Here is a 55,344-nt window from a genome sequence, read left to right on the forward strand (position 1 = left end):
TCCGGCTCGTCTCTACCCGTCGGGGCCAGCGATGAGCCGCCCCGTCTCCCTCTTCAACCTTGCCCTGCAACAACAACGTGACGCCGCCGCCGGCCGCTGCGCGGGCGCAGCCTGCGCAGCGGAGCCAGCGCAGCGGCCGGCGTTCGGCGCATCCGGGGCGGTGTTGGCTCTCCTTGGCAAGAATGGGAAATCCGCTGACACGGAACCGGGTAAAGCGGCGATCCGGGAGCGCGAGGGCAAATCGGGGAATCTGCTGTCTTCCCGGGGCCGTCGGTACCGGATGCAACGCACCGCCCAGCAACTGCTGCCGGACGAATCTGTCTCGGGCTGCCACCGCTTCATCAGCAACGCCAACTGGTCCGGCGAAGTCCTGGTGGTGCAACGCCCGGAAGGCGGCACCAGCTACCGGGGCGTGCAGACCTGCGGCAGCGTCTGGCATTGCCCGGTGTGCGCCAACAAGATTGCCGAGCAACGCCGCGCCGAGCTGTTCGCCGGCATGGCGACCCACCGCGCCCAGGGTGGTCGCTGCTACATGCTGACCCTGACCTTCCCCCACCGCATCGACCAGGATCTGGCCGAATGCCTGGAAGGCCTGCGCAAGGCGCTCAAGACCTTCAAGGCCTCACGCCAGTGGCGCACGGTCCGCGAGCGCATCGGCTTCAAGGGCACGGTCCGCGCGCTGGAAGTGACCCACGGCGAGAACGGCTGGCATCCGCACACCCATGAGCTGGTCTTTGCCAATGGCGACGAAGAATCGGTGCTGGCCGAGCTGGAGTCACTGCGCGACTACTGGGCCAAGGCGGTGCACAAGGCCGGCCTCGGCCAGATCAGCATTCACGGCTTTCAGGTCGGCGGTGCCGACAAGGCCGCGTCCTACGTCACCAAGTACGGCGACACCGATCCGGCCGACGACAGCCGCTGGGACGCCTCGCGCGAGATGACGCGCCAGCATTCCAAGCTCGGTCGCCGCAAGGGCCGCACCCCGTTCGCCCTGCTGCACGACGCCATGATCGGCGACGGCGAAGCCAAGTTGCTGTTCCAGGAATACGCCCGCGAGTTCAAGGGCGCGCGACAGCTCTATTACACCCCCGGCCTGCGTGCCTATCTCGGCCTCGATGACATCAGCGACGAGCAACTGGCCGCCGCCGACCAGGACGACGCACCGGGCGATGAGCCGCAGCGCGTGCTGTGGCACTGCACCCGTGACGAGTGGAAGTTGCTGCTGCTCACCAACATGCGCGGCGAGTTCCTCGACATCGCCGCCAAGCACGGCACCGACGGGTGCTTCCTGTTCCTCAAGGCGCTCCGCCTTCGGCAAGCGGGGCGTGACGTCACGCCGACCTTTATCAATCCGGAGATTCAACCATGAGCATGGATGCTGTTTACAGCGCCAAGGTCGTCGGCGTCACGTCGGCCAAGGGCAGCTTCAAAGACGATAGCGGCAAGGTGATCGAGTACGACAACACCAAGGTGTTTGTCGAGATCGCCCTGCGCGGTGAAACCGCCCGTGGCATTGCCACCGAGGCGTTCAAGATCGGTCCGTCGAATGCCTACCTGGCGCACCGCTTCGCTACGGTGAAGCTGCCCTTCGACGCCAAGCTGACCGTGCGCAAGACCACCAACGGCCGCGAGACGCGCGAGGAAGTCATCGCCTTCGAAGTCGTTGGCCAAGCCCCGGCCAACCCGCTCGGCCCTGAGTCCAAGGCCGCCGCCTGATGGCCACCTGCGCCCTGGTCAAACCTTGCGGTACCGGCCCTGCTTCCTGCGGGCCCATGGATGCGCCCGGTGCCGGCAACACGCTGGTGATCGAGAACGTCCCCATCGAGCAGTGCCAGGGCGTGGTGCTTGTTTCCCCCAGTGAATACAGCGGCATCCAGAACCTGCAATCGCTGTTCACCTGGGATTCCCAGTTGTTTGTTGTTGGGCTCGGTGGCGTGGTCATCACCTTCGTCACCGGGTTAATCGTCGGCTCAATCATGGGCCTCATTAGAAGGAGTAGGTAAATGCGTTTTATGAATGCTGTTCGCAAATATGGCCCGTGCGTTGCCCTGGTCGGTTTTGCTGCCCCGTACGTCTCGGCCGGCCCTGCGGCTGACCTGGTGGCCCAGGCCACCACCGACCTCGATGGCACCCAGGACGACATGCTCGACGTCGGCGTGATCCTGGTCGGTATCGCGGCCGTGGCGGCGTGCATCGGTTACATCATCAGCCTCGTGCGTCGCGGCAAGTAAGCCGTGCTGTCCCTGGTGATTGGCCTGGTCGTCGGCCTGGCCTTTGTCAGTGGCATACGCATCGGCGTGTTTCTCTAACCGGGGCCGAGTGCCCCGGTTTTTACTTGGTGATGCTATGAATCGCCTAATTCCCGTCTTATTACTCGCTTCCGCGCTGTTGGTACTCTCAAATTCCGCATTTGCTAAATGGAAAGCCGTTTCAAATGGCAATCAGTATTCATCCCCCGGCATTACCGCATACGGCAATTCGCCTGGTGAGGCATGCGATGCCTGGTATTCGGCGACGCCGGCCGGTTACAAAATCAATAGGACGAATATAGGCGACTGGAACAACGCCTATTGCATGACAGATTACTACACCGGCTCGACGTGGATCGGCGGCAGTCAGGTTGCCACGTTGACGCAAGAGGCCGACGTTACTCCCACCCCACCTAACACCTGCCCTGCTGCGGGCACCGCCTATACCGGCGCGACAGCCTATGTCGGACTGAAGAGGAACGCCTGCACCGGCACCGGCTGCGCTGTCGTGCTGTCGGACGTCCACAACTGCAGCGGCCCGGTCTGTGACGCGACCTTTACCAGCACTGGCCAGACCTGCACCGACCAGCCCCCGCCCCCGGCCTCCAACAACGACTGTCCCACCGGCACGTTGTATGCCGAGTTCAACGGTGAAGGCCGCTGCGTTGCGGTGAGTGATCCTGTTACCCCAGCGCCCACCACGCCCACGCCGGGCCCGTCGCCAACACCTGGTCCAACCCCACCGACCACGCCCGTCCCCGGTGATGGCGGTGGCACGGGTGGCGGCGGCGGTTCTGGTGGCGGCGGTGGCACCACGCCGGGTGATGGCGAGGGCGAAGGCGGGGAAGGCAGTGAGTACTGCAAGGACAACCCCGGTTCACTCATCTGCATCAAGGTCACCAAGCCTGGCCAGTCCGGTTCCTACGACCTGGACGCGGTGAAGCAGGAGCTTGCCGACGCTCAGTCTGAGTGGAACGACCTGATGGCCACGATTCAGGAAGAGCTGGCCGACCTGGTGGATTTCGATATCGGCGGCGGCAGCAGCATGGCCTGGTCCACCCGGATCTTTGGTAGCCGCGAAGTAGCAGTGCAGATGAGCGACTTCGACGAGATCTGGACCTACATCCCGATGCTGCTGATGTTCCTGGCCGCGCTGGCCTGCGCCTTCATTCTCTTTGACCTGTGAGACAACCATGATCGAATTCTTCAACGCGGTATGGCAGTTCATCACCGTCGGCATCTGGGACTGGGCCGAGCACAGCATCATCTGGGCCTTGGCTAAGCTCACGGTCTGGTGGTGGCAGACCAAGATCGAGTTCGCCGGCATGGTCTGGGACGTCTGCAAGGATGTGCTGGCCGACCTGAAGATCTCCGAGACCATCGAGCTGTACGCCGGCCGGCTCGACAGCAAGATCACGCGCGGCCTGATCGAGGCGCGGGTGCCCGACGCGGCCAACATGGTGCTCAACGCCGCCCTGACCAAGAAGATCCTCAACTTCGTCGGGTGGTGACATGTCGATCCTGATCTATCACGGCCCACCTGGCGCCTATAAGACCTCCAGCGCGGTACAGGACCAGGTGTTGCCGGCAGTGAAGCACGGCCGCAAGGTCGAAGTGCCGATCGGCGAATTCGATGCCGACGGCAAGCTCAAGACCCGGACGGTGAAGGTGCCCCGCATCATCGTCACCAATGTGCGCGGCCTAAGCCGCGATACCTGCATCCGCTACTACGGCTCGGACCTCAGTGCGGAATGGCTCGACGGTTTTGACCTGGTGCATGACTTCGGCGATCGCACCGAGACGGTCCACTACCCCGGCTTCGACGTCATCAACATCGACACCAGCCTGCAGGAAGGCCGCGACCGGATGGCGCGCTGGTTTCACTGGGTGCCGATCGGCGCCTTCCTGATCATCGACGAAGCCCAGAACGTCTGGCCCAGCCGCTGGACTGCCCGCGACCTGACCGCGCTCGACTACCCGGCCGACGGCGAGCTGCCGGGTGTCGATGCCGCCAAGCGCGACGGCCGCCCGGCCGACTTCGTCACCGCCTTCGACATGCACCGGCACTTCAACTGGGATCTGGTGCTGACCACGCCGAAGATCTCGAAGATCCGCGACGACATTCGTGGCGCCTCCGAAGGCGCCTACAGCCACCGCAACCTCGCCGTGCTCTCCGCCCTGTTCAAGGGCAATTACACCCAGGGATACCACGATGCCCAAGACGACGGCCGACCTGCCCAGCTGCAAACCATCCAGCGCAAGCGCATCAACCAGCGCGTGTTCAAGGTCTACCAATCCACCGCCACCGGCCTCGTCGCCGACACCAAGGCCGGCACCTCGATTTTTAAGGACCCTAAGGTCGTTGGCCTGCTTATATGTGTGGCCCTACCTGTCATTTATTTTGCGTTTGCCGGTGTCCTGACCTTCCCCCACCCAGCTATACCAAGAATTAGTTAGCATGACGGCCAAGGAGCCCGCATGCGCAAGTCCCGTTTTACCGATGAACAGATCATCGCCATCCTCAAAGAGGCCGAAGCAGGTCTGCCAGCTGTCGAGCTGTGCCGCAAACACGGCATCTCGGATGCCACTTTCTACAAGTGGCGCGCCAAATTCGGCGGCATGGACGTCCCCGAAGCGCGGCGCCTCAAACAACTTGAAGACGAGAACAATCGCCTCAAGCGGCTGGTCGCTGACCAAGCCCTCGACATCCAGATGCTCAAGGAAGTGCTGGCAAAAAACTGAGCCGGCCCGCTCAACGCCGTACTGTTGCACGCCAGTTGATGCTGGCGCACGGCATCTCGGAACGGCGGGCCTGTGCATTGGTCCAGATCGCGCGCAATACCCTGCGCCATCAGCCACCGCCTGACCCCAATGCGGTATTGCGGCAACGCCTGCGTGAGCTGGCTGCACAACGGCGGCGCTTTGGTGCGCCGCGGCTGCATGTGCTGCTACAGCGGGAAGGCTGGCGTATCAACCACAAGCGGGTGGAGCGGCTTTACCGTGAAGAAGGCTTGTCGTTGCGTTTACGTCATCGCAAGAAACGCCCCAGTCACTTGCGCGTGGTGTTGCCGCTGGCAGCCGGACCTGATCAGCGCTGGGCGATGGATTTTGTGGCAGACAGTTTATGGAATGGCCGACGTATTCGCCTGCTGGCGATCATCGACACCTGGCATCGTGAGGCCGTCTGGATCGAAGTGGATCACTCACTCTCTGGTGTCAGAGTGGCACGGGTACTGGAGCAACTGCGCCTGGGTGGCCGCTTGCCCGCGCTGATTCAGGTCGACAATGGTCCGGAGTTCACCAGTCGGGCACTGGATGAATGGGCGCATCGCCATGGGGTGAAGCTGCAATTCATCCGGCTCGGCAAACCGGTGGAGAACGCCTTCATCGAGAGCTTCAATGGCCGACTAAGGGAGGAGTGCCTGAACCAGTTGGTGTTTCACAACCTGGCCCAAGCCCGAACCATGATCGAATCTTGGCGACAGGACTACAATCATGTCCGGCCGCATAGTGCCCTGCAGTACCAGACCCCGATGCAGTATTGGGAAACCCATCAACCCCAACATGAGCAAATCGCTAACTAATTAGTGGTTCACTCCGTGGGGGAAGGTCAAACCAGTGCTCGTTCAGACATTCGTCCCGCAGCCGGCCATTGAATGATTCGATGTAAGCGTTCTGGTTCGGTTTGCCCGGTTCAATCTGCCGCAGCGTGATGCCGCGCCGGTACGCCCAGTGCAGCATCGCTCGACCGCAGAACTCCTTGCCGTTGTCAGTGCGAATCACCTGCGGCAAGCCGCGTGAGACCGCTAATCGATCCAGTTGCCGCGTCAGAATTTCGCCACTGATGGCTCGCTCCGGGATCACCGCAATGGCTTCATGCGTGGCATCGTCGACAACGGTCAGGCATTTGATCACTCGTCCTTCGGCCGTGCGATCAAACACGAAGTCCATCGACCAGACCGCATTGGCGACCTGCGGCCGGATCAGCGGCTGCCGCTCCGATGGCGGCACCTTCTTGCGCTTGCGTCGCCGCACTTGCAGCCCGGCCAGTGCATATAGCCGTTCTACCCGCTTGTGGTTCACTGCCCAGCCGCTCTGGCGCAGCTTCAGATAGATCATCCCTGCACCGTAGCGACGATGGCGCTGCGCCAGTTCGACGATCCGCTGCCGTAACATGCCGTTCCGATCCGGCTTGGGCCGGTAGCGCAAGGCGCTCGGACTCATTCGGGCGATGCGCAACGCCCAGCGCTCACTCAGACCCCGTCCGGCGAGGAACCGCACCAGCTCGCGTCGCGTTGGTGCGGTCACCACTTTTTTTGCAGTGCTTCCTTGATGACCTCGTTTTCGAGCATCGAATTGGCCAGCATGCGCTTGAGCCGAGCATTCTCGGCCTCGAGTTCCTTGAGCCGCTTGGCGTCGGAGACGCTCATGCCACCGAACTTGCTGCGCCAGAGATAGTAACTGGCTTCGGAGAAACCGTGCCGGCGGCACAGTTCCTTGATGGGCAAGCCCGCTTCGGCCTCGCGCAGGAAGCCGATGATTTGTTCTTCGGAAAAGCGTTTCTTCACGTCCAGTCTCCTTGATGGAAGGGATTGGACTCTAAAGCTGCGTGCTACTCAAACTTGGGGGGACGTCGGTATCGCGAAAGTCAGGCGCACTTGTGCCAGATTTTGTGACTTGATGCTCTTCAGCCAGTCGCGCGCCTACCGCCTGCGGTAGACCGGCGCCAGACAACCTCCTACGTCCCACTGCGCCACCGTCCTATCGCGCGGCACTCGCCTTGCAGCGTACAAGGAATCATCCAAGCCAGGAGCCGACGATGACTTCCCCTACCACTCCCCGCCACGACATCGAAGCCCAGCGCGACCTCACCGAAAACGAACGGGTGGAGGAACGCGAACGCCGCCAGCAAGCTGCGGTTCCATCGCCACGCCAGGCGCCGTTCGAGCATGACACCGGCGCGCTTGCCCCCGCAGAACGAAACAAACGCCAGCCATGAGCGAACAGAAGTGGCCGGATACGCTGTGGCTGGTCCGGCATGGGCAGAGCTCGGGGAACGTGGCGCGTGATGCCGCGGAAGCGGCACGGCTCAATGAGATCGACATTGCCGAGCGTGATATGGATGTGCCGCTGTCGCCGTTGGGCGAACGTCAGGCCGAGGCGCTGGGGGGCTGGTTCGGATCGCTCACTCCGGAGGAACAACCGCAGGCGGTGCTGTGCTCGCCCTATCTGCGTGCAGTACAGACTGCGGATATCCTGATCGCCAGCGCGGGCTTGGCGATCCCGCGCGTGCAGGACGAGCGGCTGCGCGAGAAGGAATTCGGCATCACCGATCGGCTGACCAAGGCCGGCATTGTGGCGCGCTTTCCGGAGCTCGCAGAGCAGCGCGCGCATGTCGGCAAGTTCTATTTCCGTCCACCCGGCGGCGAGAGCTGGTGCGATGTGATCCTGCGGCTGCGCAGCGTAATCGATACGCTCACACGCGAGTACCGCCAGGAGCGGGTGCTGATCGTCGGGCATCAGGTGATCGTCAACTGCTTCCGTTACCTGCTGGAGCGGCTGGATGAGCGCCAGATCCTCGAGATCGACCGTCAGGCCGATGTGCCCAACTGTTCCGTCACCACCTATCGCTTCGATGCGACAGCGGGCCGGCACGGCAAGCTGCAGCTGGCTTGCGCGAACTTCGTCACGCCGGTTGCGGCAGCTGGCGAGCCAGTAACCACGGCACCGGATACCTCGGCCGCCGCCAAGCCTTGAGCACGCCATGGCGCATTCCACATCGGCGGCAACGCAACGGATCGACGAGGATTGGCTGAGGCACCATCCGCTGCCCCAACCCGGTGCGGGCAGTGACAAGGAAAGTCGCGGCCATGTGCTGGTTGTCGGCGGCTCGCCGCAAATACCCGGCGCCATTCTCCTGGCGGCGACTGCCGCCCTGCGTGCTGGTGCGGGCAAGCTGGTGGTCGCCACCTGCGAGCAGGTAGCACCTTTGCTAGCCACTGCACTCCCCGAAGCCCGGGTGATTGCGCTGCCGCAAACGGCAGATGGCGCTCTCGCAGTGGCGGGTGTCGATGACTTGGCTGAACTTACTGGGGACATCGATGCGCTGCTGGTCGGCCCCGGCATGCAGCATGAAGCCACAACGGTTGCGTTTGCCCGGCGCCTGCTCGCAGCTACGGCATGCCCCGCCGTGCTCGATGCCTATGCGATGGGCGCGATCCCAAGCGCGAGTCGCCCACACACGGTAGTCACACCACACGCTGGCGAAATGGCCCATCTGAGCGGGCTCAGCAAGGATGAGGTGGTGCAAAGGCCGTGTGAAATCGCCACTGCAGCTGCGGAGGATTGGCAGGCCACCGTGGTGCTGAAGGGCGCAGCCAGCTGGATCGCGGCGCCTGATCACCATGCCTGGCTGCACGTCGGCGGGAATGCCGGCCTCGGTGTTTCGGGGTCGGGCGATGTCTTGGCGGGGGGCATTGTCGGCCTGCTGGCGCGGGGACTGCCACCGCTGCATGGCAGCGCTTGGGGCGTAGCGCTGCATGCGCGGGCGGGCGAGTTGCTGGCGCAACGCATTGGCCCGTTGGGATACCTCGCCCGCGAGATCGCGGATGCGTTGCCGCAGGTGATGGCGCGCTACGGCTGATTGGGCCTCACCACCCAGCTCGCCTACCGGGCACTGCGCAATTGCCGGTCCAGTGCTAGTGATGATTGCGGCTGCTTTGATCGTCGATCAGGCGCTGCGCCGTCTTGTGCCCCGCCGCGAAAGCCTCGGCGGTGGATGAATAGCTCGATTCCACATTCACCATCGGCGGCAGCAACGCGCCGGGAAAATCGATCATCACCAGCACCGACCAACGATGATCTGCTTCCTTCGCATGGATCTCGTAGGAAACGCCTCGGTATGACTCCTCTTGGAATCGCATGAATGCAGGCTCCCGCATCTGATTGCCTTGCTTTCACGATAGAGACTTATTCCGTGCGGTAATATGGTCGATTCGTTTCCCGATGTTACGGTCAGTAGACATCCATACAGATTGTGTCGCCGTTCCGGCGACGCACTATGCCGGCTCGACAGCGCCCTCAGCACGCACCCGCCCCACCCGCACATTCAAAGGCCACGTGATCACGCGACGGGAATCAGCGTCGCCCCAGGCATCGGCAAACTCATGGGCAAATGCCTGCAGGATGTCCGACTTGCCTGCTTCGTTCGCGCGTTTGACGGCGGACCAGGTCGCGATATAGCCGAGGAATTCGGTCAGGTTCCAATCCAGCCGGATATCGAGTTCGGGCGCCAGGATTTCCTCGAACGGGAAATCGAGGGCGGCATAGCCGCTGTCGACCAGTTTGCGCTCCGCCGGCCAGAACGGGCCGATCTCGTCGTCGTAGAAACGGCGAAAGCGTTCGTTGAGCGGCGCGGGCAGCGTCGGCACGCCATAGGTGATCAGTGCGACGATGCCGTAATCCCTGCACACCCGGCGGACTTCATCGTAGAACCTGGGCAGATCGAACCAGTGCGCGGCTTGGGCGCAGGTGATCAAGTCCACGCCGTGATCGCCCAGTGGCAGTGCCTCGGCGTTGGCCTGCTGGTAGCGGATGCGCTCGCCGTGCGCCGCGTGTTCAAGCTGGTCGGCGCTGGCATCGAGCCCGATCACCGAGGCGTAGTGGTAGGCCAGCAGCTTGGTCAGTTGCCCGCTGCCGCAACCGATATCCACAGCAAGGCCGGTATCGGGCGAGACGGAAGTGAGAAAAGTGACCAGCTGCTCCGGGTATTCCGGGCGGAGCCGCGCATAGGCTTGGCCATCCTGATCAAACCAGTTACGGAATCCGGTTTCGTGATTCGACATCATGGTCTCCTTGAAAAACGAGCAACCGAGCAGATCAACGCTGCGCATGGCTATGCACCACCGGCAGCTACTCGCTGTGAGCATACTGGCGGGGTGCGGCGCCGCGCAGCGGCATTCCGCCGATTCGAGCGGTACGGTTTTCGCATCGGCGTGTAGTCGGATTCGCACAGGGCAAGGGGTGTGCCATCAAGCGCGGCCACGGGTGCGCCGCCGTGCGGCGTCAGCCAGCGTGCCGATCATGGCCTGGGTCAGCCGACGGCGGGCGGCGGCATAGCCATCCCACGGATCGCTCTTCAGCTGCGCCAAGCGCTCGCCAATGTTTTCGACGGTGAAGCTGGCCGATTCCACGCCCGCCTCCAGTTCCGCCCAGGTAATTGGCGTGGCGACCGGCGCGCCCGGGCGGGCGCGAGTGGAAAAGGCGGCAACGGCGGTCGCTCCAAGGCCGTTGCGCAGGTAATCGATAAAGATCTTGCCGCCGCGCTGCTGCTTGGCCAGCTTGGTGGTGAAGCGATCGGGCAATGTCGCCGCCAGGTGCTCAGCCACGCTGCGGGCAAAAGCCTTGGCCTCATCCCATTCCACGCCGCGAATCAGCGGTGCCTCCACGTGTAGCCCCTTGCCCCCGGTGGTCTTGAGAAAGGCCGCCAGCCCCAGCTCCTCCAGCACGCCACGCACCAGCAGCGCCGCCTCGCGCACGCGCGTCCAAGCCACGTCGGGCGCCGGGTCGAGGTCGAAGATCAGCCGGTCCGGCTGCATCGGCTTGTCGCCGCGCGCGCCCCAGGTGTGGAACTCCTGCACACCGTACTGCACCAGCGCCACCAAGGCGGCCACATTGTCGACCGTTACGTACTCGGCAGTGCCGTCGCCCTCGGGCACGGTGATGCGATCGATCGTGGCAGGCAGGCTGTCACCGAGGTGCTTCTGGAAAAAGCACGGCTGACGCGAGCCACTGGGGCAGCGCACCAGCGACAGCGGCCGCCCTGCCAAATGCGGCAACATGTGCTCGGCCACAGCGGCGTAGTAGGTGGCGAGATCGAGCTTGGTCATGCTGCTGTCGGCAAACACGATGCGCGACGGATGCGTGATCACCACACCGGCCACCGTGGCATCGCGCTGTGCAGGGCCCTTGCTGCGCGCCTCGACCGTGCGGCCGGACTTGCCCGCAGGCGGTGGTTCACGGTCGGCCGCAGCATGGTCGTCGGGAGATTCGCGCACGATGGCGGTGGCGGGTTTGTCCTCGCGCAGGCCCAGAAAGGCCGCCTGCCGCAATAGTCCCTGCTCAGTCCAGTCGGCAAAACGCACTTCAGCGACCAACTGCGGCTTCACCCAATGCACACCGGCAGCGCGATGCCCATGCGGCGGCTCGGCGAACGGCGTGGTCTCGCGCCGCAATGCCACGAGCTTGCGCTGCAGCAGTGCCAGCGTCGCGTCGCTGAAACCGGTGCCCACCCGGCCGGCGTAGACCAGTTTCCCCGCCTCGTCGTGCACGCCCAGCAGCAATGCGCCAAGGCCGGTGCGTTGTCCGCTCGGCTCGGTATAACCACCGATCACGAACTCCTGGCGCTGGCTGCATTTCACTTTCAGCCAGTTGCGCGAGCGCGCCGATGCATAGGCGGCATCGGCCTGCTTGACGATGATGCCCTCCAGCCCGTGGCGGCAGGCATGGGCGAATGCCTCCTTCACGTTGCCGTCGAGATGGTCGCTGTAGCGCACGGCCGCGTCGTCCACATCCTCCAGCAGCGCAGCCAGTCGTGCCTTGCGCTCGCGCTGCGGAAGCTGGCGCAGGTCCTCGCCGTGCGCGAATGGCAGGTCGAACACGAAGTAGACCAGCCGGGCCGGCTCGCCGGCGGAAAACGCATTCTGCAGCGCCTGGAAACTGATGTGGCCATGTACATCGAGCGCCACCACCTCGCCGTCAAGCCAGCTGTTGCGCAGGTCGAGCCCGGTCACGGCATTGGCCACCGGCTGCATCCGGCTCGTCCAATCGTTGCCATTGCGGCTATACAGGTGCACCGCACCCGCGTCGTCCACGCGTGCGAGGATGCGGTAGCCGTCGTACTTCACCTCGACCAGCCAGTGGCCGTGGCTGGGCGCCTTGCCGATCAGCGTGGCAAGCTGCGGTTGCAGCAGCGGCGGCAGCTTGTCGGCGCTGCGTGTGGACTTGCGCCTGGCTGCAGTCGGGGCGGCGGTCTTCACGCTTTCCGGCCGCAGTTCGGTGATTTCGGCCTCGGGGCCGGCGCGGGCCTCGTCGTCGTCGGACTTGATCAACAGCCAGTTGTCATGGCGATCGTCGTCGCGCCGTGCCATGCGCACCAACGACCATTGGCCATGCAGTTTCTCGCCGTGCAACGCAAAGCGCAGCCGGCCCTGGCGGTAACCTTCGGCCGGATCGCCTTCCGGCGCCCAGCGGCCGCGATCCCACAGCAGCACGCTGCCAGCACCGTATTGCCGCTCGGGGATGGTGCCTTCGAATTCGCCATAGTCGAGCGGATGGTCCTCGACCTCCACCGCGAGGCGCTTTTCGTGCGGATCCAGGCTCGGCCCCTTGGGCACCGCCCAGCTCTTGAGCGTGCCGGCGATCTGCAGGCGAAAGTCGTAATGCAGCCGTTTCGCCGCGTGCTTCTGGATATAGAAAGCCAGCTCGTCGGCATCCCGCGCCACCTTGCCGCGCGGTTCCGGTGTCTTGCTGAAATCGCGCTTCTGCCAGTATTTGTCCAGACTCATGCCGTGGCCCCTCACGCCCGCTTGCGCTTGATCGGCTCGGCACGAGCCGCCTTGGCGGTGGGTGCAGGCGTGCTGCGACCCGATCGCCTGGCCGGCTTGGCGGGCTTGTCCTCACCACCGGCCAGGCTGCGCTTGAGCAGCGCCATCAGGTCAACCACGTTGTCACCACCGGTGGGTGCCTCCTCGTCCTCGCGCACCGGCGCCAGCGTGTGGGTCTGCTTGGCAGCGATCTTGCGATCGATCAGCGCCAGCACATCATCACGGTAGGTATCGCGATACTGCTCGGGAGCCCAGTCCTCGCTCATGCTCTCGACCAGCGACAGCGCCATCTTCACCTCGCGCTCGGCCACGCCGGCCGCTTTCAGGCTGCGCTCCGGCAGCGACAGCTGTGACCAATCGCGCAGCTCGTGCGGATAGCGCAGCGTATTGAGCACCAGCACCTCCTCCAGCGGCGTGATCAGTGCGAGGTGCTGCCGGGTGCGGATCACCACCTGACCGATGCCCGCCTTGCCCGCCCGCCGCAGCGTTTCGCGCAGCAATGCATAGACCTTGGTGCCGCCACGCGTTGGCGCCAAGTAGTAAGGCTGCTCGAAATGCAGCAGCGAGATATCGGCAACCGGCACAAAGGCCAGCAGGTCCACCGTCTGCGTGGCCTTGACGTTGGCGGACTTCAGCTCGTCCTCGCCCAGCACCACGTACTGGTCTTCCTCGTATTCAAAGCCCTTCACGATCTCGTCGCGCGGCACTTCCTCGCCGGTGTGCTTGTTGACGCGCCGGTAGCCGATCGGCGCGAAATCGCGGCGGTCGATCAGGTCGAGGTCGAGCTCGTCCCGCTGCTCGGCGGGAAACAGCTCCACCGGGATGTGGATCAGGCCAAAGCTGATCGCTCCTTTCCATAACGCACGCGCCATATCGACCTCCGGACGACCCCGGATGGCATGGAGCAGCTTTCGTGCCCACGTGCCGGGCACGCGGCTTGCACCGTGGCGATATCAGACGAGGAGACCCGCCATGAACGACGATCACCGTGCGCTATGGGAAAAACTGCGCCACTTCCGCTTCGGCATGCTGACCACGGTGGACGACCAGCACCAGCAACTACGCAGCCGCCCGCTGACCAACCAGGACATCGAATTCGACGGCACGCTGTGGTTCCTCACCTCGGATACCACCTCCACCTACCGCGAGATCGATCGCGACCACCTGGTGAACGTGAGCTACGCCGATCCGGATCGCGGGTTGTTCGTGTCGGTGTCCGGCCACGGCCGGCTGCTGCGGGATCGCGAGAAGGCCGCCACGCTGTGGAACCCGCTGTACAAGGCCTTTTTCCCCGAAGGGCTCGACGATCCGCACTTGGTGCTGCTGAAGGTCGAGGTGACCGAAGCCGAGTACTGGGACAGCCCGGCCGGACCGGTGCGCCAGCTCTACCGGCTGGCCAAATCGGCAGTCACCGGCGAGCCGCCGTATGACGATACCGAGCACCGCCGGATCGATACGCTGTGATGCAGCTTTTACAGTATGAGGCAAACGTTACAGCCCGCTCCGAGGGCCATGACGCGAGGAGAGCAGCAATGAGATTCGAAATCGGCGACATCGTGGTACTGAAGGGCGACACCCGCCTGTTGATGAGCGTGGTGGCAGTCGAGGCCGCTGCCGGGGATGAGCTGGTCACCTGCAGCTGGTACGACGAAACCGGGGCGCTGCGCGAAGAAGTGCATCGCTCCCAGCAGCTGGAACACAACCTGCCCTCGCCTACCATGCACTGACCGGTTCGGCGGGCGGGTGCCCGCACTTCACTATGGACGCCACCACACCTTTTCACTTTGCCGTCTGGTCGCTGCTGGTCGGCCTGCTGCTCGTCACCATGGCGCTGGCTGGATCGCTGCTACGCCGCCTGCCGCTCAGCATGACCATGCTCTACCTCGGCGCCGGCTACCTGCTGGGCGTGACCGGCTTCGCCGATCTCAACCCGAGGCAGGATGCGATCCTGCTCGAACGGCTGGCGGAGGTTGCGCTGCTGATCTCGCTGTTCGGCGCCGGTCTCAAGCTGGGCGTGCCGCTACGGGATAGGCGCTGGCAGCTGCCGCTGCGCCTGGCCACTGTGAGCATGCTGCTCACGGTGGCCGGCGTGGCGCTGCTGGCCCATTTCGCTGCCGGCCTGCCTTGGGGCGCCGCAGTGTTGCTCGGTGCCATCCTCGCCCCGACCGATCCGGTGCTGGCCTCTGACGTGCAGGTGGCCCATCCCAATGATGGCGATACCTTGCGATTCGGCCTGACCGGCGAAGGGGGGTTGAACGACGGCACCGCGTTCCCGCTGGTGATGCTGGGGCTGGGCCTGCTGGGCATGCATGAGCTCGGCGACAACGGCTGGCGCTGGCTGGCCATCGACGTACTCTGGGCGGTGAGTGCCGGCCTCGCTATCGGCGCGCTACTGGGTGGCTGGACCGGCCGTTTGGTCACTTACCTGCGCATCCGCCATGGCGAAGCGGTCGGGCTGGAGGAATTCCTGGCACTCGGTCTCGTCGGCTGCGCCTACGGGCTGGCGCAGCTGTGCCACGGCTACGGCTTTCTGGCGGTGTTTGCTGCGGGGCTGGCGCTGCGCCGGTTCGACCGTCCCGACGCGGATGCCGATATCCCCGCAGTGCCAGCGTTGCCGGATCATCGTGAGGCGGTCGCCACCGATCCGGATTCGGCAGCGGCCTACCTCAAGCATACGATGCTGTCGTTCAGCGAGCAGCTCGAACGCGTGGCCGAAGTGGTCATCGTGTTGCTGCTCGGTGTGCTGCTGGCGCGCCTCGATCATCTGCCACCGGCGCTGTGGCTGATCCCGCTGCTGTTCCTGCTGGTGCGCCCCGCCGCCGTGTGGCTGGGCACGCTGGGCTTAAGGCAGCCTCCTCCGAACCGCTGGCTGATCGGCTGGTTCGGCGTGCGCGGCATCGGCTCGGTCTACTACCTGTTCTACGCGATCAATCACGGCCTGCCGCACGACCTGATCAGCCCCTTCGTGGCGCTCACGCTGCTCGCCGTCGCCGCGTCGGTGCTGGTGCACGGCATATCCATCACGCCGCTGATGCAGCGCCGGGCGCGCCGCAGCGGCGGCACCGATTCCCCCTGAAGAGGAGCAATGCCATGATCAGCATGACCCAGCGTTTTGCCGGCTTCGCCCAATGGGCCTCCACCGCGGCCGGCTCCCCGTTCGCCTTCTCCACGGCAACCGGGCTGGTGGTGCTCTGGGGGCTGAGCGGGCCCATGTTCGGCTTCTCGAACACCTGGCAGCTGCTGATCAACACCGGCACCACCATCCTCACCTTCCTGATGGTGTTCCTGATCCAGAGCTCGCAGAACCGTGACACCCAGGCGCTGCAACTGAAGCTCGACGAACTGATCCGCGCCGTGCATGGCGCACGCAACCATATGATCGAAGCGGAGAAGATGGACGACGAGGAGATCGCCGAACTGAAGAAGGAATACGCCCGACTTGCCGCCGAAACGCGCGATACGCTGGACAGCACCCGCGATCATCTCGCCGCGATCGAGCACCGGAGCCGGCAGGAGCCGGCCGCCTAGGCTAGCGGGCGACCCGCGCCGGGCACGGTGCCGCGGTCATCAATTCGGCAGGCATACGCGACAGCAGGCTTTGCACCTCTTCCGGCCGCTCTGCGGTCAGCCAGGCATCGTAGAACGCCTCGGGAATGACGATGGGCATCACCTTGGTACGTTGCTGGGTAGCCACTGGTAGCAGTTTCATGACCGGGTGGCTGGCCGCAGGGATGGTGGCCAGCGTAAAGCTGTACCGTGTGGCGCCATCGTCCTCGCGCCATGGCCGCCATACGCCGGCGGCGGCGAACGGCGTGCCGTTGGCGGTGCCGACACACCAGCGCCGCGGCTTGGCTGATTCGGCGTTGTGCACGATGAACGCCATCATCGGGATCAGGCAGCGCAGGCCCTTGTCCCAATGTGCTTGATAGGGGAATTCCGACACCAGCGCGCTGCCAGCGACCACCTCGGTGGCGCTGGCTTCGACATCCAACGGGCGCTTCATGCCGGGAATGAGGCCGAAGCTCGCCATCACCACCTGGGGCTGGCCTTCGTCGTTGCGGATGATCACCGGCGCCTCCTCCTCCGGCTGGATGCCGACGGACCAGCGTTTGGCAGGCAGCCCGAGCTGAAAGTAGTACTCCAGCGCTTGACGGGTGGGGGCCAGATAGTGAAAGTCCAAACCGTTACCTCTGCTCAGCCGGGGATGGATTTGCCGCAATGCAGCAGACATTCTCAATCAAAAATTTCTTTTGCATGTCATTGTTTGCAATGGAATCTGCAGGCGGCACCTTTTCGCAGACAGACGCGCAGCCTTGGTACTCATTTGTAAGTCGCATCCTACAAGCACGCCGAGGCCACAGCTGCCTCAGCAACCTTTGATGCATCGCAGCAGAAAAGTGCCCTACCAAATGTTGGGCTAGAACGGCAGGGAAACCCTCCGGACTCCACCGCCATGACGCTCCGCTCCCTGCTGCTGGCATGGGCATTGATCTGGCCTGCCACCTGCAGTGCAGGCCAGTACCTGATCGCCGTGGAAGCGCTTGATTTCTCGCCGTTCTACGACGGCGCTGGCCGCGAATATCGGGGGTATGCACGCGATCTGCTCGATGCCTTCTCCCGCCGCTACCATCACCGCTTCACCTACGTGGCTCTGCCGGTGGAGCGGCTGTACCTGGAGTTCTATTCAAAGCGCCGCTACGACTTCAAATTCCCGGATAACCCGCGCTGGCAGACGGCGCTGAAGGCTGGCCTCACGCCTCGCTACAGCGCGCCGGCCGTCACGGTGACCGAAAGCCTGATGGTGCGTCCCGCGCAACGCGACATCGGCTTCAATCAGATCGATACCATCGCCACCGTGCGCGGCTTCAGTGCCTGGCCGTTCCGCAGCGATCCCTGGCTGAAGATCGTGTACGCCGACTCGACCGAAAGCCTCGTCAACATGTTGCTGGGTGGTCGGGTCGACGGCATCTTCTTTGCCGAGGACAGCATCACGCACTATCTGGCGCGCACTGGCCGGCATGGCCTCGCCGTCCGCGCCGACCGCATCACCCACTACCATCCGGAATTCAGCCTGGCTACGCTCAAGCACCCCGAAGTGATCGAACAGTTCAACGCCTTCCTCGCCGAGGAACAAACGCTGATCCAGTCGCTACAGGCCAAGTACGGCATCCATGCCGACAATTGGCACGCCCACCCGCCGCTGCTGGTGCCTTGAGGCGCGCACGCAGCGCCATCACGCGCTGCGTGGCTGCGCCATCGGGCTCAGTGCAGCGCCTGCGGACTGCCCTCGCCCGACAACTCTTCCTGCCGCACCGCTTCACGGCGCGCTTCCAGCTGCTCGCCGAGCGCCTGCAGGTCGAGCGACTTGGCTTCCTTCACCTTGGGGAACATCTCCCGCTCCTCTTCCTTCACGTGATGCAGCACGTATTCGCGGATCACGTCGTAGAGCGCATTGAAACGAGTGGTGCCCGGCTCGGCGGCCTTCAGTTGCTCGATCAGCGTCTTCACGCTGGCATGCTCGATCTCGGCTTCGTCCAGAAGCTCGCCCTCCTTCTGCAGCGCCTTGCGTACCGCCGGATAGAACACCTCTTCCTCGATACGGGTGTGGACGGTCAGCTCCAGACAGGTCTCGGCAGCGATCTTGGCCTTCTCGGCCTTGCTGCGGGCGGCTTCGAACGACTTGAACAGCGCCTTGACCTTGGCGTGGTCGTTCTTTAGCGATTTCACGGCATCCGGCGCGCGGCGCGCGGCAGTGGTACCGCTTCGGCTGCCCGTGGCGCGACTGCTGGTCCGGCGGGAAGTGGAACTCGATTTGCTGGTGCTGGTGGATTTCATGGCGGCAGAACCTCACAAGGGAAGAAGATATGACCAACCCAGCGCTGGCTGGAGCGGCAACAACACCGTATGCGGCAGGGTTGCCGCTCACCATCGGCCGTTGTCCATACCCCATGTCAGCGCATGCCCACGCGACTCAGGCATGCGCCGCCGTCGCACTCGAACCGGGCACCAGCACCACCTTGCGGCAATCCTCCTGCTTCTCGTTGAACAGCGTATAGCCGCGCACCGCTTCCTCCAGCGCCAGCCGATGGCTGATGATCAGCTCCGGCCGCAGCCGCCCCTCCAGGATATATTCGAGCAGCAGCGGCATATGCCGCTGCACATGGGTCTGCCCCATGCACAATCTCAGGCCTTTCTCGAAGGCATCACCGAGCGGAAAACCGTGCACGAAGCCCGCGTAGACCCCGGGCAGGCTGACGGTGCCACCGCGCCGCGTGGCGGCAATCGCCCAGCGCGGCACCACCCCGCGCGAGCCTTCGGCCTTGATCTCGGTCAGCACTGTTTCCACCAAGCTGCCCTTGGCTTCGAAGCCCACCGCGTCGATGCTGGCGTCCACGCCACGGAAATCGGTGTGCTCGATGATGTACTGGGCCGGATCGTCGATCTCGTCGAAGTTGATCGGGTCGACCGCATACGCTGCCGTCGCAAAGTTCAACCGATAGCGATGGTGATCGACCATGAAGATCCGCGATGCCCCCAGCAACCGGGCACACGCGGCAGCCATCTGCCCCACCGGCCCAGCGCCAAAGATGGCCACGGTACTGCCCACGCCGACCCCCGCATCGAGCACGGCCTGGTAGCCGGTGGGCAGGATGTCGGACAGGAACAGCACCCGCTCGTCTGCCACGCCCTCCGGCAGCTTCAACGGCCCCACATTGGCGCGCGGCACGCGCACGAACTCGGCCTGGCCACCGGCATAGCCGCCGTAGAGGTGGGTGTAGCCGAACATGCCTGCGCCGGATCGCAGGCGCTTGCGATTGAGCAGCGCGCCCTGGCCCGGATTGGTGTTCTCGCAGGCAGCGAACAGCGTGCGCTCGCAGAAGAAGCAGTGCCCGCAAGCGATGGTGAACGGCACCACCACGCGGTCTCCCTTGGCCAGCATCGTCACATCCGGCCCCACCTCCTCGACGATGCCCATGAACTCGTGCCCCAGCACGTCGCCTGCGTGCAGGCCGGGCACCTTGCCGCGGAACAGGTGCAGATCCGAACCGCAGATGGCGGTAGCGGTCACCCGCACGATGATGTCGTCCCGTGCATCCAGCACGGGATCGGGAACATGCTCGACCCGGACATCTAGCGGGCCGTGGTAAGTGAGAGCCTTCATGCCTGCCTCCTCGCGCGGTTTGCGCAGCAAGCAGGCCCCAGCAGCCGCAGTGCCCGCCGCCAAACCGCTTGGCGCATGGCTACACCCATGCGGTGCGGGTAAAAACTGCACCGCGTTTGCAGGCTTTACTCCGGCAGACGCTGGCAGGTGCCATCTCGACGAGCACGGCAGTTGGGCACGCCGCATGCAGAGCAACAGTATCCACAACCTGCGAGGTGCATCATGAACCGCCCAGCCCCAACCACTGCATCCCAACCGCGCCAAGATGGCCGATCCGATGGCGAAGTCCGCCAAGCTCCGGACGATGAAAACGAGGATCCCAATTCGCGCAGCGGCACCGATCTGAGCCGAGACGAAGAAGTCGATGATGACGAAGCCGAGGACTGAGCGCGGTGCACGAGCGTGAGTGGCATTGATCTAAGGAGTTGGGGTCTGCCAAGCATGTCGGGGCAGCCAGCAGAGCGATGAAGAGCACCTCGACTAACAACACGATGAGGCTGTGATCGCCATGCACCTGCTCACGGCAGCTACGCTAAGCACCGCGAGTTGTTCGCACCGCGGCAGCCGGGACGGTAGCACCGGATTCGCCTAGATTCGGCAGCCCGTTCCCATTATTTGAAGGATGATCAAGCGCGGTGACTATCCACCGCGGCGCTTGTAAGTGGCCCTCTTCAACTTCCCCATCTACGTGTCAAGCACACTACATCCTTACTTTTTCACTTCGCGCCTCACGAATTCACGATGGGCTCGTCGGCACAACAGGGTCGAGACGGGTGGCGAGTCTCAGCGCCTGGATCAATCTCCCCGCATAAAGATCGGCGGCTAGCGAACGCCACCCCATGCGTCTCTGCATCGGCCTACTGGTACACCACCTTCCAACCGCTATCGATTTGCACAATTGGGAAGTTCATTCCTCTGCTGAAGATCAGGAATCGGTAAAAACTGTCGCCGAAATTCACCGGCAGTCTCTTCAATCTGGGTGTGGTGAATGAGCCTCCAAACGCACCGCTTGTACCCGATAGCCGGCATCCCGTCACCCGAGCCTTGGGGCCCACGCGCGTGAGTGGTAGGATGCCCGATTCCTGACACACCCTGTCCGCAAACACATGGACATCCATCAGCTTCTCGCCTCCTTCGCCGCAGCCTTCACCCAGGACCAGCGCCTCGTCTCCCTCCACCTCGGCGACGGCGCCAGCTTCGGCGAACAACTGCTGCCCCAGTCCGTCTCCGGCGAGGAAGCGCTGTCCCAGCCCTATCGCTATCAGGTCGACTGCCTCTCCCCCGATGTCGGGTTGGCGCTCAAATCCCTGCTCGGCCTGCCGGCCCAGTTGGGGATTCTGACCAGCGACGGCGGCGAAGTGGTGCGCTGTGGCGTGGTCACCTCCGCCCAGGCGTTGCCGTCCGATGGTGGCTTTGCGCGTTACCGGCTGATCATCGAGCCGCCGTTGGCGCTGTTGCAGCATCGTCGCACCAGCCGGGTGTTCCAGGATCTGTCGGTGCCCGACATCGTCAAGACGGTGCTCGACGAACATATCGGCGCCAATCCAGTGTTCGGTGCCACCTTCGCCGTGCAATTCCAGTTGAGCGCAAGCTATCCACTGCGCTCCTATTGCCTGCAGTACCGGGAATCCGATCTGGCCTTCGTCAGCCGCCTGCTGGCCGAGGAAGGCATTGCCTGGCGTTTTGCCCATGAAGCGGGCGATACGCCGAAGGTCACCTTGGTGGCGTTCGATGATCCCTATGCGCTGCCGCAGGCGGCACAGGGTGCCGTGCGCTTCCATCGCGCCGATGCCACCGAGGCGGAAGACAGCCTCACCGACTGGACCAGTGCCCGCCAACTGGGGGCCGGTGCGGTGGCGCTGGCATCGTTCGACTACAAGCCGGTGCTGACCCAGCAGGTGGCCGAAGGCACTGCAGTGGATCAGGGCGCCGGCGGCGATCAGGCGCAATCCTCGCTGGAGGACTACGATCCGCAGTCGCTGTACTACGCCGGCGATGCTGAACAGCTGTCGCGCTATGCCCAGCTGCGCCAGCAGGCGCATGACCTGAAGAAGAAGCAGTTCCGCGGTGCCGGTACCGTGCGCAATCTGCAGGTGGGTGAGTGGTTCGCCCTCACCGATCACCCGCTGCACGATGCCGATGCGCCGGAGCAGCGCGAGTTCGTCGCCAGCCAGCTCTCCTTCACCGCCTACAACAACCTGCCCGGTGACCTGACCCGCTTCCTGAGCCAGGGGCTGGAAGCACCGCAACCGTTCACCGTCGAATTCGAGGCGCAACGCCGCGGCATTGCGCTCACCCCCAGCTACAGCCATGGCGAGCATGCCAAGCCCTCCGCCCGGGGGGTACAGACCGCCACCGTGGTCGGCCCGGCTGGCGAAGAGATCCATACCGACGAGCATGGCCGGATCAAGGTGCAGTTCCACTGGCAACGCCAGAGCGAACATGCCGACTTTGGTGCCCACCTCGACGAGCGTTCCTCCTGCTGGATTCGTGTCGCCTATCCCAGTGCCGGGGTGAACTGGGGTCACCAGTTCATTCCCCGCATCGGCCAGGAAGTGCTGGTCGACTTCGTCGAAGGCGATATCGACCGCCCCATCGTCACCGGCGTGGTCTACAACGGCAGCCACCCGCCCCCGCACTTCTCCGGTGCCGGCAACCTGCCGGCCAATAAAACCCTCTCCGGCATCAAGTCCAAGGAATATCAGGGCAGCCAGTATGGCGAACTGCTGTTCGACGACACCCAGGGGGAAGTACGCACCAAGCTCTCGTCCGAACACGGCAAGACCCAGCTCAACCAGGGTTACCTCGCCCACCCCAGAGCCGACGGCAAGGCCGAACCGCGCGGTGACGGCTTCGAGCTGCGCACCGATCGCCATGGCGCCGTCCGTGCCGCACAAGGCCTCTTGCTCAGTACCGAAGCCAAATCCGGCGCCAGTGGCAAACAACTGGATCGCGAACAGGCACAAGCCCAACTCGAAGCCGCACAACAGCTGGCGCAGACCCTCAGCGACACCGCCCAGCATCAACTGGCCGACCCCACCGAGATCGGTCCCGAAACCCTCGATCTCGAAGGCGCCAAACAGGCCCAGTCACCACAAGGCCACCTCGATCACCTGAACGAAGCGCTCAAGGCCTGGGAAGCGGGTTCCAACACCGACGAACAAGGCAAGACGGCGAAAGAACAACCGGGACAGCAGCCGATCCTGATCGCCACCGCCCCGGCCGGCATTGGTTTGACCACGCCGAACGAACTCATCCTCAACGCCGGTCACAACCTCGACCTGGTCAGCCAGCGCGACACGCAGCAGACCACCGCCCGGCGCTGGGTGCACAACGTCGGCAGCAAGATCAGCCTGTTCGTGCAGGGGGTGGCGGACAAGGTGAACCTGAAGCTGATTGCCGCCAAGGGCCATGTCAATGTGCAGGCGCAGTCGGGCGATGTGGAGATTGTTGGCGACAAGAATGTGCGGCTGTATGCCAACAAGCAGAAGCTCACCCTCGTCGCCGGCCAGGAACTGCTCGCCACCTGTGGCGGCGCCTATATCCGACTCAAGGGCGGCGACATCGAAATCCACGCTCCGGGCTCGGTGAGCTTCAAGGGAACGAACTTCGATTTCAGCGGGCCGGCCAGTAAGAGCGTGCCCCTGCCCAATTTTGGCAACAAGGACGGCATAGGTCAGTTGGAGCTATTCCATCTTTACGAAAACGCCGAGGCAGTCAAAGGCGGCAAATACGTGCTGACCGACTTGCTGGGCAAGAAGCATGAGGGCCTGCTCGACGACAATGGCCATGCCGTCGTCAGTGGACTCCCTATCGGTGCAGTACAAGTCCGGTTCGAAGCCGACCCCAGCAAGCCCAAGGATAAGAGCGGGCAATTCGAATTACCCAAATGGCCAAACGAACCGTTACAGCCGGGCACAGAGGCAGTCCAAACCCAAGCGATGGCCCAGCTGGGCAGCTTGCTTCCCAGCAAAGCCTCTGCTGCAAATGGCACCGGCTTTAGCAACGGTGCAACGCCAAGCAGCGGTATGCAAGCATTAGCCGGTAAAGCATCGGGAGGCACGACGCTGGGCAGCGCCTTGAGTCGAGCCACGAACGCGATCAATCAAGCACGCACCATACAAGGGGTGGCCAGCGCAGCGGCGCAAGGAGATGCCGGCGCCGCTCTGAGCGCGGCTGGTGGTGTAAGCGGAGTGGCACAAATGGCAGGGCAGGTATTGCCTGGCAAGACCGCTTCAACATTAGGGCAAGCCACCGCAGCAGTTCAGCAAGCGCAAGCCAGCGCCGATGCGGTGAAATCGTTGCTTGGGCAAGCTCGCGGCACAACCGGTGGCGCGGGATTGCCGCCACTAGCCAAGTCTTTGATTTAAATCGCGTACATGCCGCGCAATGCGGCATGTTTTCGTTAGCGAACTCCAATAAGAACGAAAAATCGAATCATGGGCAACTACGCAAAATCTCCCAGCAGCGCCGGATCATCCGATTACCAGAACAGGGCCAATGAAACTCGCACGGTCCTGACCCAATATGCAATCGTCCCGCTGAACAATGCGCTCGTGCAGGATGTGCAACATAGTGTGAACGGATTCGATCAGTGGATCCGGGAGATATCCGGGGGGCATCTCAGCCTGAGCGATCTGCAAACGATTGCGGCCGGCTTACCCATTCTTGGCAATCTGATCGCAGCCAGTGATGTCGTGGTTGGCCTGTACGAAATGTCGCAGAAGCAGCAGCCCGCAGGTTTCGTGGAGTGGTTTGGCATTGGCGTCGATGCCATAGGGATCATCCCGATTCCACCGGCCATGGCCCCCCTGCGTCTCACCATGCGGCCCATTGTGGGCATGGTGCGTCAAGCTGTCGTCCGGAATAAAGGTCAGATCGGCGATGCCGTGTTGACAGTGATTGCCAATCACATCCTGAGTGACTATCGGGTTGCCCATACGATAGAAAAGGCAGTTGAGGACTTCCAGAGCATGCTTGGGGAAGCCATCAAAGCCGTTGCAGATTTTCTGGGCAAGTTGGTCAGCGAGTTTTCCACTTTTCTGAAACAGCTAGCGACCGGCACGCTAGGAAAATACCGCGCAGTAGCCAAAGGCTCCCGCTATCAGCAAGGCAAGAATCTGCGATCCGCAGCACAGGAAAAAGCAGGGCTCTTCAGCTCCTTGCTTGAGATACACGCCAAAGCGCGCAATGCGGTGATCAATTCAATCACTCAACTTGCATTGAGTCAGGACTTGAAGAACCAGCTGATTGGCATCGCCAATTACCTGGACAAAACGATTGCAGTCAATATCAAAAGCAAAATCATGGCTTTGGCCGATGCCAAGCTGGAAAACAGTATTGCATCGCTGATTACCAAGTTGCTCACCGCGATACGCAACAAGCGCAAGCGCGGCCAAGCCGCCGGGGCCGCCTTGCAAGGCAAGAATGGCCAGGTCAAATATCAGGTGCCACAAGGTAGAGTGGAAAAGCAACGCCGGCTGGCACCGGTCAAGCAAAGCCCCAATGCGTGCAAGTTGTGCCCCGCCAAAGCAGGTAGCGGCAAATCAATTGGCTTCGGTTTGGGTGAGGAAAGCTTTACTCACACCGATTTCATTTTGCCAGGAGTAATGCCCCTCTCCTGGAGCCGGACCTACAACTCACGCTTGGCCAGTTTCGACAATGCCTCACAGGGTGCGCGCTGGCTTACCCCTTTCCACATCCGGTTTGATCTCGTTGATGACTCCTTGCGCTATACCGATGCGCAGGGCCGTGAGTTGAGCTATCCCTTGCTGCAACCGGGTGAGCATCACCGTGACCGTAGCGAAGAAATCACGCTGAGCCGGTTGGACGATTCCGTGCTGACAGTGACACGCGGTCACGAGCTGATTGAGGCGTACGAACGGCACGGCGAACGATTCCTGCTGGCCATGCTGCGTGATCGATCTGGCAACCAAGTCGTGCTCGATTACGACGCACAAGGCCGGCTCTCGCGCTTGCGCAATAACGAAAACCCATGGGTATTGGTACAGCACGATACAGCCGGACGCATCACCAATTTGACGTTATCCGGCAGCGCAACCGGTGAGCCGCCACGGCAACTGGCTGAATACCGTTACAACGAGCAAGGCGACCTGATCTCGGCGACGGATGAACATGGTCATACGCGGGAATATACCTATCAGCACCACCTGATCACGCGCTACACCGACCGAACCGGCCGTGGCATCAACCTGGAATGGGACGGCGCCGACGCAACTGCACGTGCCATTCGCGAATATGCCGACGATGGCAGTGACGAGCTCAAACTCGAATACGTGACTGACCTGCGCCTCACGATCACCACGGATGCCTTAGGCCACGAAACCTACTATTACTGCGACGACTCCGGATACCCCTACCGCACCATTCATGCGGATGGCAAAGAAGAATGGATGTACCGTGATGACTTCAAAAATCTGACCAAACATATTCATTCCGATGGTACGCAGGATCGCTACGTCTACGACGATCGCGACAACCTGATCGAGCACATCCGCACTGATGCCTCGACAATCCAGATGAAATACGATGCCAAGGACCAGTTGATCGAAATCATCGATCCGCTGGGCTACGCCTGGCGGCGCGAATATGACGACAAGGGCAATGTGGCAAAGGAAATCGATCCGAAGAACCACGAAACCACTTATGCCTATAACGCGCAAGGGCTGCTTACCAAGATCAAGGATGCCAAGGGCGGCACCAAGCAATTGGCCTATAGCCCCGCCGGTCAATTGACCAGCTATACCGACTGCTCTGGCAAGACCAGCAGCTGGCAATATGATGCGCTAGGGCGATTGATCAGCGCGCAGGACGCTGCCGGCAACATCACCGAATATCGATATGGCAAGAACGGCTACCTCGCCTTGGTACAGCAACCGGATGGCACGCAGATCAAGTTGGAGCACGATGCCGAAGGGCGCCTGCTCACGCACCTTGATGAACTGGATCGTGCCACGCGCTATGCATACGATCAGGCGGGTCGCATCAGCGGCCGTATCGATGCGCTCGATCAACAACTGGGCTATCGCTACGACAAGCTGGGCCAGCTCGTTACCTTGATCAACGAGAACGGTGACAGCTATCGTTTCGCCTACGACCCTGTTGGTCGCTTGCTTGAGGAAACGGACTTCGGAGGCCTGCGCACCGCATATGACTACGACGCGGGTAGTGGCACGCTGCAGGCCGTGGATGAAGCCGGCATGCGCACCACGCTGGTATTCGACGCGGCCCGTCGCCTGGTTGGTCGCGATGCAGGCCAGAGCCGTGAGCGCTTCCAGTACGACCCGCTGGGCCGCCTGGCCCAAGCCAAGAATCGCTACAGTACTGCCCGTTTCAATTACGACGAAGTCAGCAACCTGATCCACGAGCAGCAGCTGTACAGCTTGTTCGGCCTGCAACGCGATTACCAATGGCAGCATGAGTACGACGAACTTGGCAACCGTATCGCCAGCGTGCGACCAGATGGAAACCGCATCGATTGGCTCACCTACGGTAGCGGCCATGTACACGGTGTGCTCTGGAACGGCGAGGAACTCGCCAGCTTCGAGCGGGACGACCTGCACCGTGAAACCGCACGCGCCCTGGCCAACCGGCTCAATGCCACCACCCAGTACGATGCCCTAGGGCGGATACTGCATCAGCAGCTGAGTGGTGCCACACAGCATCAGCGCCAATACCGCTATGACCCAGTCGGCCAACTCCTGAACATCAGGGATAGTCGCAGCGGCGACACCAACTACCGCTACGATCCAGTAGGCCGCCTGCTCGCCGCAGTCAGCCCACAAGGCACCGAGGCATTCGCCTTCGACCCAGCCAGCAACCTGGTCGACAGTGCACGCAGCGATAACACGCTCCCCGCTGGCCTGCCCAAGATCACCGGGAACCTGCTGCGCGATTACGCCGGCACCCACTTCGACTACGACGCACGGGGCAATCTCACCCGCAAGACCCGCAACGGCCTCACCCAGCAATTCAGCTGGGATGGTTTCAATCGACTGATCGCTGCGGAAACAGCGACCGGCAAGACCGAATATGCCTATGACGTGTTTGGTCGCCGCATCGCCAAGAAAACAGAACATGGCACCACGCTGTTCCTGTGGGATGGCGATGTGCTTGAAAGCGAATACGACGGTGCAACACAGCGGCATTATCTATTCGAAGCCGGTAGCTTCGTGCCGCTGGCGCAAGTGGCACAACGGGCCGGCGCAGAGCACAAAGCCTATTACCACGTGGATCATCTTGGCACGCCACAACTGTTGACCGACGACACAGGCGAGATTGCCTGGAGCGCGGAATACAAGGCCTGGGGTGAGGCACGGGAAGCGATCAGCGACGCAGCCAAGGCGGCTGGCATTCAGAATCCACTTCGTTTCCAGGGGCAGTATGCAGACGAAGAGACTGGGCTGCACTACAACCGCCACCGATACTACGACCCAGAAATAGGTAGATTTGCTTCGAGAGATCCAATTGGACTTTTAGGCGGATTAAATACACATGCATATGCACCCAACTCTACGGAATGGATTGACCCTGCAGGGCTGGCCCGCAAACAAAAACAAAGCCAAGCTCTAGGCAAAGCAGCAACAGGCTGTGATACATGGCCAGGCAAGCAAGCACACCATGTAATCCCCGAGGAACTGGAAAATCATGCGGTCCTAAGAAACATTGGATTCAAAATGAACTCCGCATCAAATGCAATAATGCTGCCATCGACTCCGAACGGCTATATGTCCACACACAGCGGATATCACTCCGCTTACAACCGAGCAGTTGAAGCAGAACTAGATCACATTGGCAAGAAATATCCAAACTCTGCAGATCAAGAGCGCGCAGTCAAGGAGTTACAACGAAATTTAGATAGCGCACTAAGGAAGAACAAGTTGCCGCTTTACAAAACCAGCTGCGGCCAGAAAACCGGCCTAAAAGACGGCGACTGGGATCGCTACATTCGATCAAGTCGGAGATACTAAAAATGGACCTTATCGAAAAAGCAAAAAAATTTATAAAATTTGGGAAGGTAGTACAAGCCGAGGAAATACTATCCGAGGTAATCACCTCTCACGAGGCCAAGACTCAGGAATGGCTTACCGCAAAATCGCTGCTCGCACAGTTGAAATTCCAATGCGCACAATGGAGCGCCACGATCACTCATATTGAGGAGATTGAGAAGCATCATCAACTCTCACCTCAGCTGGCTGAAAATTTAGTCACCGCAAGAGAAAAAATCCGCCCCAAGCACGTTGACAGAAAAATGTATGGGCCCCTTGAAAACTGGGCGAAGTCCTTTGAAATAACCCCGCACAGTAATTTAAAAATTGACAACGCAAAGAAAATCCCTCGCAGCGAAATAACAAACATTGCCCACAATCAAAACATAGGCAAGCCATATCAGTCATGGAACCATGTACGAGAGGCCGCCTGGAAGCAGGTCAACACCCTTTTATTTGAAATGGGGCCGGACAAAAAACCACTCCAAAATACATTGGAAGAAATAAAAAATAGCTTAGAAAAGAAAATAGAGGCACACTCTGAGTCGTTAGCCTTTTATTTCATGGACGACATCGAGGCAGACATAGAACTCATTCTCAGATCCGCTTATGTCGACGCAGACATTCATCTGGCAAAAGAACTACACAGAATATATTCAGCGGGGGCGTTTCCGTGCGGCTGGGAGGGCGAATATCCAGACGGGACAATTTGCTACGCAGATGAGATAACCTCATCCTTTCCATAAATTGGCTTGCCCACCTCCACTTTGAGCCAAAGGGGATATCATGTTTTCAATGCAAAGCCCCCATGCAACAGAGCAGTCTCTGCTGGATATAAAAGACCGTGATGGCAAATTTTTAAAGTACTTTGTTTTGGGTGAAAACGGCGAACAACTTCAGCAAATAAAAAACATGAAGCTGAGTGCCCAGAATTTCTTTACCGCAGAAAATATTGAATTTATCGATTTTTTCAACCCACCTTACCTTTTCCTGTTTTTTCCTGCAGGGCAAAAGCGGTTGTAGAAGCAAACACCAAAAATATTGACTTCATCAACTGTGAAATAACGACTCAAACATCGATCGTCAAGGCCTTTGCGGGGAGGATCTTAAACAAGAAGCCTGCTTTTGAAAGAATTGATGATTATTCAATCAAGATTCGAGACAACTATAAAAACCAAGAAGACGACATGATTGTCAGAGACATCGACAACGAACAGTTTTACTTTGTCACGGCAAGATTTCGTGCAGTTTGTCTGGAAGCTGGATTGAACATAGAGTTCATTAAATTCTCGATGCTCAAGTAAAAGACCGAAACGCTGGCGCATATTCTTTAAAAGAAAAAGCTTTGCGGCGCATCGAAAGGTGAAGCAGGGGGTGCTCCGGTAGGAGCCCAGTCGTCACACACATCCTCTCCAACCTTGCATCGGCACAAAAACAGACACTGGTGATGGCATTTTTCTGATTTAGCTTGCATGCCACTTCATCATGCAGCCATGATGAACGAACAAAACCAGCTGAATAGCTTACAGCGCGCATGAGCCACGCGACCCCTCCCCAGCTCTATGGCAACCCCCTCACCCGCTACGCACCCCTGATCCCGCGAGATCTGCTTGACGGTGGGCGGGCGGGCCTGGTGCTGGCAGCGCTGTGGCTGGTCTGCGCGGCAGGCAGCGTTGGCCTGGGGCTGATGGTTGTGGCGTTGCGCTGGTCGGGCGTGGCGCTCGATTTCGGCGGCGTGGAAATCTATGTGTCGCTCTATCCGCCGCTGACACTGTGCCTGCTCTGGACCTTGTGGTTCGGCTTCTGGTGGGGGGCGATTCCGGCCTATCTCGCGACGTTCTGTCTCTCCATCTATTCCGGCATGCCTGTGGAATGGGCGGCGCTTTTTGCGTTGGCCAACCCGGCGGGCTTTGCGCTCTTCGTGATCGCCTATCGCGCATTGCCACTGTCGCTGGATCTGCGCACGCTGGATGGCCTGCTGTTCTTCATGTTGTTGGCGTTCTTCAACGCAGTGTTCAGCGCCAGCGCCTCGTTCATCTGGACGCACACCAATGCACTAGGCGTACAGGCGGCGTTTGCCATCTGGCAGGGCTGGTGGGTCGGCAACTTCGCGCAAACGCTGCTGGTGACGGCACCCCTGCTGGCCCTGCTCACGCCCAGCGTGATGACTTGGCGCCATCGGCATTTCGGTGGCCCGCGCGAGGAAGAGCAGGACAACAAGGGCTGGATCCTGCTGGCAGCCGGGCTACTGGTCGCGGTGATCTATCTATTCCTGTTCGTTTCGTTCACGCTCAGCCGCCATGCTGCAGCCACGCTTGCCGGAAACGCCAGCAACCAGGTGCACGAGGCAATGCGGTTGCTGGAGGCCTCGACCTCGGCCGTGTACTGGGTGCTGGCCATCATGTTCTTCGCCATGGCCTTCCTCGGCTATCGCTTCGTGCTGAGCTGGATGCACTCGCTACGCACCGCGGCCCATGCAGCCGAAGCCGCCAACCATGCCAAATCCGACTTCCTGGCTCGGATGAGCCACGAGATCCGCACGCCGATGAACGCCATCCTCGGCATGAGCACGCTGGCGCTGTCCACCGAGCTCAACCGCAAGCAGCGCGATTACCTCGACAAGATCCGTTACTCGGCTGAAATCCTGCTGACCATCCTCAACGACGTGCTCGACTTCTCCAAGCTGGAAGCCGGCAAGCTGCACCTGGAGCACACGGTGTTCACGCTGGACGAGGTGCTGGGCAATGTGGTCGACGTGGCTGCGCTCAAGGCCGACGACAAGCACATCGAGCTGGTGCTGGATGTCGCCCCTGATGTGCCGGCGCGGTTGTATGGCGATCCACTGCGGCTCAACCAGATCCTGCTCAATCTGGTGAACAACGCGGTGAAGTTCACTGACCGTGGCGAGGTGGTGGTGCTGGTCAACGTGATCGACAACGCCGAGCAAGCCGTGGAGCTGCGTTTCGCCGTGGTCGATTCGGGCATCGGTGTCAGCCCTGAACAGCAGGGCAAGCTGTTCGACGCCTTTGCCCAGGCCGACGAATCGATCACCCGTCGCTACGGCGGCACCGGCCTTGGCCTGGCGATCTGCCGCCAGCTGGTCGAAGCCATGGGCGGTCGCATGCACCTGGAAAGCATTCCCGGCGCCGGCAGCTGCTTCAGCTTCTCGATCTGGCTGGACGTGGTGGAAAACACCCAGCCGCTGGGCATCGAACATCTGCTCGATGGCCGGCGCGTGCTGATCGCGGACGACAACCCGATGGCGCGTGCCACGCTCAAGAGCCTGCTCGAACGCGCCGGTGCCGAGGTCACGCCGGTGGAAGATGCCAATGCCGCGCTGATGGCCATGGAAAACGCCATCGCCAGCGCCCGCCCCTATGGCCTGGTGATCTCGGATTGGCAGATGCCCGACCACGACGGCTATGCGCTGCTAGCCCGCATCCGCTACCACGCCCGGCTGGCCCGCACCCCGGTGCTGCTGGCCGTACCGGCATATCATCGCGAGGCGGTATGCCGCCATCGGCCGCAGATCGCACCGGATGGCTATCTGGTCAAGCCAGTGCTCGCGCCGCGCCTTGCCGAGGCGATCGCCGAGCTCGATGCCGACGGCGAAATCCAGCCTGCGCCGCGACTCGGTGACGTGTTGACGACGCAGCGTCAGGCGCAGCAGGTACTACGTGGCGCGCAGGTACTGCTGGTGGAGGACAACGAGATCAATCGCCAGATCGCCGCTGAGCTGCTCGATGCAGTGGGCGTGACGATTGACATCGCCGAGACCGGCCGCCAGGCGGTGGACATGGCCAAGCGTCGGCGCTATCACGCCGTGCTGATGGATATCCAGATGCCGGAGCTCGATGGGCTGACCGCGACACGACAGATCCGCGAAGACCCGGCCAAGGCCGACCTGCCGATCATCGCGATGACAGCACATGCGCTGTCCGACGATCGGGAACGCACCCAGGCGGCCGGCATGAACGACCATATCGCCAAACCGTTCCGGCCGGATACGCTGTACAACACGCTTGCCCGCTGGATCGGCCCGCAACGCAGCGGCGATCTGCTACCGGAGCCCCAGCACGCTGGCGACGAGCTGCCATTGCCGGCCCTGCGCGGCGTCAATCTCGCGGTAGGCCAGGCCCAGGTCGGACTGCGGCGCGAACGCTATCTTGGCGTACTGCGCCACCTCACCCAGCACTACCGCGACGAGGTCACCACGCTGCATCAGGCACATGCTGCCAACGAGCGGGAACTGATCCAGCGCCATGCCCATTCGCTGAAGGCCGTCGGCCCGCAGATCGGCGCCCCGCGGCTCACCGCCGCCGCCGCCGCGCTCGAACTCGCCTGCGAGCAAGGCAATGACTATGGCCGCGAACTCGCCACACTGTGCGAAGCGCTGACGGAAGTACTCGAATCGCTGAACCTCTATTTTTCGAATCACGTGGTGGGTCAATCCGCCAGAACGTGACCGGCCGTGAGGCCCCATTTCTCAGGAGGAGTCGTCCATGCACAAGTTGCTCGCCCTGCTCGCCACACTGTTGCTCGCTGCGTGCGCCACCCAGCCCCCGCCTTCCCTCGTCACCGTGCCACTCGGCACCACCGCCCAGGCCACGGCCCTATTCTCCTATCCCAACTGCCTCAACCAGTGCCCGACCCCGGCGCCCACGCTGGAAGACACCATCAAGCACTGGCTGACGCTTTCCATGCTGCGCGATGGCTATGGCAAGGGCACGCTGGGCGTAGTGACCAAGGATGGCCAGGTCTACGCCCAGCTCACCGGCGTTCCCGCCGACTATGGCAACGTGATCACCGGCCTGCTGCAAAGCGGCGCCGTCGGCTACACCGATGCCCAGGGCATCGTGAACGCCGGCAAGTGGCAGAGCGACTGGCATTTCTTCCTGCCGCTGGGCTTTGCCATGCAGCACAACCCGACGGTACAGCTGCTGCATTTCCCGCCCGATACGGTGATGACGCAAACGCAGGATTACCTGCAAGCCGCCACCACCAAGCGCTGGGCCAGCCTGCTGGTGACCAACGGCGTGCCACAGGGCAGTACCGATCCGTACCAGACCATCGTCGACATTGCCCCGATCGCAGCACCGGCGAGCGCCGGCGCCTCGCTCGAAGGCGTCTACGACGACTTCTCCAACTACACGGTGTCGCTGCTGGCGCAATGGACGGCGGGCCCTGCCGGCAGCGCCAAGCCCACCGTCGCCTTCGGCGCCCCGGCGCGGGCGTGGCTGGCCGAGTATTTCAAGCTCAGCCCCATCAACGTGCTCACGGTATCGAGCTTTCAGCCAGTCGCGGGGCGGACTGTGCCGGTGATCGGTGCCAACCATCCGAGCTACATCTGGTATGCATCCGATCCCAAGCAGTACGGCGGCAACCAGCAGAAGGCCGATGCCGCCGGGATCGTGGTCATGGGACAGGATCTGACTGCATCGTGCTGGCAGGTGACGATGGCGGCCACACCATCGGGCGACCCCAATGGCGCGCTCGCCAGTTGCCAGGGCAAGTGGCCGGCCAATAGCGCGCCGGTATGCGAGCAGTTCTACGAAACCATCCGCAATCTGAGCCCGGCCGACGCCAAGGCCAAGTGCGTGCCCAGCCAGGGCTGAGCTTGCATCTCGGGGCGCGCCGCACGGCGCGCCCTGGTCCTTTCGCCTCAGGGTCGCCGATCCGGGCTTGACCCGCAGCTGTTACCGATAGCGCCAATACGCCGCCGCCCCGCGATACGCCATACTGGCGTACCCGCATCGCGCGCCCATGCCAAGCTGCGCGCGATACCCAGCCGACCTCCAGGGTTGAACGTTGATCACATTCCAGAACATCCACAAAGCCTACCGTGTGGCCGACCAGGACGTGCCAGCGCTTTCCGGCATCGATCTGACCATTGCCGAGGGCGAGGTCTTCGGCATCATCGGTCATTCCGGCGCCGGCAAATCCACGCTGGTCCGCCTCATCAATCTGCTCGAACGCCCCACCCAAGGCCAGGTGCTGATCGGCGGCACTGACCTCACCGCACTCGACGATGCGGCGCTGCGCGAACAACGTCGCGGCATCGGCATGATCTTCCAGCACTTCAACCTGCTCTCCAGCAAGACGGTGGCCGACAACGTCGCCTTCCCGCTGCTGCTCTCTGGCCGCCACGACAAGGTGGCAGTCAAGGCACGCGTGGCCGAGCTGCTGGCGCGCGTCGGGCTCGCCGAACACGCCACCAAGTATCCGGCGCAGTTGTCCGGTGGCCAGAAGCAACGTGTCGGCATCGCCCGTGCACTCGCCACCCAGCCACGCATCCTGCTGTGTGACGAAGCCACCAGCGCACTCGATCCACAGACCACGCAATCGGTGCTGCGACTGCTCGCGGAGATCAACCGGGAGCTCGGTCTCACCATCGTCATCATCACCCACGAGATGGACGTGGTGCGCAGCGTGTGCGACCGCGTCGCGGTGCTGGATGCCGGCCGCGTGGTCGAGGTCGGCCCGGTGGCCGAGGTGTTCCTGCACCCGCAGCATCAGACCACGCGCCGCTTCGTGCTCGAAGCCGAGCATGTGGATGAAGCGGAACAGGGCGACGACTACGCCCACGTGCCCGGTCGCGTGGTGCGGCTCACCTTCACCGGCGAGGCCACCTACGACCCGGTGCTCGGCGCCGTGGCGCGCGAGACCGGCGTCGACTTCAGCATCCTCACCGGCCGTATCGACCGCATCAAGGATGTGCCTTACGGCCAGCTCACCGTCGCTTTCACCGGTGGCGACGTGGCCGCGGCCCTGGCGCAATTGGCCGCGCGTGGCCTGACTGTCGAGGAGGTCCGCGCATGAACGAACTCTTCACCCAGATCGACTGGATGGAAATCTGGCTCGCCACCGTCGATACGCTGACCATGCTCGGCGGTTCGCTGCTGTTCACCGTGCTGCTCGGCCTGCCGCTCGGCGTGATCCTGTTCCTGACGGCCAAGCGCCAGCTGCTGGCGCAACCGGTGGTGTACGCGCTGCTGTCCTTCATCACCAACGTGCTGCGCTCGGTGCCCTTCGTCATCCTGCTGATCGTGATGATCCCGGTCACCGTGCTGATCACGGGCACTTCGCTCGGTGTCGCTGGCGCCATTCCACCGCTGGTGGTCGGGGCCACGCCGTTCTTTGCCCGGCTGGTGGAAACGGCGTTGCGCGAGGTCGATCGCGGCATCATCGAGGCCACGCAGGCGATGGGCGCGACCACTACGCAGATCGTGCTGCGCGCACTGCTGCCCGAAGCGCTGCCGGGCATCATCGCCGGCGTCACCGTCACCGCGATCACCCTGGTGTCCTACGCCGCGATGAGTGGCGTGATCGGTGGAGGCGGCCTGGGCGATCTAGCCATCCGCTTTGGCTACCAGCGCTTCCAGACCGACGTGATGGTCATCACCGTGGTGCTGTTGCTGATCCTGGTGCAGATCCTGCAAATGGTCGGTGACCGGATGGTGATCCATTTCAGCCGCAAATAGCGCAGCGCATATCGATATAAAAAACTTTTCTTTTATATCCTTAACGGAACAATGTAGTTTTACTACGGCTGTCGCGCCACCCATGCGCGGCGATCATTGCCGGTACCCCGGCCCCCATTTCCCATACTGCCCTCAAGAAGGAAGGCCATGAAAAAACTGCTCGCTCTCGTCCTCGCCACCGCCGCCTTCGCCGCACACGCCGCCGACAAGATCACCGTTGCCGCCACCGCCGTGCCGCACGCGGAGATCCTCGAATTCGTGAAGCCCCAGCTCGCCAAGCAAGGCGTGGAACTGGAGGTGAAGGTGTTCACCGACTACGTACAACCCAACGTGCAGGTCGCCGAGAAGCGCCTCGATGCCAACTTCTTCCAGCACAAGCCTTACCTGGACGAATTCAACAAGGGCAAGGGCACCAACCTCGTCAGCGTGGCCGGCGTGCATGTCGAACCGTTCGGCGCCTATTCGACCAAGGTGAAGAAGCTGGCCGACCTGAAGGAAGGCGCCACCGTCGCCATCCCGAACGATCCCACCAATGGCGGCCGCGCCCTGCTGCTGCTGGACCGCGCCGGCGTGATCAAGCTCAAGGACACCAAGAACATCCTCGCCACCAGCCGCGATATTGCCAAGAACCCGAAGAAGCTGAAGATTCGCGAGCTGGAAGCCGCCACGCTGCCACGCGTGCTGGACCAGGTGGAGCTGGCGCTGATCAACACCAACTACGCGCTGGAAGCCAAGCTGAACCCGGCCAAGGACGCGCTGGCCATCGAAGGCAAGCAGTCGCCGTACGTGAACATCCTGGTGGCCCGTCCGGACAACAAGAACAGCGCGCCGATCAAGAAACTCGCCGCCGCGCTCAACAGCAAGGAAGTGAAGCAATTCATCGAGCAGAAGTACCACGGTGCCGTGGTCCCCGCGTTCTGAGCCACGCTCACCCGCAAAAAAGCCCGGCAATGCCGGGCTTTTTTCATCGCTGCAAGTTTACTGATGCAGGCCTTCGAAGCCCGCGATCTGCTCGCGGATCGTGTCAATCTCCGCCGCCACTTGGTTGGCCGACACCTGGACCACGGTACCCAGCGCAGCGGGAAAGCCATCGACCAGCTTTTCCGGCCCCTCGCCGCTGTCGAGCCAGTCGACCACATAGATGGCAAGCGCCAGCACGTGCGTCAGCGTGGACGGCGGCAATTGCTGGGCCGGTTTGTTCTGAAAGGCGATGGCATCGACCACTTCGTTCGGGAAATTCCAGCGCCGCGCGAGCTCGGCACCGACATCCACATAGTCGAAGCCGATCTGTGTGTCTTCCAGGTTGATGCGATTGCCACCGGCTGCCACCTGCCGATCGATCTTGCCGGCCAGATCAGGCGCATAGAGATGGATCAGCAACTCGCCGATGTTGTGGATCAGCCCGGTGGTGAAGGCGAGCTCGCCGCTCACCTTGGCATGCTTGGCCAGCTGCTTGGCCGTTGCCGCCACGGCCAGGCAGTGTTGCCAGTAACTCTTGCGATCGAAACCCGCGGCATTCTGGAATGCTCCGGTCACGCCCGAGGCGACCACCAGCGTGCGCAGCGCATTGAACCCCAGCACCACCACCGCATCGTCGACCGAGCCCACCTTGCGCGCGCCGCCGTAATGGCTGCTGTTGGCCAGCCGCAATACCTTGGCGGAAATCACCTGATCCAACGCCACCCGGCTGGCAACCGCATGCACGTCCACATCGTCCTTGTTGAAGCTGTCGATCAGCTCCTGCACCACCTTGGGCATGGTGGGCAGCTGATGGATCTTGCCAAAGACATCATCCAGTTTCATTGTGTTTCCTCCGTTCGACTTGTGATGGTGCGGTGCACGTATACCGCCCTGTCCCAGTTGGTATAGCCAGCGTCGCGCGGGGATGCCAGTTGCCCGCAAGCAGGACGACAGCATATGCCCGGCGCGCAAACCACGGCTCTGCGCGATCACACTGGCCGGCCGCCACGCCGCCGGCTAAGATCGCGACGTTTTCACGTCCCCTCTCCCAACCATGCGCCGAACCGGCCGGATCACCCACTGGAAAGACGACAAGGGCTACGGCTTCATCACGCCGACCCATGCCAACGGCCGGGTATTCGCCCATATCCATGACTTCCGCCGCGGCCAGCTACGACCCAGCGAGCAGATGCTGGTGAACTACACGGACGGACTGGACGCGCAGAATCGCCCCCGCGCCATCGATATCGACATTGTCGGCAGCAGGCCGGATCACGGCAGTGCATGGGGCGTGCTACCGGGCCTCGTTTCGGTACTGCTGCAAATACTGGGCGTGCTGTATCTCCAGCTGCCGGGCTGGCTGCCCGTGTGGATACTCGCCATCAGCACGCTGACCTTCATCGGCTATTGGCGGGACAAGGATGCAGCCGAGCGTGGGCGACGACGCATTCCCGAATCGACGTTACACACCGGCGAACTGCTCGGCGGCTGGCCCGGCGCCTGGGTAGCGCAACGGCTGTTCCGCCACAAGAATCGCAAGCGCAGTTACCAGGTGGTGTTCTGGTTCATCGTGCTGCTGCACCTGGCCGGCTGGGGGTGGCTGCTCGGCCATCCGGCTATATTCAACGCTTTCTGGAACTGATCGATGACGACACAGCGGCTCCTGTTGCTTGGCCTTGGTACCTTGGTATTGATTGCCCTCATTGCATCGGGCATCTCCCCGTACGATCGCACCACCTGGTGGCTGGAGGTGGCCCCGGTGCTGGTTGCCGCACCGCTGCTGGCCGGCACCTATCGCCGCTTCCCTTTGACCTCGTTGCTCTACGTGCTGATCGCGCTCCATGCGCTGATCCTGATCTACGGCGGAGCGTATACCTACGCGCGCGTGCCGCTGGGTTTCTGGCTGGAGCAGGGATTCGGGCTTGATCGCAATCCCTACGACAAGATTGGCCATTTCGCCCAGGGCTTCGTGCCGGTCCTGATCGCACGCGAGATCCTGCTGCGTGGCGGCTATCTGACGAGCCGAGGAATGACCAATTTCCTGGCCGGCTGCGTCACGTTGGCCATCTCGGCGCTGTATGAGCTGATCGAGTGGCAGGCTGCAGTGATCATGGGCCAGGGCGCCGACGAATTCCTCGGCACCCAGGGCTACGAGTGGGATACGCAGGCCGATATGGGCTTCGCGCTGCTCGGCGCCGTGTGCGCACTGGTCCTGCTGGCACGCTGGCACGGCAGGCAAATGGCGGCGATGCCGGTCAAGCCGCTGGCAGCGCGATGAACAACCGGTTTGCCCGCGGCATCTCCATCGTCGGCCACCCGTTTGTCACGCTGCCGCTGGCCGTGTTCATTGCAGTCGGGCCGCACGGATTGCTGCAGCCGGCGACCGTGGCACTGGCTGTCCTGATCGTGCTGACGGTGGTCTTCATCGGCTGGCATGTGCGGCGTGGCGACTGGCATCACGTTGACGCCAACCGTCCGCATGAACGCCGACGCTGGAATGTCTTCCTCGCCAGCTTGCTGTTGGGCGCCAGCGGCTGGTTCGCCATCGACCCGGCAACACGCGTGCTGGCGCTGGGCTTTGCGGCGGGCCTGCTGCCGGTGTTGGCGGCCATCGTGCTGTCGCGCTGGCTCAAGCTGTCGCAGCACGTTGCGTATTGCGTCTATGCGGCGCTGCTGCTCGCGGCAGAGGGCCCCGTAGCCATGCTCATCGCCCTGCTGCTGGGCCTGCCGCTGGCTTGGTCACGCGTGGTGCTGGGCCGCCATACGCCACTGGAAACGGCGATCGGCGCAGCCAGCGGCATGCTGGCTGGCGGGGTGTTCTGGCTGGGCCTCGGCCTGCTGTGAATCATTCCGGCCGGTCGATTGCATGCTCGACCAGCGTTTCCAGCGACACATGCTCGAGGATGGACTCGTGGGTAGCGCCCAGCAGCAATGGTGGCGCATGGCCTTCGAGCAGTGCCTCGATCCAGCGTCCGGCGCAGACGCACCATTGATCGCCTGGCTTGAGGCCGGGAAAGCCCCATTCCGGGCGCGGCGTGGAAAGATCGTTGCCCTGGGCCTTGGAGAAGGCGAGGAATTCGGCAGTCATCTGCGCGCACACCGTGTGCTGGCCGATATCCCCTTCACACTCGGCGCAATACCCGTCGCGCTGAAAACCGGTGAGCGGATCTGCACTGCAGGGAAACAGGGGCAGGCCGAGGACCGAGAGTTGGGTTTCGTCGTTCATGGCCTTCTCCTTGCATGGTTCACATGGTGATGCGCATCCCGTCGTAGCCGACCTCGATGCCGGGCGGCAGGCGGCTGGACAGTGCGTGGTATTCGAGTTCGTGCGTCATGTGGATGAACACGGTACGCCGCGCGGCAATGCGTTCGGCGGCGGCCAGCGATTGCACCACACCAAAATGGGTGGGATGCGGTACTTCACGCAGGCAGTCGAGCACCAGCACGTCGAGCCCTTGCAGCAAAGCGTAGCTGCTTTCCGGGATCTCCGAGACATCGGTCAGGTAGGCAACATTACCAATGCGGAAACCCAGGATGGGCCAGCGGCCATGCAGCAGCGGGATCGGCAGCACCCGCACGCCAGCGGCATTGAAGGGCTCAGCATCGACTTCGATCGGCGTCAACACCGGCTTGTCCCAGTATTCGTTGGGCTGCAGCAACGTATATGTGAAGCGGCTCTTGATGTGCTCGATGGTCAGTGTATTGCCGTAGACCGGTAGCGCAACCTTCTGCAGCCAGCACCAGGCGCGCAGATCGTCGATGCCGTGGATATGATCGGCATGCGGATGGGTATAGAGCACCGCATCCACCTGTAGCAGGTTCTCGCGCAGCGCCTGTGAGCGCAGGTCCGGCCCGGTATCGATCAGCAGCGTCTTTCCCTCGGCACGGATCACCGCAGAGGCCCGGGTACGGCGGTTGCGCGGGTCAGGCGAGGTGCAGGTGGGGCAGCTGCAACCAATCGCCGGCGAGCCCCCGGAGGAGCCTACGCCGAGCAGCAGCAGCTCGATGCTCATCGCGCCGCCCGGCTGAACAGCCGGAAGAAATTGCCGGTGGTGGCACTCGCCACCTGAGCCAGTGGCACGCCTTTCAGGTCCGCGATGTGCTCGGCCACGTGCTTCACCCAGGCCGGCTGGTTGGTCTTGCCGCGGAACGGCACCGGCGCAAGATAGGGCGAATCGGTTTCGATCAGCATGCGCTCCAGCGGCATACGGCGTGCCACTTCCTTCAGCTCCTCGGCCTTCTTGAAGGTGACGATGCCGGAGAACGAAATGTAGAAACCCAGTTCCATCGCCGCCTGCGCTACCTCCCAGCTCTCGGTGAAGCAATGCATCACGCCGCCCACCTCGTCGGCACGCTCTTCCTTGAGGATGCGGATGGTGTCCTCGGACGCTGAGCGGGTATGGATGATCAACGGCAGGCCGGTTTCGCGCGCAGCACGGATATGTACGCGAAAGCGTTCGCGCTGCCACTCCAGATCGCCTTCGAGCCGGTAGTAGTCGAGCCCGGTCTCGCCGATGGCGACGATGCGCGGCCGCTGCGCCAGTTCGACCAGGCCGGCGACGGTCGGCTCCTCGACATCTTCGTAATCCGGATGCACGCCGACCGAGGCGTAGAGGTTGGGGTAGGCATCCGCCAACGCCATCACGCTCGGCCATTCGGGCAGGTTAACCGACACGCACAATGCATGCGTAACCTGGTTTTGCGCCATGTTGGCGAGCAACTCGTCGATGTTCTGGGCGAGCTCGGGAAAATTGATGTGGCAATGCGAATCGACGAACATGGCGGCCAGCAGCGGGGGAGAACTTCGATTCTACCGCGCTTTATGCTGCAGCCCGAGCGCGGCCGCCTCGTCGTCGGTCAGCACGCCTGCGCCGATGCGCCGCCAACGCATCGCCGGGCGCCACCATCCGGACTCCGGTAATTGCAGGTGCCAGCATTCGTCGCAATGGAAATGGATCAGCACATTGCGCGCGTCCAGCCAATCCAGCGCCTTGAACGACCAGCTGCCGTAGGGCACGGCAAACTGCTTGCGGCCCAGCCGCCGCGACAGATCGGCCGTGTACAGCGTGAACGCTGTGGCTTCCTCGAACGGGCAATCGTAGTCGGTGATGAACAGCAGACCCGCCACGGTTTCGTATTGCGCCAGCAGTGCATAGCCGGGCAGCCGCACGCCGGCTGGCTCGTCGTCACGCAGCAGTACGGACGACGACGGCCAGGTTTCGTAGGGGCCAGAGTGGGATTGCAGCGAGTAGGCGGTGAGCGCCCGGGTCACATCGTGTGGGTGGTGCGGCTCGATTGCAGATAGCCGCCCAGCAGCGACTCGATCTTGTTGCGTGCCTGCGCACCAGCCTCGTTGCCGGAGAACTGCACGCCGATGCCTTGCTGGTGGTTGTTGTGCGCGCCCTGCGGCGTGATCCACACCACGTGGCCGGAGACCGCGATCTTGGCCGGATCATCCAGCAACGACAGCAGCATGAACACCTCGTCGCCGAGGCGGTAGGGCTTGTTGGTCGGGATGAAGATGCCGCCGCCTTTCACGAAGGGCATGTAGGACGCGTAGAGCGCGGCCTTTTCCTTGATATTCAGCGACAACACGCCGGGCCGGCTGGCCTGTGGCTTCGGTGCTTCCATCACGTCGTAGTTCCTCGGCTTCTATCCCTTGGCCCGGCTCACCCGGAACGCCGCCACGTAGTCGTTGAGCAGCGATTCATACACCAAGCGCAGGTTGAGCGGGTGATGCGCCAGTCGTTGTGCGGCCAACAGCGTCTCGGTGTACTTCACCAGCTGTGGCGCACGAACCGACAGCCGCGTCAGCTCGTCCTTGCAATCGGGATAATAGCGGAGTTTGCCCGACAGCCCCACGCTGACCAGATCGTAGACCCATTTTTGCAGCCAGCCGATCACCAGCGCCGTGTCGAGCTTGGATTTCTCGAGCTCCGCCGCCACCGCCAACACATCCAGCGAGCCCGGATTGCTCAAATGATCAAGCAGCCCCGCGCGCACCGGCAGCCATTCGGCTGCCGCATCGTCGAGCGCAGCCAGAGGCGCTCCACCGGTATGCGCGAGGTGCAACTCCGGGTTCACCACGCCCTGTTCGCCCAGCCAAGCGCTGGCCGCGGCATGATCGGGCATTGGCAGCGGATAGATACGACAGCGGCTGCGGATGGTCGGCAACAGCCGGCGCCAATGATGGGCGACCAGGATGAACTGCGCGCCTGCTGGCGGCTCTTCCAGCGTCTTGAGAAAGGCATTGGCTGCCGCGGCATTGAGGCTTTCGGCTGGGTAGACCACGGTCACCTTGGCGCCGCCGCGATGCGTGGTCAGGTTGACGAAGTCGGCGAGCTCGCGCACATCGTCGACGCCGATCACCGGCAGCTTGCGTTTGGGCTTGCTGCCCTCTTCCTCGTCATCGGCCTCGTCGGCCGGCGCCAGCACCCGGTAGTCCGGATGATTGCCGGCAGCGAACCAGCGACAGCCCTCGCATCCGCCACATGGCTCGGTGGTCTTGGTCGGCGACTCGCACAAAAACCAGGCCGCCAGCCGCTCGGCAAAGCGGCGCTTGCCGATACCGGGTTCGCCGGTCAGCAGCAGCGCATGCGGCATGCGCGCAGTGCCGGCGATCAGGCCCTGCCATGCGGCGTGCTGCCACGGATAGAGTGCTTCACCGTTCATGCCGGCAGACCCAGCCAGCCCGGCAGTCGCCTTTCAAGTTCGGCCTGGATCGCCTCGACGCTGCCCGATGCATCAATCACGCGGATGCGTTCCGGCGCGGCAGCAGCGCGTTCGAGGTAGGCGGCCCGTACCCGGGCATGGAAATCGGCGGCCTCGCGCTCGAAGCGATCGAGCTCACGGCCATTGGCTAGGCGCGCGCTCGATACCTCCGGCGGCACATCGAACAGCAGCGTCAGATCCGGCTCGATCCGCTCCTTGCCCGCACCCTGTACCCAGTCTTCCAGCGCCTCGAACTTCTGCTGCGGCAAGCCACGACCACCGCCCTGATAGGCGAAGGTCGCGTCGGAGAATCGGTCGCACAACACCCATTCGCCCCGTTCCAGCGCCGGTGCGATCACCCGAGCCAGATGCTCGCGCCGTGCGGCGAACATCAGCAGCGCCTCGGTTTCCAGATGCATGGGTTCGGCCAGCAGCCATTCACGCAGCTTTTCGCCCAGCGGCGTACCGCCGGGCTCGCGCGTGCGCACCAGCGGGATGCCACGCGCGATCAGCCAGCGCGCCAGCCACAAGAGCTGGGTGCTCTTGCCGGCGCCGTCGACGCCTTCTACAGAAATGAAACGGCCACGGGGTATCGATTGCATGACGGCGATTGTCTCATAGCCCACGGCACGCTGGCGCGGGTCAACGCTGGCGAGCGGCGAGGAAATAGGCGGTCAGCAGCAATGCCAAGCCGGCAAGCATCAACAGGCCTTCTACCCCCGCAGCGATGCCGGAGTAGAGCAAACGTTGCTGCATTTCCATCCCAACCATGGCATCGGAACGGATCAACAGCAGGGCGAACACCGGCTTGAGTGCCGCCGCCAACAGGTAGCAGGTCAATGCCGCCCAGGCGAAACCACGACCAGGAGGACGATGCTTCTGCATGGCCAACATCCCCAGAGCGATCAGCAACACCGCCATGACAGGCAGTTGCCCAAGCGCCAGCGCCCCTATGTGCATCAGCACATCCATGGTCAACCCAGCCGTTGCCGGACAGCCGCCTCGATACCCGCCGCATCCAGCCCGCAATCGGCGATCAACTGCTTCTGCTCGCCATGATCGACATAGCCGTCCGGCAGGCCCAGCTGCAATACCGGCACATTGATGCCGGCGGCGCACAGTGCTTCCAGCACGGCACTGCCAGCACCGCCCATCACGGCGTTTTCCTCGACCGTGACCAGCAGCGCGTGATCCGCGGCCAGCTGCTTCACCAGCTCGATATCGAGCGGCTTCACGAAGCGCATGTTGGCAACGGTGGCATCCAGCGCCTCGCCGGCCTCCAGCGCACCGGCCAGCACGGTACCGAACGACAGGATGGCGACCTGGCTGCCCTGGCGTCGGATCTCGCCCTTGCCCCAGGGCACGCCGGTCAGTGCGGGATCGAGCGCGACGCCGGGGCCGTTGCCGCGTGGATAGCGCACGGCTGCCGGGCCGACATGACGATAGGCAGCCACCAGCATCTGCCGACATTCGTTCTCGTCGCTGGGCGCCAGTACGGCCATATTCGGCACGCAGCGCAGGAAGGAAAGATCGAACGAGCCGGCGTGCGTGGGGCCGTCAGCGCCAACAAGGCCGGCGCGGTCGATGGCGAAGGTCACGTCGAGATTCTGCAGCGCCACGTCGTGGATCAGTTGGTCGTACGCACGCTGCAGAAAGGTCGAGTAGATGGCGACCACCGGCTTGAGGCCTTCGCAGGCGAGGCCACCGGCGAAGGTGACTGCATGCTGCTCGGCAATCCCGACATCGAAGTAGCGCGCCGGATATTCCTGCTCGAAGCGCACGAGACCGGAGCCCTCGCGCATCGCCGGGGTGATGGCGACGAGCTTCTCGTCGGCGGCAGCCATGTCGCACAGCCAGTCGCCGAACACCTGGGTGTAGCTGACCTTGCCACCCGCCTTGCCGCCGGCCATGCCGTTCTCGGGCTGGAACGGCGTCACCGCGTGGTACTTGACCGGATCATCCACCGCCAGCTTGTAGCCCTGCCCCTTCTTGGTGACCACGTGCAGGAACTGCGGGCCCGACAGCTGCTTGATGTTGGACAGCGTGGATACCAGCGCGTCGAGGTTGTGGCCGTCGATGGGCCCGATGTAGTTGAAGCCCAGCTCCTCGAACAGCGTTGCCGGCGAGAAGAAGCCCTTCACATGCTCCTCGCCCTTCTTGGCGAGCTCCTTGAGCGGCGGCACCTTGTCGAGCACCTTGCCCGACACGTCGCGGAAACCGTTGTAGAACTTGCCCGAAAGCAGCTTGGCCAGGTAGTTGTTGAATGCGCCGACATTGGGCGAGATCGACATCTCGTTGTCGTTGAGGATGACCAGCAGGTCGACATCGCGATGCCCGGCGTTGAACAGCGCTTCCACCGCCTGGCCGGCAGTCATCGCACCGTCGCCGATCACGGCAATCGCCTTGCGCTCCTCGCCCTTGAGCTTGGCCGCTTCGGCAAAGCCTAGCGCTGCACCGATCGAGGTGCTGGAGTGGCCCACGCCGAAGGTGTCGTATTCGCTTTCCTCACGCTTGGGAAAGCCGGCAAGGCCGCCCTGCTTGCGCATGGTGTGCATCTGCTCGCGCCGGCCGGTGAGCACCTTGTGCGGATAGCTCTGGTGGCCAACATCCCACACCAGCCGGTCGTGCGGCGTATCGAATACGTAATGCAGCGCAATGGTGAGATCGACGGCGCCAAGATTGGAGGCGAAGTGGCCACCGGTCTGGCTGATGCTGTCGAGCAGGAATTGCCGCAGTTCGGCGGCAAGCTGCGGCAGCGCGCGGCGTTCGAGGCGGCGCAGGTCCGCAGGACAGGAAATGGCGTTGAGCAGGGACATCGTCATGGGAATCAATGGCTACGGGCGACGATATAGTCGGCGAGGTCCAACAGGCGCTGCGCACGGGCGCCGAATGGCGCGAGGGCCGCGCGGGCATCAGCCTGCAGCTCTGCGGCTTTGTCGCGCGCGCCCTTGAGGCCGAGCAGCATCACATAGGTCGGTTTGTTGTTGGCGGCATCCTTGCCGGCGGTCTTGCCCAGCGTGGCGGTGTCGGCCTCCTCGTCGAGGATGTCGTCGACCACCTGGAACGCCAGGCCCATGCATTTGGCGAAATGGTCGACGCGCGCCATCTCGTCGTCGGACAGCGGCGCACCGCAATGCGCGCCCAGCAGCACGGCGGCCCGGATCAGCGCGCCAGTCTTGAGGATGTGCATCATCTCGAGTTCGGGCAGCGACAGGCTCTGACCGACGCTATAGAGATCGACCCCCTGCCCGCCGCACATGCCGAGACTGCCAGCAGCGCGAGCAAGAATGCCGACCATCTTGAGCTGGATCGCCGGCTGATCGGCCAGCACCTGGTGCGACAACACGTCGAAGGCAGCGGTCTGCAGCGCGTCGCCCGCCAGCAGGGCAGTGGCTTCATCGAAAGCAACATGCACGGTGGGCTTGCCACGGCGCAGCACGTCGTTGTCCATCGCCGGCATGTCGTCATGTACCAGCGAATAGGCGTGGATCAGCTCGACCGCCGCGCCGACGTGGGCGAGGCGGGCAGGGTCGGCGCCGGTAAGCTCACCTGCGGCGAAGGCCAGCAATGGGCGCACCCGCTTACCGCCATCGAGCACCGCGTAGCGCATCGCCCCATGCAGGCGGGCCGGCAGGTGGTCGGCGCGCGGCAGCACGCTGGCCAGCGTGGTCTCCATGCGGGTCTGAACATCCTGCATCCAGGATTTGAATTCGCTCATGCGCCCTCCTCCGGCGAGAACGGCTTGAGTTCGCCGTTCTCCAGCACCTTGAGCTGCTGCTCGGCGTCCGCAAGCTTGCCTTGGCAGAACTGCAACAGCGCCTGGCCGCGCTGATAGGCGGCGAGCGAGGCTTCGAGGGGCAGCTGGCCGGATTCGAGTTCGCCGATCAGCGCTTCGAGTTCGGCATAGCCGGCCTCGAACGATTCGGGCGGTTTGGCTGCTTTCGGCATGGGGAACTGGGCCTGGGAAAATCCACGGACGATAGCGGAAACGCCGAAGCCCAGTCAATGTGCGGCACCCGCTGCAAGGCGCATCGGGCCGGGCTTGGCCGCGGTTTCGAATTTGCAGGACGCCACCTACGATGAAGCAAGCTTCAGCGGAAAACGCCCATGAGCCATCTCTTCGGTCTGATCCATCGCGCTGCCGCGGCCGGCACCGCCACCACGGCACTCAGCCGCCTGCGCGACAGCGGATTTCGCGGTACTGGCTGGATCGCCCACGACGGTGAGCAGTTGGTCCGCCAGCAGGGCCGCGGCCTGCCGGTGCCCTTGCCGATCTCCGGCCGACTGGCGCTGCTGCGCCTCGACTGGGAGCTGCCGCAGCAGCATGCGCTCACCGTCGCCGACGGGCAGTTGGGCCTTGTCTGGCGCGGCGCCATCACCAACGCCGACGAGATCGCCGATGTGCTGACCGCCGTGGGCTACAGCGCCGGCAGCCTCTACCCGGCCGAGCTGGCCGCCAACCTGCTGCAATGGCACCTCTCGACCACCCACGATCTGCTGCAGGCCGCCCAGGCCACCGCAGCACAAATGCAAGGCGTGTATGCCTTCGTCGCCACCTCGACGCTCTGGCCGGACCAATTGGTCTGCAGTAGCCAACATGTGCCGCTGCTGCTGGCTAGCGCCGACGATTGCGCCGCGGTGGCGGATCAATTGGCGCCGCTCTCGGCCATCGCGTCCCAGGTGATCAAGCTCGCCGACGGCGATGTCGCGCGCCTGCAGCCCGGCCGAGTGGAAGTGCTCGACGTGGCCGGCAAGCCGGCACTGCGCACCCCGGATCGGGTGGACCGACGCGAGGCCGCACCGGACTTCTTCCGCTACTACATGGAAAAGGAAATCCGGGAGCAGCCGGCCGTGCTGGCCGATACGCTGGGGCGGACTGGCTTCGCGCCGGATCTGGCAGGCCTGCTCGACGAAGACGCCGCCCGCCTGCTGGCGGGCGTGGAACAGGTGATCCTGGTCGGCAGCGGCAGCAGCTATCAGGCCGCGCTCACCGCGCGCTACTGGCTGGAAGCGCTGGCCGGGCTGCCAGCCCAGGTCGAGCACGCCAGCGAATATCGCTTCCGCGACGTGGCGATGCCGCAGAACACGCTGCTGATCGCGATCTCGCAATCGGGGGAGACCGCCGACACCGTCGCCAGCCTGGCGCTGGCGCAACGCGCCGGCGCGCTGTACAGCCTTGCCATTACCAACGACGCCGGCAGCACGCTGGCGCAGAAGGCCCAGTTCAGCCTGTGCACCGCCGCCGGGCCCGAAGTGGGGCTGACCTCGACCAAGACCTTCACTGCCCAGCTGCTGAGCCTCTACCTGCTGGCGCAGGGACTGGCGCGCCAGCGCGGCTACCTGGCGCCAGCCGAACTCGCGGAGGTGAAGACCGGCCTCGCCCATCTGCCGCAGGCGGTCGAGGACGTGCTGCAGCTGGAAGGGCAACTGGCGCAGTGGGCGCATCGCCTTGCCGAGCGCACATTGCTGCTCTACACCGCACGGCACCAGCAGTTCCCGATCGCGCTGGAAGGCGCGCAGAAGATGCTGGAAGTCGCCTACCTGCACGCCGAGGGTCACCCTGGTGGCGAGCTCAAGCACGGCCCACTGGCGCTGGTGGATCGCCATATCGCCGTGGTGGCGTGCATGCCCTGGAACCGCCATGCCGAGAAGCTGCTGAGCAACCTGCAGGAAGTACGCTCGCGCCAGGGCGAGCTGTTCGTGCTGTCCGACACCGCGCTGGCCGCCGGCGAGCACTTCAACACCGTGCGCATGCCGCCCTCGCTGCGCGACCTCGACCCCATCCTCTACAGCGTGGCGCTGCAGTTGCTGGCGTACCGGGTGGCGCTGGCACGCGGCACCGAGATCGACAATCCGCGCCATCTGGCCAAGGCATTTGCCGAGGAATAGCATGGCCGCTCCGCATCCAACGAGGAGATCACGATGAAATACCGTGGCAGCTGTCATTGCGGCCGGGTGGCCTTCGAAGCCGAAGGCGAGCTCACCGGCGTGTTGTCGTGCAACTGTTCGATCTGCCAACGCAAGGGCGCGCTGATGTGGTTCGTACCACGCAGCGCGCTCACGCTGCTGACGCCGGACGATCAGGCCGCCAGCTACACCTTCAACCGCCACGTGATCCGCCACCGCTTCTGTCCCGAGTGCGGCATCCACCCGTTTGGCGAGGGCGTCGATCCGCAGGGCAATCCGATGGCAGCCATCAATGTGCGCTGCCTTGAGGACATCGATCTCGACGCCTTGGCCGTCACCCATTACGACGGCCGCAACAAGTAAAGCGTCCGGGGCGGCAGGCCCGGCTGATCCAGCCGCCGCGTCGCCCCCTCCTCTCCCTGCCCGATCCGCCCCCCCAGACAAGCCACACCGCCTGACGACGATAGACGGCGCGTCATCACGAACTTGTCACACAGTCTTCATATTCTTCCCGCTCCCGCAAGATCCCGATGGAGTGGATATGAAGATCGCCAGCCAGCTCAAGGTCGTGAGCGCGCTGACCGTGGCAACCCTGCTCGGCCTCGGTGCCTGGATCGCCTGGCAGAGCACCACGCTGCGCGACGATTTCGCCGCCGACCGCGCCCATCAGCAGGCGGTAGCCGTGCTGGCCGACATGCACGGCACCATGCTCAAGCTATCTCGGCTCGACCCACTGATGCAGGATGCAGAAGCACAGCTGGCGAATGCCGAGCACAGCGTGGCCACAGCGCAGGCCAAAGCCACCCGTCTGCTCGGCCCGGCGGCCGAGCCGGTGAACGCGGCGCTCACCGCCAGCTGGGCGCGCTATCTGCAGCAATACCGCAGCGCCGTCACCATCTCGGCGGAGAGCCCCGAGGACGCGCTCAGCATCCCGGAGCAGATCTACCGCAATGATCTCGCACCCGTGCTCGAAGTGATCGAGCGCAGCATGGCCGAGGCGCAGGCGCGCTCGCGCAGCAGTGCAGATGCCATCGCCGGCCGCATGGCGCGGCTGGTCAGCGCGACGCTGCTGCCGCTGGCGCTGACCGCACTGCTGATCGTGGTGAGTCAGCTCTATTTCGCCCGCAAGCTGCGCCTGCGGCTTGCCGCGATGGCCGAAGCCACGGCGCGGCTGGAAGCCGGCGACCTGACCGGCCGCATGCGCGAGGGCGGCGACGAGATCGGCGAGCTGGCTCGGGCGCAGAACCGTTTCCTCGACCGGCTCTCCGGTACGCTGGCCGGAGCGCGGCGGGCCGCGGTGACAACGCGCAGCGAAGCGGCCCACGTCACCCAGCTGGCGGATGCCACCCGCAGCGAGGCGAGCCGCCAGGCGCAATACCTGGCCGATATCGGTGGTGCCAGCAGCACGCTGCGCCAAGCGGTTGGCGAAATCGCCGATCAGGCCGATGCGGCCAGCAGTGTGGTCGGCGAGGCCCGCGGCGCAGTGGATGCCGCCCATGCCGCCGGCGAAGCCACGCTACAGCGCCTGCATGCGCTCGCCAGCGAATTCGGCCAGACCGAATCGGCGATGCGCGAGCTTGACGGCGCCATCGCCCAGATCGTGCAGGTGGCCGCCAGCATCGGCGACATCGCCAAGCAGACCAACCTGCTGGCGCTCAACGCCGCGATCGAGGCCGCCCGCGCGGGCGAAACCGGCCGCGGCTTCGCCGTCGTCGCCGACGAGGTGCGCAAGCTGTCCCTGCAGACGGCCGAGGCCACCCAGCGCATCGACGGCATCATGGGCAGCATCCGCGCCCGCTCGGACGACACGCTGAACGCCATGGGCGCCGCGCTGGTCCACGTGGCCGAATGCCGCGATGACGGCGCGACGGTAACGCAGGCGCTGACCCGCATCTCGCACGCCACCGCACGCGTCGACGGACTGATGGAGAGCATTGCCGCCGCAGTCGACGAACAGGGCCACGCCAGCGCCGAGATCAGTGCGCGGCTCGCCAGCATCGGCGAAGGCGCTAGCCAGAACATGGCCAGCACCGAGGCCATGCTGGGCGACATGCGCGAGCTCGCCGTGGTGGCTGACGACCTGGAAGCCCGACTGTCGACGCTGCGCTTTCGCGAGGGCTGAAACTGGCATAAAAAACGCCGGCATCAAGCCGGCGTTTTTGCTGGGCTGGGCAGGCTCAGCGCTTGAACTTGCCGATCACGCCGCCGATCAGCTTCACCACCACCAGCACCAGCGCACCGGCGATCACCCCGGCAACCAGATCGAGCAGCGTCGGCGTAATGGCAGCAAGCACGCCGCCGACCGCGGGCAGCGCATGCACCGCTTCAGCCGCATGATGGATCAGGTCGTGCGCACCCGGAATGCCATGGGTGAGGATGCCGCCGCCGACCATGAACATCGCGGCTGTACCGATCACCGACAGCGCCTTCATCAGCCACGGCGCGAACGCCAGCAGGCCGCGTCCCAGCGCACGCTGGAAACCATTGTCCTTGGCGGCGAGATAGAAGCCGGCGTCATCCAGCTTCACGATGGCGGCGACAATGCCATAAACCCCCACCGTCATCAGGATGGCAATACCGGAGAGCACAGCCGCCTGTGTGCCGAATGCCTTGCCGGCGACCACGCCAAGCGCGATCACGATGATTTCGCCGGAGAGGATGAAGTCGGTGCGAATGGCGCCCTTGATCTTGTCCTTCTCCAGCGCGACGAGATCGACTTCCGGATTGGCCAGCGCCGCGTGCAGCTCGGCCTTGTGCGCGTCGTCCTCGTGCCGGCTGTGCAGGAACTTGTGTGCCAGCTTCTCGAAGCCCTCGAAGCACAGGTAAGCACCGCCCACCATCAACAGCGGAATGATCAGCCAGGGAATGAAGGCGCTGATGATCAGCGCGGCCGGCACCAGGATCAGCTTGTTGCGGAACGAGCCCTTGGCCACCGCCCACACCACCGGCAGCTCGCGTTCGGCCTTCACACCGGATACCTGCTCGGCGTTGAGCGCCAGGTCGTCGCCCAGCACGCCGGAGGTCTTCTTCGCGGCGACCTTGGTCATCACGGCAACGTCGTCGAGCACCGAGGCAATGTCGTCGATCAGGGCTAATAGGCTGGTTCCGGCCATGGTAGAAACGTCTTCCTGTTGCGGGTGGGGGATCAGCGGTCCAGCCGCTGTTCGTCGTAAGCGGTGCAGAGCAGAACATGCCAGCCTGCCGCCGTGTGCAACAAGTTGTAGGCCGTGTGAAAGCGCCAAGGCGGCAAGCCATCCCGGCGGGTGATCTGCCAAGCCAGCGTGACGAAGGCGCCGTGCAGCCCCTGTGGCAGATACGCGACAAGCTCATATCCAGCAGTGGCATAACCCTGCTCGCGATACAACGCACACAGGGCCACCATGTTGGCGCACGCGTCAGCACGCTTGGGCCAGTGCACGTAGCCCTCGGCGGTGACGATGCCGGATGGCTCATGGTAGTGCGTCGCCACGGCCTCGCCATCGAGTGCATCGAAGGCCGCACGGTAGCTAGCAAAGAACGCCGCCAACGACCCAGGCAAGATCATTCGAGCAGCGTGATCGGATCGCCAGCCGCGATGCGCCCCGGCTTCTCGACGATGGCGTTCATGCCGAACACCACCTCGCCGTCGCGCTTGCGGTGCCGCGCCAGCGTGCGGATCGGCTCCTGGTCCCGTGATTTCACGCCGGTCTCGGGATCGACCGTGGTGAACACGCAGCGGCCACAGGGCTTGGCAAAGCGCACCACCGCCTCGCCCACCTGGATGCGCGTCCAGCCATCCTCGGCAAAAGCATCTGCACCGTCGATCACCAGATTAGGTCGAAAACGGGCCATTTCGAACGGCTGGCCGGCCCAGGCCGACAACTGCGCCAGCGAGGCACTACCGATCACCAGCAAGGGATAGCCATCGGCGAACGACACCGGGGCATCGGGAAAGTGCTTCACCCGTCGCTGTGTCTCCCCGGTATATAGCAGCCGCACCGGCCGGCCGAGGAAGGCCGACAGCCAGGCATCCGCCTCGTCCGCGCCGTGCCACGCGCCGAAGTCGGTGCCCCATACGTGGGCCGGATGGCCCTGGGAAAACACCGCGCGCGGTGCATACACCTGGCCGTGGCCGGGCGCCGACAGCGCAAGACCAGTGTCGTCGGCCTCGGCCTGGATCGTCACCAGTTGCGGCAGCTCCCGGCCGGTGACGAAGCGCCCGCTCGGCTCGGCCACCATCCACGCCCGATCGTCGGGCAAGCCGACCTCGGCGAGCTCGGCCACGTTCAGCGCATGGCCGTGGGCAGACTTGAGCGGATAGCGATAGAGGGCGGATAGCGTGGGCATGGCAGTATCTCGGCAACAACCACCGCCACTGTGCCGCTCGCGCCCGTCCGCGACAAGCGACAGCAATGGCAACAACGACCCACAACAGCTGTGCGCCGCGCGCGACGGCGAAGCGCAGCTCACTTCCCCGCCGCCGCCGCATCCGCTAGCCTGTGTGCACTGCTGCAACCGCCGCCGTCATGCACCGCGAACACCGACTCGAACTGCCGCCCTACCGTGCGCCCAGCTGGCTGCCGGGCGGCCATGCCCAGACCATCTACCCGGCCATGTTCATGTGGCGGCGCCACCTGCGCTACCGGCGCGAAGCCTGGGTCACGCCCGATCTCGATACCGTTGTCGCAGACTGGGTCGACGGCCGCGCCGGCACGCCCATCGTCGTGATGTTCCACGGCCTGGAGGGCGGCTCGGCCAGCCACTATGCGCGCTCGCTGTTCCAGTACCTGTATCCCAAAGGCTGGCGCGGCGTGGTGCCGCACTTCCGTTCCTGCGGCAACGTGCCCAACCGGCTGCCGCGCTCCTACCATGCCGGCGATTCGGCCGAGATCGGCTGGATCCTGGGGCGGGTACGCCAGCGCTATCCGGATGTGCCGATCTACGCGGTCGGCGTATCGCTCGGCGGCAATGCGCTGCTCAAATGGCTGGGCGAGACCGGCGCCCGGGCGCATGCCTATGTTGCTGCCGCCGCCGCCATCTGCGCGCCGGTCGATCTCGCCGCCTGCGGCGACGCGCTCGACAACGGCATCAATCGCAAGATCTACACCCGCGAGTTCCTGCGCACCATGCGGCGCAAGACGCTGGAAAAACTGAAGATCACCGATAACCCCTTCATCGATCGCGAGCGGGTCAAGCGCGCCGTCACACTGCGCGAATTCGACGACCTCGTCACCGCACCGCTGCACGGCTTCCATGGTGTCGAGCACTATTGGGCGGAAGCGA

Annotated in this window: 57 protein-coding genes and 2 pseudogenes (1 of these 59 only partly in view); 34 read left to right on the plus strand and 25 right to left on the minus strand. The window is 63.3% G+C overall.

Annotated elements, in window-relative coordinates; translation table 11 throughout:
- Nucleotides 1-280 precede the first annotated feature (280 nt).
- The 8 genes from FLM21_RS15940 to FLM21_RS15975 all read left to right on the plus strand — a co-directional run bounded on the left by FLM21_RS15940 (nucleotide 281) and on the right by FLM21_RS15975 (nucleotide 5,833).
- A complete protein-coding gene (locus FLM21_RS15940; protein ID WP_148716517.1) occupies nucleotides 281-1,369 on the plus strand; it encodes a protein rep in 1,089 nt (362 codons plus the stop codon).
- Complete coding sequence (locus tag FLM21_RS15945) at nucleotides 1,366-1,716, plus strand: hypothetical protein (RefSeq protein ID WP_148716518.1); 351 nt, start codon at nucleotides 1,366-1,368, stop codon at nucleotides 1,714-1,716. Before FLM21_RS15940 ends, FLM21_RS15945 begins: the two co-directional genes overlap by 4 nt.
- A 56-nt stretch (nucleotides 1,717-1,772) precedes the next feature.
- The gene (locus FLM21_RS15950) at nucleotides 1,773-2,003 is read left to right on the plus strand and encodes a hypothetical protein (RefSeq protein WP_148716519.1); all 231 of its coding nucleotides are present in this window, start codon (nucleotides 1,773-1,775) and stop codon (nucleotides 2,001-2,003) included.
- On the plus strand, nucleotides 2,004-2,231 hold the full coding sequence (locus FLM21_RS15955; protein WP_148716520.1) for a major capsid protein: 228 nt from the start codon (nucleotides 2,004-2,006) through the stop codon (nucleotides 2,229-2,231).
- A gap of 343 nt (nucleotides 2,232-2,574) precedes the next feature.
- On the plus strand, nucleotides 2,575-3,435 hold the full coding sequence (locus FLM21_RS15960; RefSeq protein WP_148716521.1) for a hypothetical protein: 861 nt from the start codon (nucleotides 2,575-2,577) through the stop codon (nucleotides 3,433-3,435).
- A gap of 7 nt (nucleotides 3,436-3,442) precedes the next feature.
- Nucleotides 3,443-3,760, plus strand: coding sequence for a DUF2523 family protein (locus FLM21_RS15965; RefSeq protein ID WP_148716522.1), 318 nt, complete (start codon nucleotides 3,443-3,445; stop codon nucleotides 3,758-3,760).
- Nucleotide 3,761: 1 nt separating this feature from the next.
- Nucleotides 3,762-4,706, plus strand: coding sequence for a zonular occludens toxin domain-containing protein (locus FLM21_RS15970; protein WP_148716523.1), 945 nt, complete (start codon nucleotides 3,762-3,764; stop codon nucleotides 4,704-4,706).
- 21 nt (nucleotides 4,707-4,727) lie between these two features.
- Nucleotides 4,728-5,833 (plus strand): IS3 family transposase gene (locus FLM21_RS15975; RefSeq protein ID WP_373281771.1). Its coding sequence is split into 2 segments (ribosomal slippage): nucleotides 4,728-4,977 and nucleotides 4,977-5,833, totalling 1,107 coding nucleotides; the frame shifts between segments, so codons are not numbered across the junction.
- Here the strand turns inward: FLM21_RS15975 and FLM21_RS21400 are convergent.
- The 3 genes and pseudogenes from FLM21_RS21400 to FLM21_RS21405 all read right to left on the minus strand — a co-directional run bounded on the left by FLM21_RS21400 (nucleotide 5,826) and on the right by FLM21_RS21405 (nucleotide 6,817).
- Nucleotides 5,826-5,915, minus strand: coding sequence for an integrase core domain-containing protein (locus tag FLM21_RS21400; protein ID WP_246120905.1), 90 nt, complete (start codon nucleotides 5,913-5,915; stop codon nucleotides 5,826-5,828). The two genes, FLM21_RS15975 and FLM21_RS21400, sit on opposite strands and share 8 nt — an antisense overlap.
- Nucleotides 5,916-5,918: 3 nt before the next feature.
- Nucleotides 5,919-6,620 (minus strand): annotated as a pseudogene (locus tag FLM21_RS15980) (DDE-type integrase/transposase/recombinase); the annotation flags it as partial.
- Nucleotides 6,554-6,817 (minus strand): transposase, encoded by a 264-nt coding sequence (locus tag FLM21_RS21405; RefSeq protein ID WP_246120743.1) that lies wholly within the window; start codon nucleotides 6,815-6,817, stop codon nucleotides 6,554-6,556. The gene FLM21_RS21405 and the pseudogene FLM21_RS15980, both read right to left, overlap by 67 nt.
- A 251-nt stretch (nucleotides 6,818-7,068) precedes the next feature.
- Between FLM21_RS21405 and FLM21_RS15985 the strand changes: the two genes are divergently transcribed.
- Genes FLM21_RS15985 through FLM21_RS15995 form a run of 3 tightly spaced genes read left to right on the plus strand, consistent with a single transcriptional unit; the run spans nucleotide 7,069 to nucleotide 8,892 of the window.
- On the plus strand, nucleotides 7,069-7,248 hold the full coding sequence (locus FLM21_RS15985) for a hypothetical protein (RefSeq protein ID WP_148716524.1): 180 nt from the start codon (nucleotides 7,069-7,071) through the stop codon (nucleotides 7,246-7,248).
- Entirely contained in the window at nucleotides 7,245-8,006 is a 762-nt protein-coding gene (locus tag FLM21_RS15990; protein ID WP_148716525.1) for a histidine phosphatase family protein, read from the plus strand. Before FLM21_RS15985 ends, FLM21_RS15990 begins: the two co-directional genes overlap by 4 nt.
- Nucleotides 8,007-8,013: 7 nt before the next feature.
- The gene (locus FLM21_RS15995) at nucleotides 8,014-8,892 is read left to right on the plus strand and encodes an NAD(P)H-hydrate dehydratase (protein ID WP_148716526.1); all 879 of its coding nucleotides are present in this window, start codon (nucleotides 8,014-8,016) and stop codon (nucleotides 8,890-8,892) included.
- A 55-nt stretch (nucleotides 8,893-8,947) separates the two neighbouring features.
- Here FLM21_RS15995 and FLM21_RS16000 read toward each other — a convergent pair whose 3' ends face one another.
- The 4 genes from FLM21_RS16000 to ku all read right to left on the minus strand — a co-directional run bounded on the left by FLM21_RS16000 (nucleotide 8,948) and on the right by ku (nucleotide 13,725).
- Entirely contained in the window at nucleotides 8,948-9,172 is a 225-nt protein-coding gene (locus FLM21_RS16000) for a hypothetical protein (RefSeq protein ID WP_148716527.1), read from the minus strand.
- Nucleotides 9,173-9,307: 135 nt separating this feature from the next.
- Entirely contained in the window at nucleotides 9,308-10,096 is a 789-nt protein-coding gene (locus FLM21_RS16005) for a class I SAM-dependent methyltransferase (RefSeq protein WP_222846715.1), read from the minus strand.
- Between the two features lie 183 nt (nucleotides 10,097-10,279).
- Nucleotides 10,280-12,814, minus strand: coding sequence for a DNA ligase D (gene ligD / locus FLM21_RS16010; protein WP_148716528.1), 2,535 nt, complete (start codon nucleotides 12,812-12,814; stop codon nucleotides 10,280-10,282).
- An 11-nt stretch (nucleotides 12,815-12,825) separates the two neighbouring features.
- Entirely contained in the window at nucleotides 12,826-13,725 is a 900-nt protein-coding gene (gene ku / locus FLM21_RS16015; protein ID WP_148716529.1) for a non-homologous end joining protein Ku, read from the minus strand.
- Nucleotides 13,726-13,825: 100 nt separating this feature from the next.
- Here ku and FLM21_RS16020 point away from each other — a divergent pair, with 100 nt between their 5' ends.
- The 4 genes from FLM21_RS16020 (at nucleotide 13,826) to FLM21_RS16035 (ending at nucleotide 16,381) form a co-directional block, all read left to right on the plus strand.
- Nucleotides 13,826-14,317 carry a pyridoxamine 5'-phosphate oxidase family protein gene (locus FLM21_RS16020; protein WP_148716530.1) on the plus strand — a complete coding sequence of 164 codons (492 nt, stop codon included), beginning with the start codon at nucleotides 13,826-13,828 and terminating at the stop codon, nucleotides 14,315-14,317.
- Nucleotides 14,318-14,385: 68 nt separating this feature from the next.
- A complete protein-coding gene (locus FLM21_RS16025) occupies nucleotides 14,386-14,580 on the plus strand; it encodes a DUF2158 domain-containing protein (protein WP_187359935.1) in 195 nt (64 codons plus the stop codon).
- Nucleotides 14,581-14,612: 32 nt separating this feature from the next.
- Nucleotides 14,613-15,929 carry a cation:proton antiporter gene (locus tag FLM21_RS16030; protein WP_148716532.1) on the plus strand — a complete coding sequence of 439 codons (1,317 nt, stop codon included), beginning with the start codon at nucleotides 14,613-14,615 and terminating at the stop codon, nucleotides 15,927-15,929.
- A gap of 14 nt (nucleotides 15,930-15,943) precedes the next feature.
- Nucleotides 15,944-16,381: a low affinity iron permease family protein gene (locus FLM21_RS16035; RefSeq protein ID WP_148716533.1), complete on the plus strand. Its 438-nt coding sequence runs from the start codon at nucleotides 15,944-15,946 to the stop codon at nucleotides 16,379-16,381.
- A gap of 1 nt (nucleotide 16,382) precedes the next feature.
- Here the strand turns inward: FLM21_RS16035 and FLM21_RS16040 are convergent, their stop codons facing one another.
- Nucleotides 16,383-17,033, minus strand: a complete 651-nt coding sequence (locus FLM21_RS16040) for an SOS response-associated peptidase family protein (protein WP_187359936.1) — start codon at nucleotides 17,031-17,033, stop codon at nucleotides 16,383-16,385.
- 273 nt (nucleotides 17,034-17,306) lie between these two features.
- Between FLM21_RS16040 and FLM21_RS16045 the strand changes: the two genes are divergently transcribed.
- Nucleotides 17,307-18,068 (plus strand): substrate-binding periplasmic protein, encoded by a 762-nt coding sequence (locus tag FLM21_RS16045; RefSeq protein WP_148716535.1) that lies wholly within the window; start codon nucleotides 17,307-17,309, stop codon nucleotides 18,066-18,068.
- Between the two features lie 47 nt (nucleotides 18,069-18,115).
- On the opposite strand, the gene FLM21_RS16050 is transcribed toward FLM21_RS16045, so the two are convergent.
- Nucleotides 18,116-18,688 (minus strand): hemerythrin domain-containing protein, encoded by a 573-nt coding sequence (locus tag FLM21_RS16050; protein ID WP_148716536.1) that lies wholly within the window; start codon nucleotides 18,686-18,688, stop codon nucleotides 18,116-18,118.
- A gap of 136 nt (nucleotides 18,689-18,824) precedes the next feature.
- Nucleotides 18,825-20,015, minus strand: coding sequence for a zinc-dependent alcohol dehydrogenase (locus FLM21_RS16055; protein ID WP_148716537.1), 1,191 nt, complete (start codon nucleotides 20,013-20,015; stop codon nucleotides 18,825-18,827).
- A 222-nt stretch (nucleotides 20,016-20,237) separates the two neighbouring features.
- Here FLM21_RS16055 and FLM21_RS20895 point away from each other — a divergent pair, with 222 nt between their 5' ends.
- The 11 genes and pseudogenes from FLM21_RS20895 (at nucleotide 20,238) to FLM21_RS16100 (ending at nucleotide 37,425) form a co-directional block, all read left to right on the plus strand.
- The gene (locus FLM21_RS20895; protein ID WP_187359937.1) at nucleotides 20,238-20,402 is read left to right on the plus strand and encodes a hypothetical protein; all 165 of its coding nucleotides are present in this window, start codon (nucleotides 20,238-20,240) and stop codon (nucleotides 20,400-20,402) included.
- Nucleotides 20,403-21,121: 719 nt separating this feature from the next.
- Entirely contained in the window at nucleotides 21,122-24,385 is a 3,264-nt protein-coding gene (locus FLM21_RS16060) for a type VI secretion system Vgr family protein (RefSeq protein WP_148716538.1), read from the plus strand.
- 69 nt (nucleotides 24,386-24,454) lie between these two features.
- Nucleotides 24,455-29,005 carry an RHS repeat-associated core domain-containing protein gene (locus FLM21_RS16065; protein WP_148716539.1) on the plus strand — a complete coding sequence of 1,517 codons (4,551 nt, stop codon included), beginning with the start codon at nucleotides 24,455-24,457 and terminating at the stop codon, nucleotides 29,003-29,005.
- 2 nt (nucleotides 29,006-29,007) lie between these two features.
- Nucleotides 29,008-29,769, plus strand: a complete 762-nt coding sequence (locus FLM21_RS16070; protein ID WP_148716540.1) for a hypothetical protein — start codon at nucleotides 29,008-29,010, stop codon at nucleotides 29,767-29,769.
- 40 nt (nucleotides 29,770-29,809) lie between these two features.
- The gene (locus tag FLM21_RS16075; RefSeq protein ID WP_148716541.1) at nucleotides 29,810-30,046 is read left to right on the plus strand and encodes a hypothetical protein; all 237 of its coding nucleotides are present in this window, start codon (nucleotides 29,810-29,812) and stop codon (nucleotides 30,044-30,046) included.
- Nucleotides 30,047-30,557: 511 nt separating this feature from the next.
- Complete coding sequence (locus FLM21_RS16080; protein ID WP_148716542.1) at nucleotides 30,558-33,488, plus strand: response regulator; 2,931 nt, start codon at nucleotides 30,558-30,560, stop codon at nucleotides 33,486-33,488.
- Nucleotides 33,489-33,525: 37 nt separating this feature from the next.
- A complete protein-coding gene (locus FLM21_RS16085) occupies nucleotides 33,526-34,638 on the plus strand; it encodes a hypothetical protein (RefSeq protein ID WP_148716543.1) in 1,113 nt (370 codons plus the stop codon).
- Nucleotides 34,639-34,831: 193 nt separating this feature from the next.
- A pseudogene (locus FLM21_RS21730) lies at nucleotides 34,832-35,563 on the plus strand (methionine ABC transporter ATP-binding protein); the annotation flags it as partial.
- Nucleotides 35,564-35,623: 60 nt separating this feature from the next.
- Nucleotides 35,624-35,842, plus strand: a complete 219-nt coding sequence (locus tag FLM21_RS21750; protein ID WP_308418782.1) for an NIL domain-containing protein — start codon at nucleotides 35,624-35,626, stop codon at nucleotides 35,840-35,842.
- Nucleotides 35,839-36,504 (plus strand): methionine ABC transporter permease, encoded by a 666-nt coding sequence (locus FLM21_RS16095; protein WP_148716545.1) that lies wholly within the window; start codon nucleotides 35,839-35,841, stop codon nucleotides 36,502-36,504. The genes FLM21_RS21750 and FLM21_RS16095 overlap by 4 nt, the downstream gene beginning before the upstream one ends.
- A 147-nt stretch (nucleotides 36,505-36,651) precedes the next feature.
- On the plus strand, nucleotides 36,652-37,425 hold the full coding sequence (locus FLM21_RS16100; RefSeq protein WP_148716546.1) for a MetQ/NlpA family ABC transporter substrate-binding protein: 774 nt from the start codon (nucleotides 36,652-36,654) through the stop codon (nucleotides 37,423-37,425).
- A 57-nt stretch (nucleotides 37,426-37,482) separates the two neighbouring features.
- Here FLM21_RS16100 and FLM21_RS16105 read toward each other — a convergent pair whose 3' ends face one another.
- Nucleotides 37,483-38,307, minus strand: a complete 825-nt coding sequence (locus FLM21_RS16105) for an HDOD domain-containing protein (protein ID WP_187359938.1) — start codon at nucleotides 38,305-38,307, stop codon at nucleotides 37,483-37,485.
- A gap of 211 nt (nucleotides 38,308-38,518) precedes the next feature.
- On the opposite strand from FLM21_RS16105, the gene FLM21_RS16110 reads away from it, so the two are divergent.
- From FLM21_RS16110 to FLM21_RS16120, 3 genes are read left to right on the plus strand one after another with little or no spacing between them, the layout of a single operon-like run.
- Nucleotides 38,519-39,106: a DUF1294 domain-containing protein gene (locus FLM21_RS16110; RefSeq protein ID WP_148716548.1), complete on the plus strand. Its 588-nt coding sequence runs from the start codon at nucleotides 38,519-38,521 to the stop codon at nucleotides 39,104-39,106.
- A 3-nt stretch (nucleotides 39,107-39,109) separates the two neighbouring features.
- The gene (locus tag FLM21_RS16115) at nucleotides 39,110-39,742 is read left to right on the plus strand and encodes a DUF2238 domain-containing protein (protein WP_148716549.1); all 633 of its coding nucleotides are present in this window, start codon (nucleotides 39,110-39,112) and stop codon (nucleotides 39,740-39,742) included.
- A complete protein-coding gene (locus tag FLM21_RS16120) occupies nucleotides 39,739-40,308 on the plus strand; it encodes a hypothetical protein (RefSeq protein WP_148716550.1) in 570 nt (189 codons plus the stop codon). Before FLM21_RS16115 ends, FLM21_RS16120 begins: the two co-directional genes overlap by 4 nt.
- A 1-nt stretch (nucleotide 40,309) precedes the next feature.
- Here FLM21_RS16120 and FLM21_RS16125 read toward each other — a convergent pair whose 3' ends face one another.
- The 11 genes from FLM21_RS16125 to FLM21_RS16175 are packed head-to-tail and all read right to left on the minus strand — an operon-like array spanning nucleotide 40,310 to nucleotide 48,123.
- Nucleotides 40,310-40,690, minus strand: a complete 381-nt coding sequence (locus tag FLM21_RS16125; RefSeq protein WP_148716551.1) for a DUF2237 family protein — start codon at nucleotides 40,688-40,690, stop codon at nucleotides 40,310-40,312.
- 19 nt (nucleotides 40,691-40,709) lie between these two features.
- Entirely contained in the window at nucleotides 40,710-41,477 is a 768-nt protein-coding gene (locus FLM21_RS16130) for an MBL fold metallo-hydrolase (protein ID WP_148716552.1), read from the minus strand.
- Nucleotides 41,474-42,244 (minus strand): TatD family hydrolase, encoded by a 771-nt coding sequence (locus tag FLM21_RS16135; RefSeq protein ID WP_148716553.1) that lies wholly within the window; start codon nucleotides 42,242-42,244, stop codon nucleotides 41,474-41,476. The genes FLM21_RS16130 and FLM21_RS16135 overlap by 4 nt, the downstream gene beginning before the upstream one ends.
- A 30-nt stretch (nucleotides 42,245-42,274) precedes the next feature.
- Nucleotides 42,275-42,736 (minus strand): hypothetical protein, encoded by a 462-nt coding sequence (locus tag FLM21_RS16140; protein ID WP_148716554.1) that lies wholly within the window; start codon nucleotides 42,734-42,736, stop codon nucleotides 42,275-42,277.
- On the minus strand, nucleotides 42,733-43,095 hold the full coding sequence (locus FLM21_RS16145; RefSeq protein ID WP_148717582.1) for a PilZ domain-containing protein: 363 nt from the start codon (nucleotides 43,093-43,095) through the stop codon (nucleotides 42,733-42,735). Before FLM21_RS16145 ends, FLM21_RS16140 begins: the two co-directional genes overlap by 4 nt.
- A 21-nt stretch (nucleotides 43,096-43,116) precedes the next feature.
- A complete protein-coding gene (gene holB / locus FLM21_RS16150; RefSeq protein WP_148716555.1) occupies nucleotides 43,117-44,136 on the minus strand; it encodes a DNA polymerase III subunit delta' in 1,020 nt (339 codons plus the stop codon).
- A complete protein-coding gene (tmk, locus tag FLM21_RS16155) occupies nucleotides 44,133-44,777 on the minus strand; it encodes a dTMP kinase (RefSeq protein WP_187359939.1) in 645 nt (214 codons plus the stop codon). The genes holB and tmk overlap by 4 nt, the downstream gene beginning before the upstream one ends.
- 40 nt (nucleotides 44,778-44,817) lie before the next feature.
- Complete coding sequence (locus tag FLM21_RS16160) at nucleotides 44,818-45,147, minus strand: hypothetical protein (protein ID WP_148716556.1); 330 nt, start codon at nucleotides 45,145-45,147, stop codon at nucleotides 44,818-44,820.
- Between the two features lie 2 nt (nucleotides 45,148-45,149).
- Nucleotides 45,150-46,991, minus strand: coding sequence for a 1-deoxy-D-xylulose-5-phosphate synthase (gene dxs, locus FLM21_RS16165; RefSeq protein ID WP_148716557.1), 1,842 nt, complete (start codon nucleotides 46,989-46,991; stop codon nucleotides 45,150-45,152).
- A gap of 11 nt (nucleotides 46,992-47,002) precedes the next feature.
- The gene (locus FLM21_RS16170) at nucleotides 47,003-47,893 is read right to left on the minus strand and encodes a polyprenyl synthetase family protein (protein WP_148716558.1); all 891 of its coding nucleotides are present in this window, start codon (nucleotides 47,891-47,893) and stop codon (nucleotides 47,003-47,005) included.
- On the minus strand, nucleotides 47,890-48,123 hold the full coding sequence (locus FLM21_RS16175) for an exodeoxyribonuclease VII small subunit (RefSeq protein WP_148716559.1): 234 nt from the start codon (nucleotides 48,121-48,123) through the stop codon (nucleotides 47,890-47,892). Before FLM21_RS16175 ends, FLM21_RS16170 begins: the two co-directional genes overlap by 4 nt.
- 159 nt (nucleotides 48,124-48,282) lie before the next feature.
- On the opposite strand from FLM21_RS16175, the gene glmS reads away from it, so the two are divergent.
- From glmS to FLM21_RS16190, 3 genes are all read left to right on the plus strand, one after another.
- On the plus strand, nucleotides 48,283-50,064 hold the full coding sequence (gene glmS, locus FLM21_RS16180; protein WP_148716560.1) for a glutamine--fructose-6-phosphate transaminase (isomerizing): 1,782 nt from the start codon (nucleotides 48,283-48,285) through the stop codon (nucleotides 50,062-50,064).
- 33 nt (nucleotides 50,065-50,097) lie between these two features.
- Nucleotides 50,098-50,445, plus strand: a complete 348-nt coding sequence (locus tag FLM21_RS16185; RefSeq protein WP_148716561.1) for a GFA family protein — start codon at nucleotides 50,098-50,100, stop codon at nucleotides 50,443-50,445.
- A gap of 178 nt (nucleotides 50,446-50,623) precedes the next feature.
- Nucleotides 50,624-52,204, plus strand: coding sequence for a methyl-accepting chemotaxis protein (locus FLM21_RS16190; protein WP_187359941.1), 1,581 nt, complete (start codon nucleotides 50,624-50,626; stop codon nucleotides 52,202-52,204).
- A gap of 55 nt (nucleotides 52,205-52,259) precedes the next feature.
- Here FLM21_RS16190 and FLM21_RS16195 read toward each other — a convergent pair whose 3' ends face one another.
- From FLM21_RS16195 to FLM21_RS16205, 3 genes are read right to left on the minus strand one after another with little or no spacing between them, the layout of a single operon-like run.
- Nucleotides 52,260-53,195 (minus strand): DUF808 domain-containing protein, encoded by a 936-nt coding sequence (locus FLM21_RS16195; protein ID WP_148716563.1) that lies wholly within the window; start codon nucleotides 53,193-53,195, stop codon nucleotides 52,260-52,262.
- Nucleotides 53,196-53,227: 32 nt separating this feature from the next.
- A complete protein-coding gene (locus FLM21_RS16200) occupies nucleotides 53,228-53,626 on the minus strand; it encodes a DUF6841 family protein (protein WP_148716564.1) in 399 nt (132 codons plus the stop codon).
- A complete protein-coding gene (locus FLM21_RS16205; protein ID WP_148716565.1) occupies nucleotides 53,623-54,408 on the minus strand; it encodes an MOSC domain-containing protein in 786 nt (261 codons plus the stop codon). Before FLM21_RS16205 ends, FLM21_RS16200 begins: the two co-directional genes overlap by 4 nt.
- A gap of 179 nt (nucleotides 54,409-54,587) precedes the next feature.
- Here FLM21_RS16205 and FLM21_RS16210 point away from each other — a divergent pair, with 179 nt between their 5' ends.
- Nucleotides 54,588-55,344 carry the 5' portion of a YheT family hydrolase gene (locus FLM21_RS16210; protein WP_148716566.1) on the plus strand. Its footprint extends 242 nt past the window's final position, so 757 of the gene's 999 nt are visible here — the first part of the coding sequence; its start codon is at nucleotides 54,588-54,590; its stop codon lies off the right edge, out of view.

It is taken from the genome of Chitinolyticbacter meiyuanensis (assembly GCF_008033135.1).
Taxonomy (GTDB): Bacteria; Pseudomonadota; Gammaproteobacteria; order Burkholderiales; family Chitinibacteraceae; genus Chitinolyticbacter; species Chitinolyticbacter meiyuanensis.

Coding starts and splice junctions, on each gene's coding strand:
- FLM21_RS15940 (WP_148716517.1), top strand. CDS start 281: ATGCAACGCACCGCCCAGCAACTGCTGCCGGACGAATCTGTCTCGGGC.
- FLM21_RS15945 (WP_148716518.1), top strand. CDS start 1,366: ATGAGCATGGATGCTGTTTACAGCGCCAAGGTCGTCGGCGTCACGTCG.
- FLM21_RS15950 (WP_148716519.1), top strand. CDS start 1,773: ATGGATGCGCCCGGTGCCGGCAACACGCTGGTGATCGAGAACGTCCCC.
- FLM21_RS15955 (WP_148716520.1), top strand. CDS start 2,004: ATGCGTTTTATGAATGCTGTTCGCAAATATGGCCCGTGCGTTGCCCTG.
- FLM21_RS15960 (WP_148716521.1), top strand. CDS start 2,575: ATGACAGATTACTACACCGGCTCGACGTGGATCGGCGGCAGTCAGGTT.
- FLM21_RS15965 (WP_148716522.1), top strand. CDS start 3,443: ATGATCGAATTCTTCAACGCGGTATGGCAGTTCATCACCGTCGGCATC.
- FLM21_RS15970 (WP_148716523.1), top strand. CDS start 3,762: ATGTCGATCCTGATCTATCACGGCCCACCTGGCGCCTATAAGACCTCC.
- FLM21_RS15985 (WP_148716524.1), top strand. CDS start 7,069: ATGACTTCCCCTACCACTCCCCGCCACGACATCGAAGCCCAGCGCGAC.
- FLM21_RS15990 (WP_148716525.1), top strand. CDS start 7,245: ATGAGCGAACAGAAGTGGCCGGATACGCTGTGGCTGGTCCGGCATGGG.
- FLM21_RS15995 (WP_148716526.1), top strand. CDS start 8,014: ATGGCGCATTCCACATCGGCGGCAACGCAACGGATCGACGAGGATTGG.
- FLM21_RS16000 (WP_148716527.1), bottom strand. CDS start 9,172: ATGCGATTCCAAGAGGAGTCATACCGAGGCGTTTCCTACGAGATCCAT.
- FLM21_RS16005 (WP_222846715.1), bottom strand. CDS start 10,096: ATGATGTCGAATCACGAAACCGGATTCCGTAACTGGTTTGATCAGGAT.
- ligD (WP_148716528.1), bottom strand. CDS start 12,814: ATGAGTCTGGACAAATACTGGCAGAAGCGCGATTTCAGCAAGACACCG.
- ku (WP_148716529.1), bottom strand. CDS start 13,725: ATGGCGCGTGCGTTATGGAAAGGAGCGATCAGCTTTGGCCTGATCCAC.
- FLM21_RS16020 (WP_148716530.1), top strand. CDS start 13,826: ATGAACGACGATCACCGTGCGCTATGGGAAAAACTGCGCCACTTCCGC.
- FLM21_RS16025 (WP_187359935.1), top strand. CDS start 14,386: ATGAGATTCGAAATCGGCGACATCGTGGTACTGAAGGGCGACACCCGC.
- FLM21_RS16030 (WP_148716532.1), top strand. CDS start 14,613: ATGGACGCCACCACACCTTTTCACTTTGCCGTCTGGTCGCTGCTGGTC.
- FLM21_RS16035 (WP_148716533.1), top strand. CDS start 15,944: ATGATCAGCATGACCCAGCGTTTTGCCGGCTTCGCCCAATGGGCCTCC.
- FLM21_RS16045 (WP_148716535.1), top strand. CDS start 17,307: ATGACGCTCCGCTCCCTGCTGCTGGCATGGGCATTGATCTGGCCTGCC.
- FLM21_RS16050 (WP_148716536.1), bottom strand. CDS start 18,688: ATGAAATCCACCAGCACCAGCAAATCGAGTTCCACTTCCCGCCGGACC.
- FLM21_RS16055 (WP_148716537.1), bottom strand. CDS start 20,015: ATGAAGGCTCTCACTTACCACGGCCCGCTAGATGTCCGGGTCGAGCAT.
- FLM21_RS20895 (WP_187359937.1), top strand. CDS start 20,238: ATGAACCGCCCAGCCCCAACCACTGCATCCCAACCGCGCCAAGATGGC.
- FLM21_RS16060 (WP_148716538.1), top strand. CDS start 21,122: ATGGACATCCATCAGCTTCTCGCCTCCTTCGCCGCAGCCTTCACCCAG.
- FLM21_RS16065 (WP_148716539.1), top strand. CDS start 24,455: ATGGGCAACTACGCAAAATCTCCCAGCAGCGCCGGATCATCCGATTAC.
- FLM21_RS16070 (WP_148716540.1), top strand. CDS start 29,008: ATGGACCTTATCGAAAAAGCAAAAAAATTTATAAAATTTGGGAAGGTA.
- FLM21_RS16075 (WP_148716541.1), top strand. CDS start 29,810: ATGTTTTCAATGCAAAGCCCCCATGCAACAGAGCAGTCTCTGCTGGAT.
- FLM21_RS16080 (WP_148716542.1), top strand. CDS start 30,558: ATGAGCCACGCGACCCCTCCCCAGCTCTATGGCAACCCCCTCACCCGC.
- FLM21_RS16085 (WP_148716543.1), top strand. CDS start 33,526: ATGCACAAGTTGCTCGCCCTGCTCGCCACACTGTTGCTCGCTGCGTGC.
- FLM21_RS16095 (WP_148716545.1), top strand. CDS start 35,839: ATGAACGAACTCTTCACCCAGATCGACTGGATGGAAATCTGGCTCGCC.
- FLM21_RS16100 (WP_148716546.1), top strand. CDS start 36,652: ATGAAAAAACTGCTCGCTCTCGTCCTCGCCACCGCCGCCTTCGCCGCA.
- FLM21_RS16105 (WP_187359938.1), bottom strand. CDS start 38,307: ATGAAACTGGATGATGTCTTTGGCAAGATCCATCAGCTGCCCACCATG.
- FLM21_RS16110 (WP_148716548.1), top strand. CDS start 38,519: ATGCGCCGAACCGGCCGGATCACCCACTGGAAAGACGACAAGGGCTAC.
- FLM21_RS16115 (WP_148716549.1), top strand. CDS start 39,110: ATGACGACACAGCGGCTCCTGTTGCTTGGCCTTGGTACCTTGGTATTG.
- FLM21_RS16120 (WP_148716550.1), top strand. CDS start 39,739: ATGAACAACCGGTTTGCCCGCGGCATCTCCATCGTCGGCCACCCGTTT.
- FLM21_RS16125 (WP_148716551.1), bottom strand. CDS start 40,690: ATGAACGACGAAACCCAACTCTCGGTCCTCGGCCTGCCCCTGTTTCCC.
- FLM21_RS16130 (WP_148716552.1), bottom strand. CDS start 41,477: ATGAGCATCGAGCTGCTGCTGCTCGGCGTAGGCTCCTCCGGGGGCTCG.
- FLM21_RS16135 (WP_148716553.1), bottom strand. CDS start 42,244: ATGTTCGTCGATTCGCATTGCCACATCAATTTTCCCGAGCTCGCCCAG.
- FLM21_RS16145 (WP_148717582.1), bottom strand. CDS start 43,095: ATGGAAGCACCGAAGCCACAGGCCAGCCGGCCCGGCGTGTTGTCGCTG.
- holB (WP_148716555.1), bottom strand. CDS start 44,136: ATGAACGGTGAAGCACTCTATCCGTGGCAGCACGCCGCATGGCAGGGC.
- tmk (WP_187359939.1), bottom strand. CDS start 44,777: ATGCAATCGATACCCCGTGGCCGTTTCATTTCTGTAGAAGGCGTCGAC.
- FLM21_RS16160 (WP_148716556.1), bottom strand. CDS start 45,147: ATGGATGTGCTGATGCACATAGGGGCGCTGGCGCTTGGGCAACTGCCT.
- dxs (WP_148716557.1), bottom strand. CDS start 46,991: ATGTCCCTGCTCAACGCCATTTCCTGTCCTGCGGACCTGCGCCGCCTC.
- FLM21_RS16170 (WP_148716558.1), bottom strand. CDS start 47,893: ATGAGCGAATTCAAATCCTGGATGCAGGATGTTCAGACCCGCATGGAG.
- FLM21_RS16175 (WP_148716559.1), bottom strand. CDS start 48,123: ATGCCGAAAGCAGCCAAACCGCCCGAATCGTTCGAGGCCGGCTATGCC.
- glmS (WP_148716560.1), top strand. CDS start 48,283: ATGAGCCATCTCTTCGGTCTGATCCATCGCGCTGCCGCGGCCGGCACC.
- FLM21_RS16185 (WP_148716561.1), top strand. CDS start 50,098: ATGAAATACCGTGGCAGCTGTCATTGCGGCCGGGTGGCCTTCGAAGCC.
- FLM21_RS16190 (WP_187359941.1), top strand. CDS start 50,624: ATGAAGATCGCCAGCCAGCTCAAGGTCGTGAGCGCGCTGACCGTGGCA.
- FLM21_RS16195 (WP_148716563.1), bottom strand. CDS start 53,195: ATGGCCGGAACCAGCCTATTAGCCCTGATCGACGACATTGCCTCGGTG.
- FLM21_RS16200 (WP_148716564.1), bottom strand. CDS start 53,626: ATGATCTTGCCTGGGTCGTTGGCGGCGTTCTTTGCTAGCTACCGTGCG.
- FLM21_RS16205 (WP_148716565.1), bottom strand. CDS start 54,408: ATGCCCACGCTATCCGCCCTCTATCGCTATCCGCTCAAGTCTGCCCAC.